The sequence below is a fragment of the Acinetobacter sichuanensis genome, from assembly GCF_003024515.2.
In the GTDB taxonomy this organism is placed as follows: domain Bacteria; phylum Pseudomonadota; class Gammaproteobacteria; order Pseudomonadales; family Moraxellaceae; genus Acinetobacter; species Acinetobacter sichuanensis.
In genome coordinates, this window is sequence record NZ_PYIX02000035.1 from 1 (window position 1) to 47,129 (window position 47,129).

Annotated in this window: 44 protein-coding genes and 1 pseudogene; 10 read left to right on the forward strand and 35 right to left on the reverse strand. The window is 39.1% G+C overall.

The window, feature by feature from the left end:
- The 15 genes and pseudogenes from C9E89_RS16695 to ndhC all read right to left on the reverse strand — a co-directional run.
- Positions 1-396: pseudogene (locus C9E89_RS16695) on the reverse strand (hypothetical protein); the annotation flags it as partial.
- A 77-nt stretch (positions 397-473) separates the two neighbouring features.
- Positions 474-1,109 (reverse strand): uracil phosphoribosyltransferase, encoded by a 636-nt coding sequence (gene upp, locus C9E89_RS16700; protein ID WP_107009472.1) that lies wholly within the window; start codon positions 1,107-1,109, stop codon positions 474-476.
- A 121-nt stretch (positions 1,110-1,230) separates the two neighbouring features.
- Positions 1,231-2,727, reverse strand: coding sequence for an NADH-quinone oxidoreductase subunit NuoN (gene nuoN / locus C9E89_RS16705; protein WP_107009473.1), 1,497 nt, complete (start codon positions 2,725-2,727; stop codon positions 1,231-1,233).
- Between the two features lie 2 nt (positions 2,728-2,729).
- Positions 2,730-4,334, reverse strand: a complete 1,605-nt coding sequence (gene nuoM, locus C9E89_RS16710) for an NADH-quinone oxidoreductase subunit M (RefSeq protein ID WP_171405157.1) — start codon at positions 4,332-4,334, stop codon at positions 2,730-2,732.
- Between the two features lie 7 nt (positions 4,335-4,341).
- A complete protein-coding gene (nuoL, locus tag C9E89_RS16715; RefSeq protein WP_107009475.1) occupies positions 4,342-6,234 on the reverse strand; it encodes an NADH-quinone oxidoreductase subunit L in 1,893 nt (630 codons plus the stop codon).
- Positions 6,231-6,539, reverse strand: coding sequence for an NADH-quinone oxidoreductase subunit NuoK (gene nuoK / locus C9E89_RS16720; RefSeq protein ID WP_065993679.1), 309 nt, complete (start codon positions 6,537-6,539; stop codon positions 6,231-6,233). The genes nuoL and nuoK overlap by 4 nt, the downstream gene beginning before the upstream one ends.
- A complete protein-coding gene (nuoJ, locus tag C9E89_RS16725) occupies positions 6,539-7,057 on the reverse strand; it encodes an NADH-quinone oxidoreductase subunit J (protein WP_171405158.1) in 519 nt (172 codons plus the stop codon). Before nuoJ ends, nuoK begins: the two co-directional genes overlap by 1 nt.
- Entirely contained in the window at positions 7,057-7,599 is a 543-nt protein-coding gene (gene nuoI / locus C9E89_RS16730) for an NADH-quinone oxidoreductase subunit NuoI (RefSeq protein WP_107009477.1), read from the reverse strand. Before nuoI ends, nuoJ begins: the two co-directional genes overlap by 1 nt.
- A gap of 18 nt (positions 7,600-7,617) precedes the next feature.
- Positions 7,618-8,631 (reverse strand): NADH-quinone oxidoreductase subunit NuoH, encoded by a 1,014-nt coding sequence (nuoH, locus tag C9E89_RS16735; RefSeq protein ID WP_107009478.1) that lies wholly within the window; start codon positions 8,629-8,631, stop codon positions 7,618-7,620.
- Between the two features lie 3 nt (positions 8,632-8,634).
- Entirely contained in the window at positions 8,635-11,319 is a 2,685-nt protein-coding gene (gene nuoG, locus C9E89_RS16740) for an NADH-quinone oxidoreductase subunit NuoG (protein WP_107009479.1), read from the reverse strand.
- 11 nt (positions 11,320-11,330) lie between these two features.
- Positions 11,331-12,659: an NADH-quinone oxidoreductase subunit NuoF gene (nuoF, locus tag C9E89_RS16745; protein WP_107009480.1), complete on the reverse strand. Its 1,329-nt coding sequence runs from the start codon at positions 12,657-12,659 to the stop codon at positions 11,331-11,333.
- Entirely contained in the window at positions 12,656-13,165 is a 510-nt protein-coding gene (nuoE, locus tag C9E89_RS16750) for an NADH-quinone oxidoreductase subunit NuoE (RefSeq protein ID WP_107009481.1), read from the reverse strand. Before nuoE ends, nuoF begins: the two co-directional genes overlap by 4 nt.
- Before the next feature lie 14 nt (positions 13,166-13,179).
- Positions 13,180-14,967: an NADH-quinone oxidoreductase subunit C/D gene (nuoC, locus tag C9E89_RS16755; protein WP_107009482.1), complete on the reverse strand. Its 1,788-nt coding sequence runs from the start codon at positions 14,965-14,967 to the stop codon at positions 13,180-13,182.
- Between the two features lie 86 nt (positions 14,968-15,053).
- Positions 15,054-15,731, reverse strand: coding sequence for a NuoB/complex I 20 kDa subunit family protein (locus C9E89_RS16760; protein WP_004827935.1), 678 nt, complete (start codon positions 15,729-15,731; stop codon positions 15,054-15,056).
- 7 nt (positions 15,732-15,738) lie between these two features.
- Complete coding sequence (gene ndhC / locus C9E89_RS16765) at positions 15,739-16,287, reverse strand: NADH-quinone oxidoreductase subunit A (protein ID WP_107009483.1); 549 nt, start codon at positions 16,285-16,287, stop codon at positions 15,739-15,741.
- Between the two features lie 736 nt (positions 16,288-17,023).
- Here ndhC and C9E89_RS16770 point away from each other — a divergent pair.
- The gene (locus tag C9E89_RS16770) at positions 17,024-17,380 is read left to right on the forward strand and encodes a hypothetical protein (protein WP_107009484.1); all 357 of its coding nucleotides are present in this window, start codon (positions 17,024-17,026) and stop codon (positions 17,378-17,380) included.
- A gap of 65 nt (positions 17,381-17,445) precedes the next feature.
- On the opposite strand, the gene bfmS is transcribed toward C9E89_RS16770, so the two are convergent.
- Positions 17,446-19,071, reverse strand: a complete 1,626-nt coding sequence (bfmS, locus tag C9E89_RS16775) for a sensor histidine kinase BfmS (RefSeq protein WP_107009485.1) — start codon at positions 19,069-19,071, stop codon at positions 17,446-17,448.
- 46 nt (positions 19,072-19,117) lie between these two features.
- Complete coding sequence (bfmR, locus tag C9E89_RS16780) at positions 19,118-19,834, reverse strand: response regulator transcription factor BfmR (RefSeq protein WP_035267251.1); 717 nt, start codon at positions 19,832-19,834, stop codon at positions 19,118-19,120.
- Between the two features lie 555 nt (positions 19,835-20,389).
- Here bfmR and C9E89_RS16785 point away from each other — a divergent pair.
- The 3 genes from C9E89_RS16785 (at position 20,390) to C9E89_RS16800 (ending at position 25,280) form a co-directional block, all read left to right on the forward strand.
- Positions 20,390-23,266 (forward strand): ribonucleoside-diphosphate reductase subunit alpha, encoded by a 2,877-nt coding sequence (locus C9E89_RS16785; protein WP_107009486.1) that lies wholly within the window; start codon positions 20,390-20,392, stop codon positions 23,264-23,266.
- 456 nt (positions 23,267-23,722) lie between these two features.
- On the forward strand, positions 23,723-23,854 hold the full coding sequence (locus tag C9E89_RS16795; RefSeq protein WP_107009488.1) for a preprotein translocase subunit YajC: 132 nt from the start codon (positions 23,723-23,725) through the stop codon (positions 23,852-23,854).
- Between the two features lie 142 nt (positions 23,855-23,996).
- Positions 23,997-25,280: a ribonucleotide-diphosphate reductase subunit beta gene (locus C9E89_RS16800; RefSeq protein ID WP_107009489.1), complete on the forward strand. Its 1,284-nt coding sequence runs from the start codon at positions 23,997-23,999 to the stop codon at positions 25,278-25,280.
- Positions 25,281-25,376: 96 nt separating this feature from the next.
- Here C9E89_RS16800 and lysM read toward each other — a convergent pair whose 3' ends face one another.
- The 6 genes from lysM to C9E89_RS16830 form a co-directional block, all read right to left on the reverse strand.
- Positions 25,377-25,850 carry a peptidoglycan-binding protein LysM gene (gene lysM, locus C9E89_RS16805; RefSeq protein ID WP_107009490.1) on the reverse strand — a complete coding sequence of 158 codons (474 nt, stop codon included), beginning with the start codon at positions 25,848-25,850 and terminating at the stop codon, positions 25,377-25,379.
- A gap of 207 nt (positions 25,851-26,057) precedes the next feature.
- Positions 26,058-26,294, reverse strand: coding sequence for an acyl carrier protein (gene acpP / locus C9E89_RS16810; protein WP_065994154.1), 237 nt, complete (start codon positions 26,292-26,294; stop codon positions 26,058-26,060).
- Positions 26,295-26,379: 85 nt separating this feature from the next.
- Positions 26,380-27,114 (reverse strand): 3-oxoacyl-ACP reductase FabG, encoded by a 735-nt coding sequence (fabG, locus tag C9E89_RS16815; RefSeq protein ID WP_107009491.1) that lies wholly within the window; start codon positions 27,112-27,114, stop codon positions 26,380-26,382.
- Positions 27,111-28,097 (reverse strand): ACP S-malonyltransferase, encoded by a 987-nt coding sequence (gene fabD / locus C9E89_RS16820; RefSeq protein ID WP_107009492.1) that lies wholly within the window; start codon positions 28,095-28,097, stop codon positions 27,111-27,113. The genes fabG and fabD overlap by 4 nt, the downstream gene beginning before the upstream one ends.
- A 158-nt stretch (positions 28,098-28,255) precedes the next feature.
- Positions 28,256-28,441 (reverse strand): 50S ribosomal protein L32, encoded by a 186-nt coding sequence (gene rpmF, locus C9E89_RS16825; RefSeq protein WP_004723964.1) that lies wholly within the window; start codon positions 28,439-28,441, stop codon positions 28,256-28,258.
- A 75-nt stretch (positions 28,442-28,516) separates the two neighbouring features.
- Positions 28,517-29,080, reverse strand: coding sequence for a YceD family protein (locus C9E89_RS16830; RefSeq protein WP_107009493.1), 564 nt, complete (start codon positions 29,078-29,080; stop codon positions 28,517-28,519).
- A gap of 97 nt (positions 29,081-29,177) precedes the next feature.
- Here C9E89_RS16830 and C9E89_RS16835 point away from each other — a divergent pair, with 97 nt between their 5' ends.
- Together C9E89_RS16835 and C9E89_RS16840 are read left to right on the forward strand one after the other, a co-directional pair.
- Positions 29,178-29,840 carry an elongation factor P hydroxylase gene (locus C9E89_RS16835; RefSeq protein WP_107009494.1) on the forward strand — a complete coding sequence of 221 codons (663 nt, stop codon included), beginning with the start codon at positions 29,178-29,180 and terminating at the stop codon, positions 29,838-29,840.
- A gap of 82 nt (positions 29,841-29,922) precedes the next feature.
- Entirely contained in the window at positions 29,923-30,540 is a 618-nt protein-coding gene (locus C9E89_RS16840; RefSeq protein ID WP_107009495.1) for an L-threonylcarbamoyladenylate synthase, read from the forward strand.
- A gap of 309 nt (positions 30,541-30,849) precedes the next feature.
- Here the strand turns inward: C9E89_RS16840 and C9E89_RS16845 are convergent, their stop codons facing one another.
- Positions 30,850-31,566, reverse strand: coding sequence for a GNAT family N-acetyltransferase (locus C9E89_RS16845; RefSeq protein ID WP_107009496.1), 717 nt, complete (start codon positions 31,564-31,566; stop codon positions 30,850-30,852).
- 310 nt (positions 31,567-31,876) lie between these two features.
- Here C9E89_RS16845 and C9E89_RS16850 point away from each other — a divergent pair, with 310 nt between their 5' ends.
- The 3 genes from C9E89_RS16850 to rluB are packed head-to-tail and all read left to right on the forward strand — an operon-like array spanning position 31,877 to position 34,356.
- The gene (locus C9E89_RS16850) at positions 31,877-32,668 is read left to right on the forward strand and encodes a segregation and condensation protein A (protein ID WP_107009497.1); all 792 of its coding nucleotides are present in this window, start codon (positions 31,877-31,879) and stop codon (positions 32,666-32,668) included.
- Positions 32,665-33,255: an SMC-Scp complex subunit ScpB gene (gene scpB, locus C9E89_RS16855; RefSeq protein ID WP_107009498.1), complete on the forward strand. Its 591-nt coding sequence runs from the start codon at positions 32,665-32,667 to the stop codon at positions 33,253-33,255. Before C9E89_RS16850 ends, scpB begins: the two co-directional genes overlap by 4 nt.
- A 42-nt stretch (positions 33,256-33,297) precedes the next feature.
- On the forward strand, positions 33,298-34,356 hold the full coding sequence (rluB, locus tag C9E89_RS16860; protein ID WP_107009499.1) for a 23S rRNA pseudouridine(2605) synthase RluB: 1,059 nt from the start codon (positions 33,298-33,300) through the stop codon (positions 34,354-34,356).
- A gap of 227 nt (positions 34,357-34,583) precedes the next feature.
- On the opposite strand, the gene bioD is transcribed toward rluB, so the two are convergent.
- The 8 genes from bioD to C9E89_RS16900 form a co-directional block, all read right to left on the reverse strand.
- Positions 34,584-35,222, reverse strand: a complete 639-nt coding sequence (gene bioD, locus C9E89_RS16865) for a dethiobiotin synthase (RefSeq protein WP_107009500.1) — start codon at positions 35,220-35,222, stop codon at positions 34,584-34,586.
- Between the two features lie 22 nt (positions 35,223-35,244).
- A complete protein-coding gene (locus C9E89_RS16870; protein WP_107009501.1) occupies positions 35,245-35,733 on the reverse strand; it encodes a hypothetical protein in 489 nt (162 codons plus the stop codon).
- A gap of 46 nt (positions 35,734-35,779) precedes the next feature.
- Entirely contained in the window at positions 35,780-36,574 is a 795-nt protein-coding gene (gene bioC / locus C9E89_RS16875) for a malonyl-ACP O-methyltransferase BioC (protein WP_171405156.1), read from the reverse strand.
- Positions 36,575-36,584: 10 nt separating this feature from the next.
- The gene (locus tag C9E89_RS16880) at positions 36,585-37,742 is read right to left on the reverse strand and encodes an 8-amino-7-oxononanoate synthase (RefSeq protein WP_107009502.1); all 1,158 of its coding nucleotides are present in this window, start codon (positions 37,740-37,742) and stop codon (positions 36,585-36,587) included.
- The gene (gene bioA, locus C9E89_RS16885) at positions 37,739-39,055 is read right to left on the reverse strand and encodes an adenosylmethionine--8-amino-7-oxononanoate transaminase (protein WP_107009503.1); all 1,317 of its coding nucleotides are present in this window, start codon (positions 39,053-39,055) and stop codon (positions 37,739-37,741) included. Before bioA ends, C9E89_RS16880 begins: the two co-directional genes overlap by 4 nt.
- A gap of 102 nt (positions 39,056-39,157) precedes the next feature.
- Entirely contained in the window at positions 39,158-39,877 is a 720-nt protein-coding gene (locus C9E89_RS16890) for an alpha/beta hydrolase family protein (RefSeq protein WP_107009504.1), read from the reverse strand.
- A gap of 57 nt (positions 39,878-39,934) precedes the next feature.
- Positions 39,935-40,438: a hypothetical protein gene (locus C9E89_RS16895; protein ID WP_107009505.1), complete on the reverse strand. Its 504-nt coding sequence runs from the start codon at positions 40,436-40,438 to the stop codon at positions 39,935-39,937.
- Complete coding sequence (locus tag C9E89_RS16900) at positions 40,439-40,765, reverse strand: DUF6176 family protein (RefSeq protein ID WP_107009506.1); 327 nt, start codon at positions 40,763-40,765, stop codon at positions 40,439-40,441.
- Positions 40,766-40,901: 136 nt separating this feature from the next.
- Here C9E89_RS16900 and C9E89_RS16905 point away from each other — a divergent pair, with 136 nt between their 5' ends.
- Positions 40,902-41,471, forward strand: coding sequence for a peroxiredoxin (locus C9E89_RS16905; RefSeq protein ID WP_107009510.1), 570 nt, complete (start codon positions 40,902-40,904; stop codon positions 41,469-41,471).
- A gap of 83 nt (positions 41,472-41,554) precedes the next feature.
- On the opposite strand, the gene ftn is transcribed toward C9E89_RS16905, so the two are convergent.
- From ftn to ligA, 3 genes are all read right to left on the reverse strand, one after another.
- Positions 41,555-42,019: a heteropolymeric bacterioferritin subunit Ftn gene (gene ftn / locus C9E89_RS16910; protein WP_107009507.1), complete on the reverse strand. Its 465-nt coding sequence runs from the start codon at positions 42,017-42,019 to the stop codon at positions 41,555-41,557.
- 368 nt (positions 42,020-42,387) lie between these two features.
- On the reverse strand, positions 42,388-44,577 hold the full coding sequence (locus C9E89_RS16915) for a TonB-dependent receptor (RefSeq protein WP_107009511.1): 2,190 nt from the start codon (positions 44,575-44,577) through the stop codon (positions 42,388-42,390).
- Positions 44,578-44,801: 224 nt separating this feature from the next.
- A complete protein-coding gene (ligA, locus tag C9E89_RS16920; protein ID WP_107009508.1) occupies positions 44,802-46,826 on the reverse strand; it encodes an NAD-dependent DNA ligase LigA in 2,025 nt (674 codons plus the stop codon).
- Between the last annotated feature and the right edge of the window lie 303 nt (positions 46,827-47,129).

Consider the following 47,129-nt stretch of genomic DNA (forward strand, 5'->3'; position numbering starts at 1 on the left):
TTCCACAGATTCCACAGATTCCACAGATTCCACAGATTCCACAGATTCCACAGAAGGATGTCTTATTTCCGTATCATTTAGCAATCGTAATCGTGTCAAAACAGATTTTCGGCTCAATCGCTTAGATTGAGCTTTATTCATTTCAGCCAATAATTCAGTATATGGATCTACTTTTTGTACTGAATTTTTAATATCTAAACGAACAATACAATTTGCTTTTAAGTTGTCTTCACTCTCAACAACCAAGCATTTAATCCGCTCATTTAATTGTGGCTGTATCTCTGCGTTTGGAAAATCAGATACATGAAAATAAACAATACGTTGGTCTTTGACTAATTCAATACAGCCTGACTGATCTACAGCATCATATTGAACCACGATCCCCTTATAGAACATATATGAATTCTCTAGTTTTTATAATAATTTAAAATAAAAAAGGAAGCCCGAGAGCTTCCTTTTAATACTACTAAATTTTAATCTTTTTGCACACTACCAAAGATTTTATCTCCAGCATCGCCAAGACCCGGAACAATATAACCATTTTCATTTAAACCTTCATCTATTGAAGCAGTAAATATGGTTACATCTGGGTGTGCAGTTTCCACACGTTGAATGCCTTCAGGTGCAGCAACTAAAACCATGACACGAATATCTTTACAGCCACTCGCTTTCAATACATCAATAGCCGCAACCAAAGATGAACCTGTCGCAAGCATTGGGTCAATGATCATTGCTAAACGGTTTTGTACATCAGGAACAAGTTTTTTATAATATGTACGTGCTTCTAGTGTTTCTTCATCACGTTCTAAGCCAAGCACAGAAACTTTAGCACTTGGAATCAAGTTTAAAAATCCATCCAACATCCCAATACCAGCACGTAAAATAGGGACAACTGTAATTTTTTTACCAACGATACGATCTACAACAACTTTACCATTCCAGCCATCAATTTCATGGTCACATACAGGCAGATCTTTTGTCGCTTCATAAGTAAGCAACATAGTAACTTCTTGCGCAAGTTCACGAAAATTCTTCGTACTGATATCTGCACGACGTAACAAACCCAATTTATGGCGAATAAGTGGATGGCGAATTTCTTGAATGGGCACGGGAGAACACCTAAAAAGAGAACAATAAATTTCCACTATTATAAATGTTTTTTATATAAGATATAAGAAAAGCCCTCAGTGTTTGAGGGCTTTTTTTGTTACTGCTAATCGTTTTTATGAATTATTGCTGTTGGCTCATCATCATATGAATTGGTGACAAAATCTCAGATTTAAGTGCCAAGTCAATTAATGGGTCTGGATAGACACCAATAATTAAAACTAAAGCAGCCGCACCAAGTACCATTAAACCACCCACTTTTTGCCCCCAATGATCAGCGGCATCAATACGAGGAGTTTCAGGTGGTGTCATATACATCACAACCATCACACGTAAATAATAGTATAAACCAATACCACTACCCACAATAATCATAGCAGCCAAGAACCAATGTTGTGCTGTTACAGCAGACATTACAACCAAGAACTTACCAATAAAGCCAGCTGTTAATGGAATACCTGCAAGTGACAACATCATCACAGTTAATGTTGCAGTTAATACAGGACGACGCCAGAACAAACCACGATAATCAGCAAGTGATTCAGCTTCATCCACATTGTTATATGGACTCGACATTAATGCCACGGCACCAAATGCACCAATTGTTGTTAATGTATAGGTCGCAATATAAACAGTAACACTGCCTAAACTTGCATATGATGTACTTACTAATGCAATCAATAAATAACCAAAATGTGCAATTGAAGAGTAACCTAAAATACGTTTTAAGTTGACTTGACGCACAGCAAGGAAGTTACCGACCAAAATTGAAAGTACAGCAAGAATGGTAATGATCGTTACAATTGATGGGACTAAGATTGCACCAGAAGTCAAAATATAACGTACCAATAAACCAATTGTTGCAACTTTAGCCACAGTTGCCAAGAATGTTGCGATTGGCGCTGGCGCACCTTGATAAACATCAGGTGTCCATTTGTGGAATGGTGCAAGTGAAAGTTTAAAACCGATTGCAAAAATAATCAGACCTAAACCTAACACAACCATTGGCTGTTGAATTGCTTGGAATAATGCAGGCACAGCATCATAGAATGATAATGAACCTGTATATGCATAAACATATGCCATACCCATCAACAACATTGCAGAAGCGGTTGCAGAAAGAACTAAATACTTAATCCCTGCTTCCAACGATTTTGCACGTTGATGTGTATATGCCAATAAACCATATACTGGAATTGACATTAATTCTAAGCTAATAAAGAACGATGCAAAGTGTGAACTTGCTACCATTAACATTGCCCCTGCAACAGAGATCAACATTAAAATATAAAGTTCTTCACGATTGTCTTTATAAGTTTCAATATAAGCATGCGCTAAAGTACAACATGCCAAAGCAGCAACAATAGCAAGTAATTGATAGAACAATGTAAATGGATCAACCATAAACATGCCCATCACATTTGATGGTGCAAAATCACCACCAAACATCATAATCAAAATATCAAGTGCTGCAAGGTTTAAACCAACAACAGATGCTGTTGCAATCAAATTATGATTACGTTTGATTGCAGTTAAGATCATCACCACGACCGCAGTTAATGCGACGATCATGACAGGTGCCAAAGGCATGAGATCCGAAAATGACATTGTGAAGTTCATGACTATTGGATCTCCACATTTGTTTGAGAAACAACTTGTTGAGCTGCTTCAACGACTTCTTGAACAGGAATATAGCTATTTGCAATCCATGCCATACTTGAATTTGAAACATCCAAGAAAGTTTGTGGGTAGATACCTAACCAAACCAAACCAAGCGCACAAATGAGCAAAAGACCAATTTCACGTACATTCAAATCTTTTAACGGTGTAGCATAGTGTTTTTTCTGCTCTTCGTTTGGTGTACCAAACAAAGCTTTATGGATCAGAATCAAACCATATAAACCTGCAAACACTAAACTAATCGCAGCAATAATCGTAAATGTTGGGAATTTACCAAATGAACCCATCAAAATCAGGAATTCACCAATAAAGTTACCTAGACCAGGAATACCCACTAAAGCTGCAATAAAGAACATTAAGAAGAATGGTAAATATTGGAATTGACCACGAATACCACCCATCAAACGTAAATCACGTGTATGTAAACGCTCATACACTTGACCACACATAATGAACAATGCAGCAGAAGATAAACCATGAGCCAACATCATGATCATAAGACCTTGGAAGGTCAGGATATTACCTGCATAAAGTGCAAGCAACACGAAGCCCATGTGCGAAATAGATGTGTACGCAAGTAAGCGTTTCATATCTGTTTGTTGGAAAGCACAGATAGCGCCGTAGAACACACCAATTAAACCAAAGATGATGGCAATATCTGCAAATTGTGCAGATGCTGCTGGGAAGAATGGAATAACAAAACGAAGTAAACCATATGCCGCAGTTTTAATTAAGATACCTGCTAAGTCTACAGAACCTGCTGTAGGTGCTTGTGCATGGGCATCTGGTAACCAACCATGTAATGGGAAAACTGGCAGTTTTACTGCAAAGCCGATGAACATACAAATCATTAACGCATAAGCAATATGAGGCGCTTGAGCATCTAAAGTACGTGCAACAGCCATTAAGTAGTAGTAGTCAAAGCCAATCGTACCTGACATCATGTATCCATAGATCACAAGACCTAGAATACCAACAAGCATGATTAGACCCGCAACTTGTGTATAGATGAAGAACTTAGTTGCAGCATAAACACGTGATTTACCATCTGCGCCTTTATGACCCCAAAGTGCAATCAAGAAATAGATTGGTACAAGCATCATCTCCCAGAAGAAGAAGAACAAGAACAAATCAATTGCAAGGAATACACCGATTACTCCACCTAAAGACCATAAAAGGTTTAAGTGGAAGAAACCAACGTTCTTTTGAATTTCACCCCATGAACAACCTACTGCAAGTACACCAAGTAATGCAGTTAAGCCCACCATAAGAAGTGAAAGACCATCTATTGCCAAATGGATATTAATCCCTAAAGATTTAATCCATTCAACTTGAAATTGTGCTGCCCAAGCTGGAACTTGCTGTCCCAGCTCATATGTGAAGCCACCTTGACTCCAAAGCACACCTGTTAAGCCCAAAGTAATGAGCATACCAACTAATGCAATGTAACGAGGCAAATGGTCATCGAGCTTATCGACTAACCAGCAAATAAAACCTGCAATAAAAGGTACAAGAATTAATGCGGGTAAAATCCAATTGTTTGTGATTTCCATCTTATTTCCCCACTACCTGAATCACGATCAAGATCATCAGCAATACCACTACACCGAGTGACATACTTGATGCATATTCACGTAATGAACCTGTTTGACGGGTACTTGTAAACTTGTTACCACCTTTTACAATCGCAGGTAATACCAGCCATAAACCATCAATTGGGTCACGACCTAAGATTTTTGCAATAAGTAAGTAAGGTTGAACAAATACAAGGTTATATAACGAATCGAATCCAAAAGCATTACGACAAATATTCGCTAAACCTACACCAAATGAAGTTGCAGCAAAGCCTTTTACCGCTTGATATGCAAATGCAAACAAGACTACACCCACGACTAAACCAGCAAGTGCAATACCCACTGCTGTATATTCAGCAGAATGCATACCATGCATCAACGCTTCAGTTGGTACATTGAATACAGGAATTTGAGCTGCTGTTAACGCTTTTTCTACTGGTGCTTTTAAGAAATAAGCCAAACCTGTAGAAAGTACCGCCAATATCCCTAAAGGTAACCAATAAGTCGCACCTTTGATCTCGTGATAAGGTGTATTTTCTTTGCCGAAGAATACAACCCAAATTAAGCGGAATGTATAAATAGACGTTAAGAATGCACCAGCAACACCAACCCAATACAACCAACCAAATGTCGCAATTGATTGACCTTGAACCCAAACTGCACCCAAAATTGCATCTTTAGAGAAGAAGCCGATCGTCACGAATGGAATCGCTGCAAGCGCACCACCACCGATGGCGAAACAAGCAAACAAGAATTTGTTTTTGTAGAACAAACCACCCATTTTGAAAATGTTTTGTTCGTGATGATAAGCCAAGATCACTGCACCAGAAGACAAGAATAATAATGCCTTGAAGAATGCGTGAGAAAGCATATGGAATAGGCCTGCTTGATAAGCTTCAGCACCTACAGCCATAAACATATAACCGAGCTGACTCATTGTTGAGTAAGCAAGAATACGTTTGATGTCGGTTTGCACCAATGCAGCAAAACCAGCAACCAATAATGTTACTGCACCTGTAATAGCAATGAATTGCATAATTTCAGGTGTCATTTCAAACACAGTGAACATACGGCAGCACAGGTAAACACCTGCTGTTACCATTGTTGCAGCGTGGATCAATGCAGATACTGGTGTAGGACCAGCCATTGCATCTGCTAACCATGTTTGTAATGGAATTTGTGCAGATTTACCCGCAGCACCTAAGAACAACATCAATGAAGTCCAAAGCGCAAGATTATGGTCAAGTGCTAAAACTTGAGAAGCATTCGCAACGATGGTACCAATATGTAAAGTACCAAACTGTTGGAAAAGCAAGAACATTGCAATGAGTAAGAATACATCACCTACACGTGTTACTGTGAATGCTTTGATTGCAGCAAAACCATTTGCAGGGTTTTGGTAGTAATAACCAATAAGTAGGTAAGAGCACAGACCAACACCTTCCCAACCTAAGAATAATAACGCTAAGTTATCACCCAATACCAACACAAGCATGCTTGCTACGAATAGGTTGAAATAAGAGAAGAAACGTGCAAAGTCTTCTTCACCGCGCATATACCATGTCGCGAAAATGTGAATAAGGAAACCTACACCTGTGATCATGCCCATCATTAATAATGACAAGCCATCTAAACTTAAAGTAACACCAGGAGCAAAACCACCAACGTTAAACCATGTCCATAAGTTTTGAACATAGACAGGCTCACCGCTGTTGATAAATGCCATACCGCTGATCAATGCAAATAATGCTGATAAACCAACAGAACCCGCACCAATAATCGCAGCCACATTTTCAGGGAGTTTATTACGCCCTGCCGCTAAAAGGATAAAACCAATGAGCGGAAATAAAATTGTTAAATATAAATAGCTCATCCGCGCATCTCACTAGCAGCATCTACATCCAAGTGATGGAAGCGATGATAGAACTGAAGGACGATCGCAAGACCGATACACGCCTCTGCCGCAGCAAGGGTCAAAATTAAGATAAACATAATTTGACCATCAGGTTGTACCCAAGCACTTCCTGCCACGACAAATGCAAGCGCAGCTGCATTCATCATGATTTCAAGGCTCATTAACATAAATAGTAAGTTGCGACGTACCATTACACCGTAAAAGCCCAGTGCAAAAAGAATAGACGCAACAATCAAACCATGCTCTAAAGGGATATTGCCCATTATTCTTGCCCCTCTTCTGCACTTGGTTCACGTTTACCTAAGTGGAATGCTGCAACCAATGCTGCAAGCAATAACATTGCGGCTACTTCAACCAATAATAAGTAATGTGTAAAGAGTGCTTGACCAATCGCTTTAGGACCCACAACTTGTGTACCTAAAACTAAAGTAGATTGTGTATAGTCAGAAGAAAGCATCCAAACCAAACATAAACCGACCAAGAAACTCATAAGTGCAGGATAAGCCCACGCACCTGAAGATAACCATTTACGCTCTTGCTCAACAGTATGTTGACCAAGATTGAGCATCATCACCACGAATACGAACAACACCATGATCGCACCTGCATAGACAATAATCTCTAATGCAGCAGCAAATGGCGCTCCAATCGTTAAGAAAATACCTGAAACTGCAAGTAAAGAGACAATCAGACTCAGTAAAGCATGTACTGGATTTGTGTTAGTCACAACACGAACCGTAGAAACAATGGCCACGAGAGCCATTAAATAAAATGGCCACATCATGGTAATAAGCTCCGTACATCAACAGGTGCGCTTTCACGTTGCGCTTGACCTTTCTCTTTACCGTCAATGCTCATACCTGTTACACGATAGAAGTTGTAGTCAGGGTATTTACCAGGTCCAGAAATGAGTAAGTTTTCTTTCTCATAGACTAGATCTTGACGTACATATTCACCTAACTCGAAATCAGGTGTAAGTTGGATTGCTGTGGTTGGACAAGCTTCTTCACACATACCGCAGAAAATGCAACGTGAGAAGTTGATACGGAAAAATTCAGGATACCAACGTCCGTCTTCTTTTTCCGCTTTCTGTAATGAGATACAGCCAACAGGACATGCAACCGCACATAAGTTACACGCAACACAACGCTCTTCGCCATCTGGGTCACGTGTTAATACGATACGACCACGGTAGCGTGGAGGTACGATTTGTTCGGCTGGAACTTCTGGATACAAAATCGTATCACGTGGACGAGTCGCATGGCTAAACACCATCCACAATGAACGAACGATTGATCCTACGCCAGCTAGAATTTTATACATTTTGTACTCCCTGCTGTCCTAGGCTTGATTCATCAAAATCACAGCGCCAGTCACCAAAAGGTTGACCACTGCAAGCGGCAAACACACCTTCCAACCAAAGTTCATCACTTGGTCATAACGTGGACGCATTAAAGAACCACGAGCCAAGACAAACATCATCACAAAGAATGCTGTTTTGATAATGAACCAGAACGCATCTGGGATGAATGGAATGTTTAAGTTAAACGGTGCTAACCAACCACCAAAGAATAAAGTCACGATCAATGCAGAAATTAAGATGATGTTGACGTATTCAGCAACGAAGAACATCCCCCATTTCATACCACCGTACTCGACATGGTAACCTTCAGCCAATTCTTGTTCAGCTTCTGGTTGGTCAAATGGATGACGATGCGTCACCGCAACACCTGCAACCACGAAGATCATGAAACCAATGAACTGAGGAATCACAAACCAGACATCACGTTGTGCTTCTACAATGTCACGCAAGTTGAATGAACCTGCAATCGCAACTACACCCATTAACGAAATCCCTAAGAAAACTTCATAAGAAATCGTTTGAGCAGCAGAACGTAAACCACCAAGTAATGCGTATTTGTTGTTAGAAGACCAACCACCAAATAACACGGCGTACACTGCGATACCTGCCATTGCCATAAAGAACAATAAGCTAATGCTCATGTCTGCAACACCTAAATAAGGTGAAACAGGAATAACCATGAACGAAAGTACCGCAGTTGCCATTGCAACTGCTGGTGCTAAACGGAATGTTAATTTGTCTACAAATTTTGGTGTCCAGTCTTCTTTAAACATGATTTTGAGCATGTCCGCAACGATCTGGAACATCCCGCCTGGACCTACACGGTTTGGACCATAACGGTCTTGCCATAAGCCAAGTAAACGACGTTCAATAAAAGACATCAAAGCAGCAAGCAACACCACGACCAACAAGATCACAATCGCCTGAATGACGCTATAAGCAATTGGCCAATCTTGTGCCCATGTCGGGAGGGCGCGTAAAGTTTCGTTCATGAATTACACTCCTACCGCCACAGATACAGGCTCTGCAAGAGAAACGGTCGGTGCTTGTCCAACTGGATATCCGATATAACCTGTAGGTAAATAGTCAATGACTTGAACTGGCAGACTAATGGTTGTTTCACCTGCTTTCACAGTCAATTTCTGACCATCTTGCACATTCAAGCGTGCTGCATCTTGCTCACCCACAGCAAACATTGCTTCAGGAATACGTGATTCCATTGCAGCTGTTTTCACAGTGAATTCACCAGAAGCAAAAATATGGTGCATTGGCACTAAACGGAAGCTGTCTGGATTTGCCACAACTGCTGTTGGTGCAACATAGCTACGTACTGAACGTTTAGGTAAACGATCAAATAAACGTACGCCAGAATCACCACCTTTTAAGTGACCACCCACTTCATCTTGATATTTGTTCCAAGATTGTGGAGAGTTCCAACCTGGTGCCCATGCAAATGGAACCAATGCTGCAGGTGTCTGATTACCCACATAACCTTCCATAGAGAACGTTAATGCTGAATCTTTATCTACAGGTTGTTTTGGCTCATGGACATTAAGCGGCGCACGCATCGCAGTACGACCTGAGTAGCGACGTGGTTCACGGGCAATTTTCAAACCATGTACACGATAGCCTGCATCAGGCGCAACATCTTGAATCGCTTGCAGTGCAGGTACATTGTTTACAACGCTTTCAATCACGTCGTCGAGCAATGTCCAAGAAATCGCTTTACCTTTCACACCCGTTTCAATGGCATGTAACCAGCGCCAAGATTCTTTGATCGCAAGTTCAGGTTTGTAATAGCTTGGGTCATACACTTGATAGAAACGTTGTGCACGTCCTTCTTGTGAAACCACTGTACCGTCACCTTCAGCGAAACTTGCAGCAGATAAAACAACATCCGCAGCTTTTACAGTTTCAGTTTCTGAATGATCCAATACAATCACGCTTTGTGCTTTGTCTAATGCAGCTTGAACTTGTGCAGCAGGTAAACGACGGAATAAGTCATTTTCCATGATGATGACTGAGTCATAATCTTGTGCAAACGCTTGTTCTAAACTTAAACCACCAAACAATGCTAAGCCCATTGAGTTCACTTCAGGAACAGTCAATGTTAAGCCTGCTGTTGAACCAAGGTTCTGTGCAACTTGTGCAGCAGCTTCCATGATTGCAGCGTCTTGTAAGCTTGTACCAGAGATGATCAAAGGTTTTTTCGCAGCTTTTAAAGTATCCGCAATGGTTTGTGCAAATGCTTTCGCATCATCATCCAAACCAAGAATCGCTTCACCTTTCACACCCGCAGCAATTGCAAAACCTAAACGCGCAATATCGTTTGGAGAAGCAACCACTTCACCTGTCGCAACATCAGCAAGACGTGTTTGCGTCGCAGCTAAGATATAAATCGGAGATTTTGCATCTTGACCAATACGTTTAACAGGTTCTGCTAACCATTCTTGCGTACGACGCTCTGCCGCCATTTCTTTGGCTTTGTTTTTCGCCGCTTGACGAACAGACAATGCCATACGTGGTGCAGTTTGGGTTAAGTCTTCACCGAGGATCAATACAGCATCATAGCTTTCAATTTCACGCATACCTGGGTTATAAACACCTTCGGTTTGCATGATCGATGCTGCTAACTCAACCAAGTTTTGCTCTTTTTGAGACAGACCTGTTGAATAGTTCTCTTGACCAACCAACTCACGTAATGCGAAGTTTGATTCAAGTGATGCACGTGGCGAACCAATACCCAAGACTTTTTTACCTTGAACATTGGCAATCACAGAATCCAACGCAACATCTACAGAAACAGTTTGCACATCAGCGCCATTACGGAACTGCGGTTGACGTGGACGATCTTCACGGTTGACATAACCTGTACCGAAACGACCTTTATCGCAAAGGAAGTATTGGTTTACTTCACCATTGAAACGGTTTTCTACACGACGGATCTCACCATAACGTTCACCTGGTGAAATATTACAACCTGAAGAACAGCCTTGACATACGCTTGGCGCATATTGCATATCCCATTTACGGTTATAACGTGCAGAATGTGTTTTGTCGGTGAATACACCCGTTGGACAAACTTCAGTCAAGTTACCAGAGAATTCTGATTCTAAAGTCCCTGATTCTGGACGACCAAAGTAAACACGTGACGCATTGGCATATACACCAAAGTCTGTACCGCCCGCATAGTCGTTGTAATAACGAACACAACGGTAACATGCGATACAACGGTTCATTTCATGTGAAATAAATGAACCCAACTCTTGGTTATAATGCGTACGTTTAGTAAAACGATAGCGACGACGGTCATGCTGTGTCATCACTGTCATATCTTGAAGATGACAGTGACCACCCTCTTCACAGACTGGACAGTCATGCGGGTGATTGGTCATCAAGAATTCCACGATAGATTCACGGAAATCTTTTGCTTCTTTGTCTTCAATCGAAATATAGGTATTGTCAGACGCAGGCGTCATACATGACATGACCAGGCGACCACGAGTATCTTCGGGATTCGCATATTGAGTCACAGCACACTGACGGCAAGAACCAACAGAACCTAAGGATGGATGCCAACAAAAATATGGGATGTCGATGCCAAGGCTCAAACATGCTTGCAGCAAGTTTTCCGAACCATTGACTTCGTACGATTTTCCATCGACATGAATTGTAGCCATAGTCGAATTCCTTAAGCTTGTTCTACGTTGCGAGTTTGAGCAGCCGCATTCACGACTTTTGCTTCAAATTCACCACGGAAATGTTTGAGTGCACCCATGAGTGGCTCCATCGCACCTGGTGCGTGGGCACAGAAGGTCTTACCGATCCATAACTTACGAGTCAATTCCTGTAAGTGATCGATATCCTCTTGTTTACCTGTACCATCTTCCAGAGCTTTAAGCGCTTTAACTGCCCACGGCAAGCCATCACGGCAAGGTGTACAGAAACCACATGATTCACGTGCAAAGAATTCTTCAAGGTTCCGTGTAGCTGAAACCATACACTGAGTTTCATCAACAACCATCAACAAGCAAGTACCTAAACGTGAACCTGCTTTCATGATGCTTTCTGCATCCATTGGCAAATCAATATGTTCAGCAGCAAGGAAGTCTGTTGATGCACCCCCTGGTAACCATGCTTTCAGGGTTAAGCCATCACGCATACCACCCGCATGATCTTCAATCACTTCACGTGCAGTGGTACCAAATGGAAGTTCCCATAAACCTGGGAATTTCACTTTACCTGAAGCACCATAAATTTTAGTACCCGGATCTTTAGACTTGCCCGCAGACAAACCAATATACCACTCAGGTCCACGCAACATGATTGCGGGTAAGTTGTTGTACGTTTCTACATTGTTGACAATCGTAGGTCGACCCCAAGCCCCTGCAACCTGTGGGAATGGTGGTTTAGTACGCGGGTTAGCACGGCGACCTTCAAGCGAGTTAATCAATGCAGTTTCTTCACCACAAATATAACGCCCTGCGCCCGTATGCACATGTAAATCAAAGCTCCATCCTGAATCTAGGATGTTGTCACCCAAATAACCTTTAGCACGAATTTGTTCTAAAGCTTCATTTAAGTATTGTGCAGCTTCAATATATTCACCACGGATGAAGATATAGCCTTGAGTTGCTTCAAGCGTATAACCTGCAATGAGCATCCCTTCGATCAATTGATGTGGAAGATCTTCCATCAACAAACGGTCTTTGAATGTTCCTGGTTCCATTTCATCGGCATTACAGATCAGGTAACGAGGACCACCATCATTTGGCGCCATCAATGACCATTTAATCCCTGCTGGGAAACCTGCACCACCACGACCTTTTACAGTCGCCGCTTTGATCACATCAAGCACTTCCGCAGGTTTCATGCCCAATGCTTTTTTAAAGCCTGCATAACCTTCAAGCGCTTCGTAATCATCTGCACTACGAACAAATTCCTGTTTACTCAAACGCCATGTTAATGGGTGAGTTTCAGGGTTACCGTCGCCATAAATTGGTTTTGGTTCAGTATTCATACATACTTCTCCAATAACTGTTTAATTGATGCCACTTCAACTAAGCCGTGAGTATCTTCATCAATCATCAAGGTAGGACCTTTGTCGCAATTTCCTAAACAGCAAATTGGCAATAAAGTAAAACGACCATCAGCAGTCGTTTGACCATATTGAATACCTAATTCACGTTGGAATGCTTCTGCCAAAGTTTCCGCACCCATCAAAAAACATGCAATCGAATCACATAACAAAATCACGTGACGACCCACAGGTTGACGGTAAATACGGTTATAGAATGTTGCTACACCTTCAAGGTCAGCAAGGCTCATACTCAACATTTGAGCAATCGCATTCATTTGCGCATCATCAACCCAACCATTACGGCGTTGTACGTGTTTTAACGCATCTAAACACGCTGCACGTGGGTATGGATAATGTTCAATGTGATGTTGAATTTCGTGGATTTCTTCCGCAGTCAAAATCCCTTCAATATTCACACGTGGCTTTTTATCAGTCAAAATCATCATAATGCGTTTACCCCTTAGCGATCCACGTCAGCCATAACGACATCAATCGTCGCTAAATAAATGATCAAGTCAGATACAAGACTGCCGTTAATCACGGAAGGCATTTGCTGCAAGTGCGTGAATGTTGGTGTACGAATACGGGTACGATAACTCATCGTTGACTTATCAGAAGTCAAGTAATAGTTAGATGCACCTTTCACCACTTCTGCCATCACAGATGCTTCACCTGCAGGCATTACAGGACCCCATGACACGCTCAAGAAGTGCGTAATCAAAGTTTCAATATCTTGTAAAGTCTTATCTTTTGGTGGTGGAACAGCCAATGGGTGATCCGCTTTATATGGACCAGATGGCATATTATCTAGACATTGCTTCACGATTTTTAATGATTCTTCGATTTCACGATAGTGAACCATTACACGTGCATAAGCATCGCCTTCATACTCTAATGGCACTTCGAAATCATAGTTTTCGTAGCCACTGTATGGACGATATTTACGAACATCAAAGTCGATCCCTGTTGCACGTAGACCTGTACCTGTTACACCCCAAGCCAATGCAGATTTTGCATCATATTGAGCAACATTACGGGTACGACCGATAAACACAGAGTTTTTCAATGCCGCAGTATGATATTCCTTCAAACGTTTTGGCATCCATTCGAGAATTTCACGAATCAGTTTTTGCCAGTTGTTTGGAAGATCATGCGCTGTACCACCGATACGGAACCATGCTGGGTGCATACGGAAACCTGTGATTGCTTCAATCGCATCATAGATTTTTTGACGGTCAGCAAACATATAGAATACTGGCGTCATACCACCCGCATCCTGAATCGCAGTACCGATAAATAACAAGTGGTTATTGATACGGAACAGTTCAGACATCATGACACGGATACATTGCGCACGATCAGGAACAGTAATTCCTGCCATTTGCTCCACGCCCATCACATAAGGCATGTTTTGCGCACAACCACCTAAGTAGTCAACACGGTCGGTATATGGAATGAATGAATGCCAAGTTTGACGTTCAGCCATCTTTTCCACACCACGGTGGTGATAACCGATATCAGGCACACAGTCTTTGACTTCTTCACCGTCCAACTGCAAGATCACACGGAACGCACCGTGCGCAGATGGGTGGTTAGGACCTAAGTTTAGGAACATGAAGTCTTCGTCTGCGTTACCGCGCGTCAAACCCCAGTCTTCTGGTACAAAGCGAAGATGTTCTTGTTCGAAATCTTGTTTTGCTTTGTCTTGCATATACGGTGTGTATTCCGTTGCACGTGCAGAATATTCTTTACGTAACGGATGACCTTCCCAATAGGTTGGTAACAAAATTCGACGAAGCATTGGATGCCCTTCGAAGTTGATCCCAAACATATCGTAAGCTTCACGCTCGTACCAGTTGGCATTTGGCCAGATGTTGGTCGCTGTAGGAATGTTAAGATCATTCTCATTCAACGCAACTTTGATACGAATATCACTGTTGCGCTCAAGCGACAACAAATGATAAAAGACAGTGAAGTCAGAAGCAGGTAAACCATCACGATGGGTACGTAAACGCTCATCTACTGCAGACAAGTCAAACAGCATCACATAAGGACGTGATACTGTACGCAAGTACATCAAAACTTCTTGTACACGTGCGCGCTCAACCCAGACCGTTGGAAAATCTTCAAAGGTCGGTTGCACGTAAAAGTTCTCACCAAACTTGGTTTTGAGATCTTCTACAATCGCAAATGCTGGGCGTGAATCAACAGGTGTTGACTCTGGCATAGCAATTTCAGTTTCAGCCATTGGCTTGGCTTCCTATTTAATACAAATTCTGTGAAATTTCCTGACGACCATGCCCTTCAGGCATGTCAAATATTCATCAGAAAAAATTACTCAATTTCATCCATAGAGCGTAAGTTTTTCACTGCAATACGTTCAGCATTCTTACGATCACGTTCTGGCATCATCTTTGGCTTATATACAGGCTGAAGATCATCACCAATCACCGCAGAAAGCGGACGACGCTCTAATTGAATTTGGTCTTGTAACAACATTAATGCTTGGATTAATGCTTCTGGACGTGGAGGACAACCAGGGACATAAACGTCAACAGGAATGATTTTATCCACACCCTGTACAACTGAATAAATGTCGTACATACCACCAGAGTTAGCACAAGCACCCATTGAAATGACCCATTTCGGCTCAAGCATTTGCTCATATAAGCGCTGAATAACAGGCGCCATTTTCACAAAGCAAGTTCCTGCAACGATCATCAAGTCTGCCTGACGAGGTGAAGCACGAATAACCTCAGCACCGAAACGTGACAAATCATGCACACCTGTTAAAGTTGTTGCATATTCAACGTAACAGCAAGATGTACCAAAGTTAAAAGGCCATAATGAGTTTTTACGACCCCAGTTCACAGCTGTATGCAATACATCCTCTAAACGAGTCATGAATACATTTTTATTCACTTCTTCTTCAAGTGGATCAGTCACAATTTGACGATCTTGAAGTGGATATTGCTCAGCTTCTGGATTCGCACGGGTTAAGGTATATTTCATTCCCGAGTTACTCCTTGTTCAGTGACATAGTCGGTGTTTTATCTTTCACACGACCTGATGATTGAGCTGGAATTGTTCCTGTAGGGTCCATCACCAACTCCTCAATAGAATTGAAGCGGGTAATTTCTGCAAGATCCATATTTGGTGAACCTACTTTAGGTTTGATACCTGCTGCTTTACGACGATCTGAAGGCGCCCAGTTCAGCGCACCTGTTGAAAGTTCATAAACCAAACCAACAAGCAAAACTAAAATAAATACAGCAGCGGCTGCAAAACCAACCCAACCTACTTCACGAACAGAAGTTGCCCATGCATATAGATAAAGTGCTTCTAAGTCGAACACGACAAAGAAAATTGCAACCAAATAGAATTTTGCAGATAAGCGGATACGTGCACCACCAGCACCTACCACACCTGATTCAAATTGCTCTTGCTTTGCACGTCCCCATGATTTACCCCCAAGGAGCAAAGGAACAGTAAGCATAAAGACACATAGAAATGTAACGCCGATCACGAAGGCGATGATTGCCCAATCGTATGGAGTAATGGCACTCATGCGGGGATAACTCCTGGCAGGCCTATTATTAACAAAGAATGTATGTATTGGCCTTGTAAATACACCAAACACAAAATAAATCTGCGTAATTGTACCCGATTGCTGTCATCAGTTGCTAGTTCATCCCTCTAAGTCTTTCGGATGATTTTTTAATCTTTTTTAGCTATTGACATAGATTTAAAGCAATCTGAGTGTTACAAATCGCATAAAGTGATTAAAAACCATAAAATGATAATTTTTTTCGAATAAAACAATAAAATCTTTGTTTTTTCATATTAAATCATTTACTTAAAATTAGATTTTTATTTAAAAATAACAAATAATAGGTCTTATTTCATAAATTTATGCTCATTTTATAAAATATTTCAGGATAAAAAGTAAATTTAATATTTTGTTACATTCTTCAAAAAGTTTATTTTCACAACAATAAATTTCATGAAATATTATCTAAATATGATAATTAATGTCATTTTAATAAAAATAAAAACACAAATAAAGACCCAAATTATCAAGAAAAATTATTACAACTTTAACCACTCAACGCTTAAATTTCCATTTAAAGCTTTTGCCTACTTCTCACCTACCTTATGTATTCTTTTTCTACAAAAATCTTTTTTCTTTGATGAAAAGTAAATTATTTTACCAATTTCAATTTGATAACAACCTTTAATAAACTTTATACAATTCATTAAGTTGTTCTGTGTATGCTAGAAAATAATAATAAGGAGTACAACCCATGAGCATAAACTTTACCCACAAACCAAATTATTTTCTTTTTGCTCAATTATTGATTCGTCATATTGAGGGATATGTCATAAAACATCCTGATGCGAATAATGCCATTTTCGATTTACGTGATATTTATGAGCTATTTCGCCAAGATCTTGCTTCAACCACGACCAATCTTGATGGAATCTTAAACATTGCTGATGAATATACTATTGATACGTTAAATGGGGATCAGAAAATTATCAGTAAATATCATATTGATGCAGAACAAAATAGCTTACTTATTGATTTTAATGCAGATGCTTTAAATTCTCTACGTGAAGGCAAAGCGATTATTGCTCCTGATGCAACACTACACCAATAAATTGTATCGTGATCAAAAATACGATAAATAAAAAGCATCAATATTGATGCTTTTTATCATTTTACTTATTTTGTTTTACGTTTTACTTGAGCAGGCCATGACATTTTAAAACGTGCTCCACCTAATTCTGGGCTTTGATCTACCTCAATTGTTCCACCAAACCAAAACGCAATACGACTGACAATAGATAAACCTAAGCCATAACCACCAGATGCACGAGTACGGCTATCATCTAAACGTGCAAATGCTTCAAATATTCGTTTACGATCTTCTTCTGGTATTCCTGGACCATCATCCTCAACACAGATATATGCCATGTTAGTGACAAGGTCAATTCCACCACTAATATTGACACGATCATCACAGTAGCGAATTGCATTACCCACTAAGTTTTGTACAACACGATGTAAATATCGACGCTCAGCCTCAACCACTACATCATGAGATAAAGGACTCAAATATATTTCTTTTTGAGTTTTTAGTGCTTCGGTTTCTACGGCAACCTGATCAAGTAAATCAACCAAAATTATTTTTTCAAAATCTAAAGAGGGTGTGCCTTGTTCCAATTTTGCATACGTCATGATTTCATCAATTAAGGTGTTTAACGCCTCAATATCTTTATCAATCATTTCTACTTGTTGTAAACGATAGTCATAGTCGTCTTCATCTGCCAACATTTCCATACCAAAACGGATTCGAGCAACAGGTGTTCTTAACTCATGTGAAACTGCGCGCATCAGTTCGCGCTGTGCTTCAATTAAACGCTGAATATGATCAGACATACTATTATAACTGGTTGCTAAACTTGCCAATTCATCATGCCCTTCTACTGGAACACGATGTGACATATCACCAGTCTTCATGACATCTAAAGCATCATTAACCAACTTTAACTTACGTTGCATAGGGACAATTAAGCCATAAACCCCCAAACATAATAAGAACATGCTGAGCAAAGTAATTCCTGCTGCAAGTTTAACTGGCATCCAATTAAACATAGGTACAGGACCAATCACCAAGACATCACTTACAGAATTAGGCAATGGCGATACTATAGAAATGGTTGTACCGCGCTCTGTTGCACCATCGCGCCACAAAGTTACTGTTTGGTCAGAACGTAAACGCCCTAATTGCTCAGGATCTAAATTTAATGAGGATACATTTTCAATTCCAATCGGATAGGAAAAATGTTCTTGGATTTTTTTAAGATATTCTTGCTCTTGTCCTGGATAATAAACCAAATAATCCATAATAAAGACAGGTAAAGCGCGCATTTGTCGGTCATTTGGGACACCGACTTTAATATACAAATAATGCTTGGGATCATCACGAATCCCCAAAACAAGATAAGCCATGCTGTGCTCCGCATCATAACGAACCACAGCTTTTTGATTTTCTATCCGTTTTGTTTCTGTTCTTGATAGCTCAACTTTACTCGCATCTACATAATGAATCGGTAGTTCTAATAAATCAGAAGCATCCGAAATCCAATCTGCTTTTTGCTGTTCCGTTTGTTGACGTGCCACACCTTCACTGATGACATAAGAAATCCCATCTGTGAGTGACTCACGATATTCTTGTGCACGTTGATAGTTGATAATTTGCACTAACAAATAACCAAATAATGCAACTAAGACAACAAGAATAACCAATCCTGCATAAATACGCAGGAATATACTGTGTTTGGACACGAAAACAACCTTATGGTAGGACTATGTTCTTAAACAGAAAATAGGGTTACATTCCATTTGTTTCTTTAACAAATAAGTAACCTTTACTACGCACTGTTTTAATACGCTTTGGATTTTCAGGATCATCACCAATTTTTGGACGAATACGTGAAATGCGCACATCAATTGAGCGATCTTGACCATCATACTCAATCCCACGCAGACGTTCAAAAATATCTTCACGTGACAAAATTCGTCCAGCATTTGAAGCGAGCAACCACAATAGGTCATATTCCGCACTGGTAAAATCAACCAATTCACCATTTAAAGTCACAGAACGTCCACCATTGTCAATCACAAGATCATCAAATTCGATGCGTTGCGCCACTTCATCTTCTGGTGTTTTGTCCGTGCGACGTAATAACGCACGAATACGCGCCAGTAAAACGCGTGGTTGAACAGGTTTAGCAACATAGTCATCTGCACCCATTTCTAAGCCTAGCACCTGATCCATATCTTCAGTACGTGCTGTAAGCATCAAAATTGGTTGATGATAATGTGGACGAACTTCTCGACAAACGGTTAATCCATCTGCACCTGGTAGCATCACATCCAACACAACCATATCTGGTTGTTCAGCAATGATACGACGAATTGCACGATTTCCGTCTGGTTCTACCCCAACTTCAAGTCCATTTCGAATTAAATATTCTTGAGTTAAACGCGCTAAACGCTCGTCATCTTCAACAATTAAAATTTTTGGTAACTTTTCTTCTTGGCTCATACATATGCCCCTTTATTTAACCTAATCTCTGCATACAAATCTCGCAGATTCAACACACTATGTTTTGCAATATACACACGTTTACATTGTAAACAAGACCCTATTCACCAAACTGATACATGAGCGTATCAATTTGTTATATTTTTATTAACTATTGAATTGTAGATAGTTTTCCTTAATAAACATTTATTTTTTATTATTCATTGTCATTCCTCTTATTCTTAAGAATATTTTTTATACAAAAAGTTTCATTGTTCACATTCTGTCTCATTAAACTGACTGTTTTTAGTTATCCACAAGGTTATCTATAAGCACCTTGCTCAGAGTTTGCTATGCTATACCCTTGTCTAATAAGACATATATAAAAATACCTCAAGCCGTCAAAAATTTTGCATTTTTTTTTACTGCTTTGAGAAAAAAAAATTATCGAAATGTCAATATTGATCTCCCCTAAATTTTACCGTATCTTGTGCCCTAATTTAAATTAAACCACTAAGTATTGTGTTTAGTCCTCAAATATCAAGATAAGTATTGATCGTATTTTATCTGATTCAAATGGTCCATAAACATAACAATGATGACAATGGAGCTACGCTGACAATGAACGCCATTACTACCCCTGGTCAACTTCAAGTGATTAAACGCACTGGTGATGTTGCCCCGTTTGATGCAGAAAAAATTTCTGTAGCAATTGGCAAAGCTTTCTTGGCTGTTGAGGGTCAACAAAGTGCCGATTCAAGCCGTATTCATGACCGCATTACACAATTAACGGAAATGGTATTAAATACTTTTAATCGTCGTTTGCCTTCTGGCGGTACCATTCATATTGAAGAAATTCAAGACCAAGTTGAATTGGCACTTATGCGTACAGGTGAGCAAAAAGTTGCTCGTTCATATGTAATTTATCGTGAGCAACGTTCAGAAGCACGTAAACAAACCAATGCTCATCATCATCCAACTTTACAAATCACAGATGCGAATGGTCAGCTTCAGCCTCTAGATTTGAGCAGCCTACATGCCACGATTGAAACAGCAAGTGAAGGCTTAGAAGGTATTAATGTTCAAGCCATTGTCGATGAAACAGTTAAAAACCTATATAACGGTGTAAAAGAGTCTGACATCTCAACGACAATGATGATGGCAACACGTACACGTATTGAACAAGAACCAAATTATACGTATGTGACTGCACGTTTATTGCGTAACAACTTAGTTGCAACAGGTCTTAAATTCTTAGGTTTAGCAGCAGATACCCATGAAGGTGATGCGCTTGAAACTTATTTGAAGAAAGGGATTGAACTTGAGCTTTTATCTGCAGATCTATTAAATTTTGATCTTGCAAAATTAGCTGCTGCGATTAAACCTGAACGTTCAAACCAGTTTACATATTTAGGTCTACAAACTTTATTTGACCGTTACTTCATCCATTCTAATGAAGTACGCTTTGAACTTCCGCAATTGTTCTTTATGCGTGTGTCGATGGGTCTTGCGCTAAACGAAGAAAATAAAGAAGATCGTGCAATCGAGTTCTATGACTTATTGTCAAGCTTCGACTACATGGCTTCAACTCCGACATTATTTAACTCTGGTACATTACGTCCACAGTTATCAAGCTGCTACTTAACCACGATCCAAGATGACCTTTATGACATCTATGGTGCAATGCGTGACAATGCCCTACTTTCTAAATGGGCAGGTGGTTTAGGTAATGACTGGACTCCAGTTCGTGCCTTGAACTCATACATCAAAGGCACAAATGGTAAATCTCAAGGTGTAGTCCCATTCCTTAAAGTTGCCAACGATACTGCGGTTGCCGTAAACCAAGGTGGTAAACGTAAAGGTGCAGTGTGTGCATACCTTGAAACTTGGCACTTGGATATTGAAGAATTCCTAGAACTTCGTAAAAACACAGGTGATGACCGTCGTCGTACCCATGATATGAACACAGCGAACTGGGTTCCAGATTTGTTCATGCAACGTGTATTTCAAGATGCTGAATGGACTTTATTCACGCCATCTGAAACGCCTGATCTTCATGATTTGACTGGTGCAGAATTCGCTGAACGTTATGCGTACTACGAAGGCATTGCCAAAGAACAAAACATGCTTCATAAGAAAATCCGTGCGAAAGACTTATGGCGCAAAATGTTGTCAATGTTGTTTGAAACAGGTCATCCGTGGATCACATTCAAAGACGTATGTAACTTGCGTTCACCACAACAACACGTTGGCGTAGTACACTCTTCTAACTTATGTACTGAAATCACTTTAAATACCAATAAAGATGAAATCGCGGTATGTAACTTAGGTTCGATCAACCTTGTACAACATGTTCAAGGTGGCAAACTCGATCGTGAAAAACTTGCACGTACCATCAAAACTGCGGTACGTATGCTCGATAACGTGATCGACATCAACTACTATGCTGTCCCACAAGCGCAAAATTCAAACATGAAACACCGCCCAGTCGGTATGGGTATCATGGGCTTCCAAGATGCTCTTTATGAAATGAATCTTGCATATGGTTCAGAAGCAGCTGTAGAGTTTGCTGATGAATCTATGGAAGTGATCAGCTACTACGCGATTGAAACATCAAGTAACTTGGCTGTTGAACGTGGTACTTACGAAACATTTAAAGGTTCATTATGGGATCAAGGCATCTTGCCAATCGACTCACTGAACCTTGTTGCTCAAACACGCCCTGAAGGTATGTTTGAAGTTGACCGCACTCAACGTTTGGACTGGGACACTTTACGTGCCAAAGTTCAAAAAGACGGTATGCGTAACTCAAACGTGATGGCGATTGCACCGACTGCAACCATTTCAAACATCTGTGGTGTTTCTCAGTCTATCGAGCCTACTTTCCAAAATCTTTATGTGAAATCTAACCTTTCTGGTGAATTCACAGTAATTAACCCGTACCTAGTACGTGCGTTAAAAGATCGTGGTCTTTGGGATTCTGTAATGGTCAATGATCTGAAACATTTCGAAGGTTCAGTACAAAAAATTGCACGTATTCCTGAGGAATTAAAAGCAATCTTTGCCACTGCATTCGAAGTTGAGCCACGTTGGATTGTTGATGCTGCATCACGTCGTCAAAAATGGATCGATCAAGCACAGTCTCTTAACCTTTACATCGCTGGTGCAAATGGTAAGAAACTCGATATGACGTACAAAATGGCATGGTTACGTGGTCTTAAAACAACGTATTACCTCCGTGCATTAGGTGCGACTTCTGCAGAGAAATCGACTATTAACACTGGTGCATTAAATGCCGTTAAACCAACGACTGTTGCAGCACCTGCTCCTGCCGCAGCGCCTGTTGTAGAAACTAAAAAATCTGAAGCTATTGAAGAAGAAGGTTTTGCAAACGCAGCTCCAGTACCACAAGCATGTTCAATCGACAATCCAGATTGCGAAGCTTGTCAGTAATTAATTAAAGGTATCAACATCAGAATAAAGGCTACCTCTGTAGCCCTACCTGATAAATCTTCAAACATGGGCTGCATGTAGCATAAGTTTTCTATATCGAGGATTTATGAAGAAGAAGAACGATGTCTTTGGTCAAAAGCTCAAGCTCACCAAAAAAGAAAAAGCTGAACACAAAAGTCGTATGGAGAAATTCGAAATTCTTTCTCTGTATTGGATTCAAATCCAAAGACTTTTCGAAATGCTATATACATATTTAGTCCAATTGGGAGAATTAGTTTTCCCTAATGAACACATAAAGAAGAAACTGTTTGATCTTCTTATAAAATTGATCACTAAATTTGGATGGTTTATTGTTACTCCAATTTTATTTCAATTTATCAGTGATCAATTCGCAGTGACTACTTTAATAAATAATTTCTTGATGTGAGGAATTATTAATAGATAAGAGGCTAAGAAATGTTCCATTTAAGTCATGACTATGAGTTAGGCGCAATTGCACTGATCTTAGCCTTTTTAATTTTTTATATCCCTGCTGTTTATGCATTCTTTGCAATCCGCAGACAACAAAAGCGTAAGCAAAATAAGTAGTGTTGACTTTCATTCAAATGAACAATTTGAATACATTCATCAGCGAAACTTAATTTTGCTTACACATAATGAGCGTATAGTAGTGACATCTTCGCTTGTGAGATGTCCATAACAGATATAAAGCAACGAAGAGAGAACAAACATGTCTATCCTAAGTTGGGACGATTTCGAAGATGATGAACCGAAACAAGCTGCACAAGCTCACCAGCCTGCGCCCGTCGAACCGAAGAAAGCGACTGATTCGCAAGTGGTATCTGATGCACAGCACGCATCGTCGAATTTGGCAGCTACACAACCCGCTCGAACCTATTCAGCAGGAACAACAAATTCAGCCGATCCATTGGCAAAAGCATCTAACGCTCTAGAAAATTTAGATGTTGCACCAGGCTTACAAGAGCTTGAAATGGGCGCACAACGTGTACAAGTTGACGACAAAGCCATGATCAACTGTCGTGCTGACTTGAACCAACTTGTACCATTCAAATACGAGTGGGCTTGGCAAAAATATCTTGATGGTTGTGCAAACCATTGGATGCCACAAGAAGTCAACATGACGCAAGACATTGCACTTTGGAAGTCTGAAAATGGCTTGACTGAAGATGAGCGTACTATTGTCATGCGTTCTTTAGGCTTCTTTTCTACCGCAGATTCATTGGTTGCAAACAATTTGGTATTGGCAATTTACCGTCACATTACCAACCCTGAGTGCCGTCAGTACATTTTGCGTCAGTCTTTTGAAGAAGCAATCCATACGCATGCATACCAGTACTGTATCGAATCTTTGGGCATGGATGAAGGTGAAGTCTTCAACATGTACCGCGAGATTCCTTCTGTTGCACGTAAAGCAGCTTGGGGCTTGAAATACACTCAATCTCTTAGCGATCCTACATTTCAAACAGGCACACCTGAAAACGATCAAATCTTACTGCGTAACTTGATCGCATTCTACTGCGTACTTGAAGGGATCTTCTTCTACTGTGGTTTCAGTCAAATCTTGTCTATGGGTCGTCGTAACAAGATGAATGGTGTTGCTGAGCAATTCCAATACATTTTACGTGATGAGTCTATGCACTTGAACTTTGGTATCGACATGATTAACCAAATCAAGATTGAAAATCCAAACTTATGGACAGCAGAGTTCCAAGAAGAAGTGATTCAAATGATTCTTGAAGGTACAATGCTGGAAATTGAATATGCACGTGACACTATGCCACGCGGTGTATTAGGTATGAATGCTGCGATGATGGAAGAATATCTAAAATTCATCTGTAACCGTCGCTTAAGTCAACTTGGTTTACCTGAACAATTTGTTGGTGTGAATAACCCATTCCAATGGATGTCTGAAATGATGGACTTACGTAAAGAGAAGAATTTCTTCGAGACACGTGTGACTGATTATCAGACTGGCGGTGCATTAAGCTGGTAAGGTCTAACACCTTGTAAATATCAAAAAAAGAACCTCAAATGAGGTTCTTTTTGTTTATTCTGCTTTAAAAGTAGAAATAGCGATTTTTACTCAAAATTATGCAGGAATACGTAATACTTGTCCTGGGAAAATATCATCTGCATTTTTCAACAATGGACGATTTGCCTCAAAAATTTTGTTGTATTGATTTGCATCACCATAAAATTCTTTCGAAATTTTAGATAAGTTATCACCAGATTTAACTGTATAAAACTTACTCTCAGGCTCTGGCGTTACTACAGTCAGTTGATCATCAACTTGTGCAACATGGTCAATATTTCCAACAGCTAAAATAATTTTTTCTTTATCTGCTTGAGTCTGCACTTGACCTTTTACTGTTGCCAAATCTGATGCACCATTATAGCTCACTGACAGACCCGTTACAGGCAAACCTAATGCTTTAATATGACCTAATAACTTATTTGCAATTTCTTGTGCTGATGGCTCTACAGGTGTTGCTGGCGCTGCTTGTGGCTCTGCAGGTGCTGTATTTTTCTTACCAATACCTTTTACAAAATCAAAAAGACCCATTGTGATTCTCCATAGTTTTTAACGATTATCTAATAAATGATTTATAAAAATTTGTACTCTATTTTTATAGCTAAAAAATATACTGAAATTGGTTGTCATTGGTAACAGAAACGTAACGGTATGTAACCAATGTTTTTGATTTATAAATAAAAAGCCACCTAAAAGGTGGCTCCAATCCATAGTGATCAATCACTATGCATTCAACGATTAACCAAGTTTTTTAGTTACATAGTCAATTGCTGATTGAACAGTTGTGATTTCGTTAGAATCTTCATCAGGAATAGTGATGTCGAAGTCATTTTCAAAAGACATTACAAGTTCAACAAGGTCTAAAGAGTCAGCACCTAAGTCATCCATAAAAGATGCCTCATTTTTGATCTCTTCAGCTTTCATACCTAATTGTTCTGCAACAGCTTGTTTAATGCGTTGTTCGATATCGCTCACAGGAATTCTCCTCATTGCTTGTGGCGGCTTTTAATTGCCGATAGTTTAATTGAATATTGAATTTTTTCAAAGTTAATACATGACATTAAGCCATGTATAACCCACCATTTACGTGTAATACTGTACCAGTGATGTAACTTGCTTTATCTGAAGCCAAAAAGCTCACAGCATTTGCAATATCTTGTGGCTCACCAAAACGATTTAAAGCTACTTGATCGCTCATTTTTTTGCGAATATCTTCACTTAACTGTTCAGTCATTTCTGTAGCAATAAAGCCAGGTGCAATACTATTGACCGTGATTTGGCGACTGCCCATTTCTTTTGCCAAGCTACGGCTGAATGCCTCAATTCCTGCTTTAGCAGCAGAATAGTTTGCTTGACCAGGATTTGCAAAATGCGCAACCACAGAGCTGATATTAATAATGCGACCAAAACGCGCTTTAGTCATACCCTTTAATACACGTTTAGATAAACGGAACACAGCTTTTAGATGAATATTTAAAATATCATCCCAGTCCGCCTCTGACATACGTAATAATAAATTGTCTTTCGTAATACCAGCATTATTTACTAGTACCATAACTGAACCATATTTTTGTTCAATATCAGATACTAAGGCATCAATCGCATCACCATCACGTACATCTAAAACGGCACCTGCGCCATTTTCTGCAAAAGTTGCAGAAATTTTATCTGCACCAGTTTCAGAAGTTGCAGTACCAACCACAAAATAACCATCTAAAATAAGTTGTTGAGCAATGGCTGCGCCTATTCCTCGACTTGCACCTGTCACTAATGCGACTTTGCGTTCTTGTGTCATGCAATTTTTCCTTCTGCCACTAAAATGGCATTCAGTGCATCTTCCATGCGACTTTGTGTGTCAATTGGGAATGCTTTTTCAATGTTGGGTAAGCGTTTTGCAAGATTTGCAAGAACATTACCAGGACCACATTCTGCTACATACTGAATACCTTGATCTTGTAGGTATTGCATTGTTTTTGTCCACTGGACTGATTCATACAGTTGCGCAGTTAATGCTTGACGTAAAGCTGTTACATCACGAGCAATTGCTGCGTTGACATTTTGTATTACAGGAATACTTGGTAGCTCAATGGCAGTTTGTTCCAAAGCTTGTGCAAACTGTTCAGCCGCAGGTTTCATTAATGAACAATGTGATGGAACAGATACAGGAAGTGCTATTGCTTTACCTGATTGCTCTTTTGCTTGCGCCATGACTTCTTGTACCAGTGCTGCTGCACCTGCAATGACCACTTGACCATTTGCATTATAATTTGCAGCTTCAACAGAACCTTGTCCTGTTTGAGAAGCAGCTTGACACAGTGCAACCACTTGAGCATCTTCTAGCCCTAAAATAGCTGCCATCGCGCCTTCACCTTGTGGTACAGCCGATTGCATTAATTGACCACGTAAATGAACTAATTTCGCTGCATCTGCTAATGAAATTGCATTTCCTGCAACCAAAGCGCTGTATTCACCCAATGAATGACCTGCTAGATATTTAGGTGCAACCCCACCTAAATCCAACCATACACGCCACATTGCAACACTTGCTGTAAGCAAGACAGGCTGAGTATTTTCCGTTTGGTTAAGACCTTCACCACTTTGGGCGATATTCCATAAATCAAAACCAACAGCTTCTGAAGCTTCTGTAAATGTTTCTTTTACTACACCAAACTGCTCTGCCAATTCAGCGAGCATACCTACTTTTTGTGAACCTTGCCCAGGAAACAAAAAAGCAGTCTTTGTTGCTTGAGCAGCTTGCTCCAGTCGTTTAGCAGACATATAAAAGTCCTTTCTTCATTTTCAGCTCGTTTCCGATGCGGCAATTTAACATTTAATTTAAATAATTTTAATTGCCAAATACAACAAAAAAACAAGACAAAAAAAGGGAGCATAATGCTCCCATTTTTTCACCAAGCTTTCGCTTAATGCATCAACAATTATTCAGCATCAGCTGCTTTAGCGAATAATTGACGACCACGGTAGAAACCATCTTTAGTCACGTGGTGACGACGGTGAGTTTCACCAGTAGTTTGGTCTACAGTTAATGCATTCTCGGTTAAAGCGTCATGTGAACGGCGCATGTCACGGCGAGAGCGACTTTTACGGTTTTGCTGAACGGCCATGATGGCTCCTTACAAAGATCGAAAAAATGGATCAGAACAATTCGGTTGTCTTAACTCAACATTATAACACAAAATTTAGTTAAGTTTACCCTTTAAACTTGCTAAAACATCAAACGGATTATCCCGTTTTTCTTCAACAATGTCCTGATCAACTGGCTGATGTTTATGCTCACAAGCATCATGCTTAGGAGACATTGGTATCAACGTTATCAATTCATCTTCTATTAGAGAAAGTAAATCAGCAGTTGCAGGGGTATTAGTTGCGTAATCTCCCCGCGTTGTTGCTTCACTTTCGCCTAAGACGATGTAATCAGCATCCTCATCCAAGCGCTCTATCAGTGACTCATCATCGATTAAAGCTATATGGAAGTCTGAAACGAGTTCGATTTCAACGGCGTCCAAACAACGTTGGCATTCCATTGGCGCTTTCGTTTCAACATGACCATCTAACCATACGATACGATGATACGCATCCATTGATAGTGTACAGTCTATAATGATCAATTGATTATCAATTGACCCAACAGCTTCACGAGCGATACGAACAAAGCGAGACAATGGCAGTGTACCTGACCATGCAAAGCCCTGTTCAGCCCATTTAAACGGCTCAATCTGTGCCGGAAAGGTTTTTGCTGACATAATTAAGGCGGCAATTCTACAAATTCATCGGTACTCTGTCAAAGATTAAGATACAATTTTGTACTTATTTAGACAGATCATTTGGGTAATTTAAGTCATGCATCAGTTGCAGCCGCAACCTGAAGTCACCACTTCATTACAGTTAAACACTGATTTAACTTCAATTTCTTCTGAAAAACCAAGCCTTGTGCAACGTTTACAATGGTGTGATTTACAAACTGAAGTTCAACAGGTCGATTGGCTTATCTTACACTTTAATCTTTGGTTTTCCCACCTAAATGTGACACTTGTTCGTGGAGATTTTGAACCAGAATATTTTCCAGCAACAAAAAGTGAAGCAGCACGCATTCAATTTGCACATGGTTATTTTAATAGCGCCTTACATGAAATCAGCCATTGGAGTATTGCAGGTGAGCAGCGTCGTTTATTGCCTGATTTAGGTTATTGGTATGCACCTGATGGGCGTACAGCCGAACAGCAAGCACTTTTTGAACAAGTCGAAGTAAAGCCCCAAGCCATTGAATGGTTATTCGCCAAAGCTTTTGGGCGAAAATTTCGTGTATCACTTGATAATCTTACGGGTGAAGGCGGCGATGGCTCATCATTTAAGGATGATGTTTTTAATCAAGTACAACGTTATTTTTCAGGTGAAGCTCAACTTCCTAGAGATGCAAAACATTTCATCGCATGCATTTGCACTTGTACTCGAAGTGGCAAAACATTACAAAGTCATGAGTTTCAACGTGAAATGCTTGATTAATTTACACAAATCAACATAGTGACCTTGCAAGCGCCTATTCAAGCAAGTGATAATGAATGAAAAATATTCAGGAGAGAACAATATGTTGCATTTAAGAGTACATCCTGACAATCCTCAACCACGCCTCATTAGTCAAGCCGTCGAACGTATTCGTGCAGGCGATGTTGTCATTTATCCAACCGACGCAGCTTATGCAATTGGCTGTCAAATTGGAAATAAAAATGCCATGGAGCGTATTGCACAAATTCGTGGCTTAGGTCCAAAGCATCAATATGCCATTATCTGTGCAGATTTATCCGATATTGCCACTTATGCCAAAGTCGACAATGCCATGTATCGCTTACTTAAAGCCAATACACCAGCGGTAACGACTTATATTTTACCTGCAACAAGTGAAGTACCTCGACGTTTAATGCATCCTAAGAAAAAAACGATTGGTTTACGTGTGCCAAACAATACTGTCTGTCAGATGTTATTGAAAGAGTTAGGTGAACCACTGTTAACCAGTACTTTGATTTTACCGAATCAAGACCAACCTTTGGATGACCCTTTTGAAATTGAGCAACAGTTAGAAAAAAGAGTCGATGTTTTTATTGATAGCGGCTTAGGTACATTAACAACGACAAGCATTGTAGATTTATCAGGGGCAAATCCTGAAATCATCCGTCGTGGTGTGGGTGATGTCAGTGCTTTTGAATAAGCTGTTTTAAGAAATAATAAGTCTATAGTTTTGTTTTAATCTGAGCCGTTTTAATCTTAGCCCATATGCAAAACGCCCTTGAAGATGTAATGATTTATCCTGAACAGCCTTGGTATTTTTAATCAAATGCTGAGGTTATTTGGGATGAAAAAATATGATCTTCAAATCAAAAACTTGAATGTTTTTAAAAGCTGTTAAATGGAAGCCCCTGCGCTTTCAACTCATCTCATTGAGCAAGATGATCTACATTTATGCTCACTTTCATTTGCTTTGAAATTTAAAATGCTTCAAATCTAAATCGCTTGATCATTATTCTCTGGTTTGCAAACGCTTTTTTTGCTGACCCTTTGCATCAAAATTTTCAGAATTGAGCCAATTTTCATAAGCAATTTGTATCGTTTGCCATTCTTCATCAAGAATCGAATACCATGCTGTATTACGATTATTACCTTTAGAAATACGATCTTGACGAAAAATACCCTCAAATTGAAAGCCAAAACGTAATGCTGCCTGTCTTGAGGGTTCATTTAAGTCATCACATTTCCATTCAACACGCCTAAAACCTTGCTCAAAACACGCTTTTAATAATAAGTAAATCGTTTCAGTTGCAGCAACACTACGTTTCATTTGATGAGAAAAATACACATTCCCGATCTCGATCACTGCATGCTCAGAACGCTCATTCATCAGTGCAATCCAACCTAAAATCTTGCCTTCAACTTCAATCAAAAAATGTTTTGCTCCTGTAAAACCAAAATTTTTTTTCAATGCTTGTTCTAACTGAACTTGGAAGTTAAATGTCGAATATGGCAAATAAGTCCAACAAGCGTGATCTGGTTCACTTTCCATCGCTTTCCAAAGTGCTGAAAAAGCGGGCGTTTGTAAAACATCATTTTGAATAGGAAGTAAGCGTACATTGTTTCCTATTAAAATATTTTCTTGAAATTGTTTTGGCGTTTCTAGCGCTAGAGTTTTACCAATTTTTTGTCCAAATTCATTAACTTGGTGTTTTTGATAATTCAGCATTTTGATTTATTAACATGTAAAGGCTCTGAATTAATATGCCTGTTTTTTATAATTTTCTCTAGTCTATTTAAATATAATTATTGATTAAAAAATCGCACCATTATCACCATAAAAAATATTCCCTATTTATTTTCAGGTTTTTTTTGTTTTTATCACACCAAGTAATTTATTCATTATGATTTTTCCATTAGAATAAGCACTCTTTATATTCAGTGCTATTCGAATATCACTTCATCTCCCTAAACGCTGAAAAGTGAACTCCCGAATCGCCTTAACATGCCTTTGAAAATTCGCGTGGCTAAAAACGGTAATGACTCAAATAGTCCATAATTCAATGGAATCGCTTCCACCCATTCGAATACTCGATGAGTGGCAAGATTCAATTCCTGAGGATTTATACATCCCTCCTGCTGCATTCGAAATTTTGCTTGATCATTTCGAAGGACCACTCGACTTTTTGATTTATCTGATTCAAAAAAATGGTTTTGATTTACTCCAGCTTGATATTGCACCAATCGCAACCCAATATTTAGCTTATATGGATAACATGAAATCACTAAATATTGAGCTAACAGCCGATTATATGGTGATGGCTGCATTATTGGCTGATTTAAAATCTCGCCTCTTACTTCCTAAACCTAAGGCAATCAATTTAGAACAAGACCCTAAACAAGCTCTAATTGATCGTTTAGAAACATATTTAAGAATTAAACAAGCTGCTGAACGCTTGGGGCAAATGCCGATTTTAGAAAGAGATATTTTCCCTGCACAAGTTTCAATCGGGCAAACAACAAGCGTTTATGAAGGCTATGAAGCAGAAATGCTACGTGATGCCCTGTATTGTATTTTTAATCGCCCAGAACCCATCATTCATAAAATTGAACATGAACCTGTATTACTTGAAGAGCGCATCGCTTACATTGAACAAATGGCAAAATCAGGACAAGTGTTAAATTTTGAAAGTTTACTAAAATCCAACCAAGGTCGAATGGGCAGAGTTGTCACTTTTATGGCAATCTTGGAGTTGACCCGTCAACAGAAGATTTTGATCATTTCTAGTGGGCACGATGCTCCGCTTGCAATTCAAGGAGCAACGACATGACCATCGACCATAATAATGTGTTTAATGTAGATGAACTTCATCACGAAGTTTTGATGCAAATTGAAGCCATTATTTTTGCAAGTGATGTACCCGTTTCCGTTGCTCGCCTAAAAGAAGCTTTTCAAAATCAATATTCTAAACAACAATTGCACAACTATTTGCAGCAATTGTCTGTATTACAACATGGTCGTTCGATTGAATTGATCGAAGTCGCTCAAGGATATCGTTTTCAGGTTCGTGCAAAATATCGAAATACCATTGCACAAGTTTGGCCTGAACGTCCAACCAAATTATCCCCGTCATTGTTAGAAACCATTTCAGTGATTGCTTACCATCAACCCGTGACCCGAGCTGATATCGAGCAAATTCGTGGAGTGACAAATAATAGTCAGATACTCCGAACATTATTTGAATGGAACTGGATTAAAGAGTCTGGTTTTAGAATGCTCCCAGGAAGACCTGCGTTGTTAGTTACAACGCCTCAATTTTTAAATGCTTTTGGTCTAGTGTCTTTAGATCAATTGCCTCCCCTACAGGATGCCAAGGAAGCTTTTATGGCATTAGATGCGCAAGCGTCTAAGTCTTAAATAGGTACACTGTTGATCAATTATTTCTAAGGTTATGCTGTCATGAGTGAAAAGTTGCAAAAGGTACTCGCACGAGTAGGATTAGGCTCTCGCCGTTATATGGAAGAAGTCATTGCTGCTGGTCGTGTGAGTGTCAACGGTCAAGTTGCTCAAGTGGGTGAACGTATTGAACCAACCGATGAGCTTCGCATTGATGGTCGTAAAGTTCAGTTTCAAATTGAAGATGAAATTCGTCGTCGTGTATTAATTTACTATAAACCAGAAGGCGAAATTTGTTCACGTAGCGATCCTGAATCACGTCCGACCGTTTTTGATCATTTACCGCCTATTTCCAATGATCGTTGGGTCATGGTTGGACGTCTTGATATTAACTCAACAGGTCTATTGTTATTTACTAATGATGGTGAACTTGCAAACCGCTTAATGCACCCTTCTAACGAAATTGAACGTGAATATGCAGTACGTGTGATGGGCGAAGTGACTCCTGAATTACGTAAAAACATGCTCAATGGTGTTGTTTTAGATGATGGTCCAGCAAAATTTGAATCTTTCACTGAAATTGGTGGTGAAGGGATCAACCGTTGGTATCAAGTGGTTGTAAAAGAAGGACGTAATCGTGAGGTACGTCGTATTTTTGAATCACAAGGTTTAAAAGTTAGCCGCTTGTTACGTACTCGTTATGGTACCGTCATTTTACCACGTGAACTTCGTACAGGTCGTTGGGTTGAACTTGATAAAAATGATATCGACAACTTAGCAAAAGTCGTTGAACTTAAACCACGTCAAGGCACTGGCTTGTTTGGTATGGCAAAACGCCGTAATGAACGCCTGCAAGATAAACCAATGGCTGCTCGTCGCGGTGGTTATTTACGTCAACAACGTCGTGATACTGATGATCAGCATGAGCAACAAGATCATTATCGTCAAGATCGTCCAAATAGCCGTGATCGCAATGATTTCCGTTCAGAGCGCCAAACTCCACGCTTCGAAGGCAATCGTGAACGTACTGGCAATTCTTTTAACAATCAAAACCGTGATGAAAATAAATTTTCACAACGTAAACCGTTTGGTTTAAAAAAAGGTTTTAACAAACCTCAATAATGTTTTGATTTTTAAAAATTAAACCACTATTTCTATAGTGGTTTTTTTATGGCTCGCACCTATTGATGACAAGATAGAAAAAATCTGTCTTTTAAAATAAAGTTCACATATACAGCATCACTGCATTAAACCTAATTTTATAGAGCATATGAACATTTGATGCTAAGTGTCATTAGTACCCTTTTTTTAAACACTGTCCATTTTTATACTGCAACAATGATTTCCATTTAAATTACAGGAATATCGATCCATTGACTATGTGGAAAATGTTTCGCCAAATATCCTTTTAAATATTCAGCAGTATCTTTGGAAATCAGTTCATCTTGCGATTGATCTTTTAAATTATATGCCAATGCATACAGTTTCAGACCACGACTTTTCAATGCTTCCAGACTTAAAATCGTATGGTTAATACTACCCAAACGCCCTGAAGTCACCAAAATTACAGGCAGTTTTTTCTCAGCAACATAATCAATCGTCAGTAAATCAGTGGTCAATGGCACCATCAAACCACCTGCACCTTCGAGCAAGACAATTTCATATTTTTCTGCAAGTTGTGTTGTGGCATTTTCAATTTTCTGAAAATCAATCTCACGACCATCAATTTTCGTTGCGAGATGAGGCGATGCAGGATAAGTAAAAATTTCAGGCATAGTCAACTTGCTTTCATCTTCAGGAAACCAGCCCATGCCCATGATTTCACGATGCTGTTCAATATCTTCTGAAGTATCAACATTACCTGTTTGAATCAGTTTTTGCGTGATGGTTTTTTTGCCTTGTTCATTCCACAATTTCGCCAAATAGCCCGTCGCGTAAGTTTTGCCAATACCTGTGTCGATCCCACTGACGAAATACACATTACTCATTTTTACATTCCTAATAACTAATCTACTGATGAGGTTGGGGATAAATTTCAACAATATGAGTATACTCTGACCACCTTTGATCGAAAGAATAATCAATACATAAATTGGGATAGGAACTTACAATTGCTTTATGTTCATTGTATGCAAAAGTTTGCTGACGATCTTTTGCAACTAAATCAAAGGTACTTACTCCTCGACCTTTCACAATTTTTATATTTTCAACAGAACCACATAGTTTTTGAATTGATGATTGCTTATTCATATAATTAGCCACTTCACCCGAAGCATATATAGATAAACAAATTGTTGAAACTATAACAAAAGATTGAAAGCCTGAAATTTCATCATCACGATTTAATTGCCAATAACCAATTAAAAAAACTACAATTCCCGTAAACAAAAAAGTTGTAGCCCATTGATAATTATCAAATAAATAAAACCCAACACTTCCCAATAGTTCATATATACCCACTTTCATCATATCATCAGGCGATAATTTACGGTCAGCCATATATTCTTCTCTTAGAACTACTTAATAGACATTATCATAGTTAGCTTTACGCTCTCCGTGCGATGCAATAAATCGGATGATAAGTCAATGGATACTGCGTTTGATCTGATTCATAACTGAATGAAAACTGTTGATAAGCTTGATAAAAATCTAAAAGTGATTGTTTCGTCCAACGAAAATTTGAAGCTGTTGCCGTAACCCCTGTCGCTTTTAAATGCTGTAAAACCTGTTTGGGGTGTTCAAAGTTTAAATGAGAAATTTGCTCAGAAATATGTAGGATTTCAAAACCGTTGTTCTGTAATTTATCTTCTAGATGTTCAAGACTTAAATAATCCAAACCTTGCCCTGTTAAGGCTTTTATTTCCTGTAGATTTTTTTCACCAAAGCTCGAAAATGCCAAACAGGCTTGCGGGTTTAAACTTTGACAGGCTTTTAAGAAAATATCATCTAAATTCTGTACCCATTGCAAAGCTGAACTTGAGGTAATTAAGTCTAAATGCTGTGGAAATTCAAGCTGTTCAATATCACCGATGAGATAACTGATTTTAGAATGAGTTTGAAAATGTTGCTGAATTTCAGGATACAAATCATTCAGAGTTAAATGATCAATCTGCATATTTTTAAGCAATAAATGGCTGAGATTGCCCGAACCACAACCGACTTCTAAAACATTTCCTACATGACTTTTAAATAATTCAGGACAATATTGTCCAATTAAATCAAATAAATGCTGTGCAATCTGCTTTTGTACAATCGCATGCTCAGTATAACTTTGCCCTGCCTGTGCAAAACGTAAAGCCACTTGTGATTTATCTATTTTTGAATGATTCACGTTATTCATCACATGCTATTTACAATAAATCTATCAACTGATGAAGATCAGTCTGCTGAATTTGTGCGGTCAATGAAATACGTAAGCGAGAACTATTTTGTGGCACAGTCGGTGGTCGAACAGGCATGATATAAAAGCCTGCATCTTGCAAGGCTTTGGCTTTCTCCACAGTTTTTGTAGATTCACCAATAATCACAGGTACAATATGCGAGGTTGAAGGACAATCAAAACCTTTAAATTGAACTGCTTGCTGTAAGTTTTGGCTGATCTGTTGTAGATGTTGACGCTCAGCTTTTAAATTTAAAACTTTTTTGAAAATAAAATCTGTCCATGCCATACAAATTGGTGGTTGTGCAGTACTGAAAATCAGCGGACGCATTGAATTGATCAGATAATTCCGAATGACTTCATGACAAATCAAATAACCACCAATCGACGCGATCGCCTTGCCAAACGTGCCAACTAAAAAGTCAATCTCATCCACCACGCCATATTGTTCAGCACAACCCAAGCCTTGCTCGCCACGTACACCAATGGCATGCGCTTCATCGACATAGAGCATGACTTTGGAAAATTGCTTTTTAATCCGCACCAATTCCGCCAAATCGGTTTCATCCCCATCCATACTGAAAATGGATTCAGTGACAATGATGATCCGTTCAAATGAATTATCTGCATGATATTTCTGTAAAAGCTGAGTCAAATGCACCAAGTCATTATGGCGATAACGTACATATTTCGCAGTCGATAAACGGATGCCATCAATCATACTGGCATGAATCAGTTTATCAGCCAAAATTAAAGTTTTACTATCAGCAAGCGCAGGTAATATCCCAATATTCATGTGATAACCACTGTTAAATAACAGCGCAGAGCGACCATGAAATGCCTGACTTAAACTCGCTTCGAGCTGTTCATATTCAGCGAAATTTCCTGTCAATAAACGTGAAGATGACGAACTCATCCAACGCGCTGAATTTGGGTTTTCATCAAAAAATTGTTCACGTAGCTGAATGTTGGAAGCCAAACCCAAATAGTCATTTGAAGCTAAATTCAACATCTTTTTATCGTGAATAGTGATGTAACGATCTTGCTGAATATTGGCTGTGAACTGTCGTAAATTGCCTTGTTGCTTTAAATCATCAAGATGATTTGCAAAATGATCAAGCAAACTCATTGCGGTTGCTCCATGTTTTGCACCACTTCGACCAATTGTTCTAATAAAGTTGTTAATTCAGCTTCGGAAATAATATAAGGAGGCATTACATAGACCAATTTGCCAAATGGGCGAATCCAAATGCCACGGCGCACAAATTCCTGTTGTAAGCTTTTCATATCGACATTAAAGGTGAGTTCCACCACACCAATCGCACCGAGTACACGCACATCCTGTACATATTCAAGCTGAGCAAGTGGCTGTAAATGTGTGGATAATTGATTTTCAATGCGCTGAATATTGGCTTGCCAATCCTGTGAAATCAGCAATTCGGTACTTTTGGCTGCAACCGCACATGCCAATGGATTTGCCATAAAGGTAGGACCATGCATAAACACACCGGCCTCACCCTGACTGATGGTTTCAGCAATTTTGGGGGTTGTGAGTGTTGCCGATAAAGTCATATAACCGCCTGTCAGCCCTTTGCCGATGCACATAATATCAGGTTCAATCCCTGCCCATTCCCATGCAAAAAGCTTGCCTGTACGTCCAAAACCTGTAGCAATTTCATCAAAAATCAGCAGGACATTATATTTTTCACAGAGTAACTTAGCTTGACGCAAATATTCAGGATGGTAAAAACGCATGCCACCTGCACCCTGCACAATCGGCTCAAGAATTAAAGCGGCAATATTTTCATGTTGATCAACTAAAGTCTGTTCCAGTTCAGCAATATCAGTTTGATTCCATTCATCATAAAAACCAACTTGAGGCGCAGGTACAAAGAGTCGATTCGGCAAACTTGAACCAAAAATTTGATGCATGCCTGTGACAGGATCACACACGGACATCGCATTCCATGTATCGCCGTGATAGCCCGAACGTGGTGTGACAAAGTTGGTTTTATTATTTTTGCCCAATGACGTCCAATACTGCACCGCCATTTTTAAAGCGACTTCGACTGCAACCGAACCAGAGTCTGCATAGAAAATTTTATCCAGACTTGGTGGGGTAATTTTTAACAGTAATTTTCCAAGTTGAATCGCAGGATCATGGGTAAAACCGCCAAACATAATATGCGACATGTTTTGCAGTTGGTCCGTCACCGCCTGATTCAGTTCAGGATGGTTATAACCGTGAATGGCGCACCACCAAGACGACATACCATCAATCAACTGACGCCCATCTTCAAGTTCAATGATTGCACCTTGTGCCCTTTTGACTTTAAAGGTCGGCAATGGGTTTGTCATAGATGTATAAGGATGCCAAAGATGTTGTAGATCAAACTGTTGATCTGTTAATTCACTCAATGAATTAGCCAATACATCGGTCATCCTAAACTCCATTCCATTCGGTACAGCAAAAAATCTAATTTACAGATCTTAAACCTGTGCGGATTAAAATGAAATTGCGATTTTCACCAGTCACCCTGCAAATTATTCTATTTTTTGTAAATATTGGCAGATTTTGTCAGTTATATCTTCATAATGAAATACAGGACAGCCGTGAGAGCCACTGATCAGCTCTGCTTGTAAAAACTTCGCATCTAATTTTTGTAGATTTTCACAGACTTTGTAACTAACTAAGTAATCTTGCTTTGCCAGTAAATGATATTGCTTTCCTGTGTAATTTTTCAGGATGCTGACAAGATTTAATTGTTCCAAAAGTTTTAAACCCGCTTCAAGCAATTCGATTTTTTGTGCTTGAAGCAAACTTTGCAACATGATGAAATCTGCTTTGGTGCTTTCCACACCCTGACAGACCATAAAACCAAATTTCTTTAAAGTCGCAATTGCATTGTTTTCAAAAGACTGTTTAAAGATTTGAAATGTCATTTTTGGCATTGCTGTGTGCCATTGTTCATTTTCTACAAAGCAAGGATTAGAAGCTAAAGTGATCAGCACTTTTTGTTCATAATATTGTTGATCAATCTGATCGACCAATAAAGTTGCCAGTTGCCCACCCAAAGACCAGCCCATGATCACATCAAAATTTTTGGCTTTTTCGACATGTTGTTGCAAAATATGCTGATCTAAAGCATTGAAAATATTGATCAGCTCAACCTGATGCCCTCTACTTTGCAAAGCCTGTTGAAGTGAGTTGAGCAGTTTCGTTCCACCGCCCCAGCCTGTGATGAGTAAAATATGCTGGTTCACATAAAATCCTATATTACTAATTAACCCAATTATTCACTAAACCGTTTTTATTTTATCTTAATATTGACTATCAAGATCAATCAGCCTCGATATAGAATTATCAAATTCATCACGATTAAACTCAAGGATTGACTCCCCTGTTATCCACCGAACTGCCGTTACTACACCACCAATAGCATTTAATCCCAGACCAAATCTATTCCAAATCACTTGAGTATCTTTTTGGATTTGCTCTACCACTACAACTGTACACGTGTAATCCAGCTCATCTGGGCAAATTAAGAGAGGAACTATAGTTGAACATTCTTCGTTGCCTGTTGTTTTTAAAAGTTCCCACGCAATCTTATTTTCATGTTCATCCATCAGCCAACCTTGGGCTGGTACCAATGAAAGTCCTGATAATTCATTACTCAGAATATTAAGATCAAGTCTATCCATCCATTGGTTTAACGGCAGATCATCTATCTCTAAAATCGGAAATGGTTTTAATTCACCTTTTGCAGTATGAATCACGCCATGAATTGGATGTTTATCCAATAAAACTGCATTAATTTTGCTCATTTATCCACCTTCGTTTTCCAGATCGACCAATAATGTTGCTTTATAACCTTTTACCCAATTTTGTTTAAATGCCTTATGCATCGCATCAATTGGAAAACTGCTTTCCCGCCCAATTTGCTGCGCTTTAGCAATATCTTCGGCACGCATATAAGCAATCAAATAATCCTGCCCTTCCAATTCCACATGAAACCAAGACTCTACAAATACACCTTCCGCTTTAAGTGTTTCAATGGCTTCATTTTTTCGGGCATTTAACTCCGCTTGCCATGCTGCAACATTTGACATTGAATTGGGTTTTAATCTAATCAGCACTGCACCAACGTCCATACGTTTCTCATTGTATTTATTTAAAAATAAAAATAGATCATAAAATGCTTTGCACTAAATACAAACATTTTAGTTTAGGTAGCCATCATAAAGTTTGTTAAGATCAAGACAGCCTAAAGATTGGAAAGCACCTATGATGAAATTCGTTAAACTCCTCAGTATCAGTCTACTTTCCATTTCTACTTTGTGCATACTCAGTCAGAGTCATGCTGAAAATTCAATTTTCTCAAAAGCTGATTCAGATCAAAAACAATGGGTTGGAAAACCTGCACCTGCATTTAAGCTACAAGATCAAAACTCAAAATGGCATCAACTAAGCCAATATAAAGGCAAATGGGTGGTACTCTATTTTTATCCGAAGGATAACTCGCCTGGTTGCACACAAGAAGCCAATGAATTTAAGTCTTTATATCCACAATTTATTAAAAATAATGCCGTGGTTTTAGGCGTAAGTCTGGATGATGTGCAATCACATCAAAAATTCTCTGAAAAACTGGGACTGAATTTTCCAATTTTAGCTGATGAAAATCAACAACTTGCTGAACAATTCGGTATTGTGCGTAATCTTGGAATTGTTAAAATAGCAAAAAGAGAAACATTCCTGATTGACCCTCAGGGAATTGTGACCTACCACTATAGTAGTGTGAATACGCAAACTCATGCAGGACAAGTTTTGGCAGATATTCAAAAGTTTGCTCAAAAATAAAAGCCTTTGAATTTTCATCCAAAGGCTTTTCCTCTACTTCATCCAGACCTTCTCCTCATGAAGAAGGAGTAAATGAAGCAGTCTTACATTTGTGACTGAATATAATTAGGTAAACCAATTAATTCGATCAAACGCATTTGCTTTTCAAGCCAATAGGTATGATCTTCTTCAGTGTCTGACATTTGCTGACGAAGCATATCACGAGTGACGTAATCGCCCTTTTCTTCACAAAGCTTCACGCCTTGCGCTAATTTTTCACGCACATGATATTCAAGTGCAAGGTCTGCTTTTAAACAGGTTACAACATCAGTTCCAACTTCGATCTCATCACGATCCATGTTTGGTGTGCCTTCAAGGAACAATACACGACGAATCAAAGCATCGGCATGTGCGCCTTCTTCTTGGCTTTCATGATCGATACGTTCGAAAATTTTACTTAAACCCCAATCTTCGTACATACGAGAATGAATTAAATATTGATCACGAGCAGCCAGTTCACCACCGATCAACATGTTTAGATAGTCTATAACTTCTGGATTGCCACGCATTTCAATTACTCCATACCCTTTTAGGACATTATGGACAAGTTTTGAGTACAATGCAAAAAATAAAATGTGTAAGTTTATGATTTTTATAAAATTAAAATGAGAAACATACGCATTTACAGTTCGTTTAATTAATTTTTCAGATAAAAAATAAGCGCTTGCATAGATTTACCTCTGCAATAACGTTTTTTTTGCTCTATAAAATGAAATTTTAAGATTTGTAACGATTACTAATGCTTCTTATTTCAAGAAATATACATAGAACTCACCACATTGATCATTGACACAGAATCATTCACCCGCCAGATCACACCCCATTTAGACTCCCAAAAAAGCCTATTGCTCTTCTAGTCAATAGGCTCATTTAGCCTTTAAAAATCGAATGTTACGCCTAACTTATAAGTACGTGCTCCACCAACTAAAGCATAATTTTCATTAAACATGCCTTCCCAATACTTTTTGTCTGCAACATTGTCTACATTGGCTAAAAAGGTCGTTTGTACACCACCTAGTTTTGTTTTATAACGTGCCCCCAAATCAACAATCGTAAAGTCTGGTAACTCTAAGGTATTGGCATTATTCATATATTGTTTGCCCACATAGTTCGCACGTGCTGTCACATTGAGACCATCAACCAATGGAATTGCGTAGTCCAAACCTAAAGAAGCTGTCCACTCAGGTACGCCAAAAACAGTATTTCCTTCCACAGAAACACCCTTACTTAAACTCGCTTTGGTCAATTCAACATCGCTATATGCCACATTACCCATTAAGTTTAAGCCATATCGCAACTCACCCGAAAAAGCCCACTCTATACCTCTTGAACGTGTTTCGGCGCCATCTGTTGTAATTTGAGTAAGCGTTTTATTTGTTGCATCTTGATAAGCTGTCGTTAATGTACTTGGTTTTTCAATTTGGTAAATGGATAGCGTATTTAACCAAGTACCTTGTTGATACTTTGCTCCCATCTCATATTGTTTGGTTTGGAAAGGTGCAAAAGTGACATTATTATTGGCATCAGCCTCATTATTAACCGTTGATCCCTCAGATAAGCCTTCAACATAACTCGCGTAGAGTGATAAATTTTCACCAAATGGTTTCACCACAATACCCAAACTTGGTGAAACTTTGTCATCACTATAAGACGTATTTTTTTGTAAATTTTTAGTATCAATATCTTGATAACGCGCACCCAAGATCAATTGTAATTTATCTTCAAACATAGAGATTTGATCTGTTAGGGTATAACTTACATATTCATTGTCACCCAATGGCGCAGTGTTTGGTCGTGCTTCAGGCATATGACCTTGATCGCTTGGTGCATAAATATTAGTCTCAAATGTAACAGGAGTTGCTCCTTGACCAGTATGCTGACTGTATTTTCGTGTCAAATAATCTGCTCTTAAAGCCAAAGTATGCTTGATTGCACCTGTATCAAATTTTGCCTCGAAACCTGTATTTGCTGCCGTATTATGCTCTTTTGAGGCAACACGATAATATTGTGAGCTAGCTGAACCGTCTAGATCAGTTACAATCATACGTGTACCAAATAGATGCCCTGCATATTGTTTTTCAATATAGCCAATACCTGCAAATGTTTTGAAATCAGGGCTAAAGTTATATTCTCCTGATAACCCTACAAAATTACTGACAGTTCCTCCTTGTAAATGAGGAAAATAATTTAAATCACCTTGAGGTGCTGACATTAATTGAGTCACACCCTTACCTTTTGAATCTTTAACGCCCATTGCAATCATCGCAGGTGAACCACCTGTACGATTATCTCGAATCGCATATGAGTCAAAATTTATTTTGACTTTATCAGTGGTGTAATCTGCCGCAATTGCACCTGAAATATGACGATCATCCATACCGTCAATAATATGTTCACCTTGACCATATACCGCATTTGTACGTAATCCGAACTCTTTATTTTCACCAAAGCGTCGAGAAATATCAAAACCTGACTGATAATATCCGCCATCCTCTAAAGATGCTGAAACTTGGGTCAAGTCTTGGTTCGCTCGTTTAGAATTTGCAATGACGACACCACCAACACTTCCTGTAGGCGCCACACCTGTAACCAAAGCATTCGGACCTTTGAGTACAGTGACGGACTCTAAAAACTCTGTTGGAATGCGTCCATAAGGTGCTACTCCAAATAAACCGTTATATGCCATATCTTCATGATTTACATCGAAACCACGAATTTTAAAATTTTCGTTTAAGTGTCCTTGATTGGTTGTAATACGAATACTTGGATCATTTTTAAGGACTTCAGCAACTGTTGCGGCTTGCTGTTGTTGGATCAAACTTGTGTTGTAGGATGTCACGCTAAAAGGTGTATCGACTATTTTTTTCTCACCCAAGATACCTAAATTACTCTTTTGTTTAAGCTGACCCTGAGCAAAATTTTCATTTGTTTTCTGTTTTTGCGCTTGTAAAGTGACAGCTTCCAACACTTCGATATCTTCATCAGCCCAAACCATTGAGCTTAAAGTGCTCGTAATCATAGCAAGTCCGATTGAACTTACTAATACTTTTTTTGAAAACATAGCCACAATACTTTTAAACAAAAATGATAATGATTATTATATTCGTAATCACTTGTGTTATTTATTGTAATATTTAATGTTGATTTAAGTTTTTATTTACAATAACGATAATGAATATCATTTAACATCATCTTAATTTATCAATATATTACTGATGATCAAAAGTCATCATCACATATAAAAGACATAAAAAAGGAGAGCCAAAACTCTCCTCTATAGCACTTAAAAATTTATTGATACTGTTGTATAAACTCTAAAAACTCAGCTTCTGTCATCACTTTAACGCCTGCTTTTTCCGCTTTTTCAAGTTTAGAACCTGCTTTTTCACCTGCAACTAAGCACTTGGTTTTACTTGAAATACTGCCACTGACACGCGCGCCTAAAGCCTGCAATATTTGTGTTGCTTCTTCACGCCCCATTTGGCTCAGTGTTCCTGTGATGACCCAACTTTCACCATTTAATGGCTGACGACTCGGTGCAATTGGTGCATCCCAATGGATACCAGCCTCAATTAAACGATTAACAACCTCTAAATTGTGTTCGGCTTGGAAAAAGTCAGCAATCCATTCAGCCGTAATATCTCCCACATCAGGCGTTTTTTTCAAAGCCTCAACATCAGCCGCACGTAATGCTTCTAAAGTTTGGAAAGTATTGGATAACATGCGAGAAGTATTTTCACCTACTCCTCGAATACCTAAAGCAAAGATAAAGTTTGCAAAGGTCGTTTTTTTACTATTTTCAATAGAATCAATCAGGTTCTGTACTGACTTCTCCCCCATTTTCTCAATCGTCAGTAATTTCTCACGATGCTCATGTAGATGGTAAATGTCTGACACATCTTTGAGTAAATCTAGATGTAATAATGATTCTGCCCAACGATCGCCTAAACCTTCAATATCCATGGCTTTACGAGAAACAAAATGACGAATCGCTTCAATACGTTGTGCTGCACAATATAAACCACCTGAGCAACGTGCCAATGCTTCACCTTCAGGCATCACAACAGGTGAAGCACAAACAGGACAGCACTCAGGTAAAACGACAGGTATTGCGGTATCAGGGCGAAAATCCAACCAAACTTTTTCAACTTTAGGAATGACATCGCCACTACGATAAACACTGACTGTATCGCCAATACGTACATCTAAACGATGAATTTCACCAATATTATGCAAAGTGACATTAGAAATAGTCACACCACCAACTGCCACAGGATTTAAACGCGCTACAGGAGTTAATGCGCCAGTACGTCCAACTTGCCAATCAATATGATCGACTGTGGTTAATGCAGCCACAGCAGGAAATTTATACGCTGTTGCCCAACGTGGTTCTCGACTTAAAAATCCCAATTGTTTTTGTTGTTTTAAATCATTTACTTTAATCACCATTCCATCAATTTCAACTGAAAGACTTGGACGTTCTTGATTAATTTTTTCGTATGCAGCCTGTACATCTTGAATACTATCACAAACAAAATGCCGCTCACCCACCGCAAAACCAAGCTGATTTAACCAAGTTAAACTCTCTGACATGGTATTTAAGTGATGCATGGGTTCACACTGTGCAATTCCATAGGCATAAAATGCTAATGGACGTGCAGCCGCTATATTTGGATCTAACTGACGTAAACTTCCTGCTGCTGCATTTCGTGGATTTGCAAAGGTTTTTTCACCCTTAGCTTCATTTTCAGCATTTAGTTTTTCAAAACCTGCTTTGGGCATCAATACTTCGCCACGAACTTCTAATAGTTCAGGAATAGCACTGGTATCACTAGACAAGATTTTAGGTAGATTACGAATGGTTTTTATATTTTCAGTAATTACCTCACCTGTTTCACCATCACCACGCGTCACACCACGTACCAAAACGCCATTTTCGTACCAAAGTGAAATTGCTAAACCATCAAATTTTAATTCAACATCATATTGAATTTGCTGATTAGGTAAGCGCTCTTCTGCACGACGTGCAAATGCAAAAAGCTCCTCTTCATTAAATACATTACCCAGCGATAACATGGGCACAGTATGTGTCATATTTTCAAATTTGGAGAGTGCCTGCCCACCTACTTTATTGGTGGGAGTATCTGCCTGTATACAATCAGGATATTGTTCTTCTAAAGCTTTCAATTGATGAAAAAGTTGATCATATTCACTATCAGTAATACTAGGCTGATCCATCACATAATAAGCATGATTGTGTTGAGCAAGCAAATTAATAAGTTGGCGCATCTGAGAAATTACGGCTATGTTATCCATATTGTTTTCACCATATAACAAAAGGCGAAAAGTCCGCCCTAAATAAGTTTGATGCCAATTATAAATGAATTTTGTTTCTGGATATAAGCAAATGCCACAACTGCACGACAAAAATTGTCGCTAAAATCATCGAAGTCGAGCGCTGTATTATTTCAACTCCGTCATTGTCGATATTTAAAGAATTATTGACTGATGTTACGCATTGGATTTAAATTAAATAGCTGAAAAAAAGCAAAAGTTAAATTTACATGACGGGGTCTTACATCTAAAGTTTAAATTTAGGATCAGCCACTGCGTCTTGCG

Coding starts and splice junctions, on each gene's coding strand:
- nuoN (WP_107009473.1), bottom strand. CDS start 2,727: ATGAACTTCACAATGTCATTTTCGGATCTCATGCCTTTGGCACCTGTC.
- nuoL (WP_107009475.1), bottom strand. CDS start 6,234: ATGAGCTATTTATATTTAACAATTTTATTTCCGCTCATTGGTTTTATC.
- nuoK (WP_065993679.1), bottom strand. CDS start 6,539: ATGGGCAATATCCCTTTAGAGCATGGTTTGATTGTTGCGTCTATTCTT.
- nuoJ (WP_171405158.1), bottom strand. CDS start 7,057: ATGTGGCCATTTTATTTAATGGCTCTCGTGGCCATTGTTTCTACGGTT.
- nuoI (WP_107009477.1), bottom strand. CDS start 7,599: ATGTATAAAATTCTAGCTGGCGTAGGATCAATCGTTCGTTCATTGTGG.
- nuoH (WP_107009478.1), bottom strand. CDS start 8,631: ATGAACGAAACTTTACGCGCCCTCCCGACATGGGCACAAGATTGGCCA.
- nuoG (WP_107009479.1), bottom strand. CDS start 11,319: ATGGCTACAATTCATGTCGATGGAAAATCGTACGAAGTCAATGGTTCG.
- nuoF (WP_107009480.1), bottom strand. CDS start 12,659: ATGAATACTGAACCAAAACCAATTTATGGCGACGGTAACCCTGAAACT.
- nuoE (WP_107009481.1), bottom strand. CDS start 13,165: ATGATGATTTTGACTGATAAAAAGCCACGTGTGAATATTGAAGGGATT.
- nuoC (WP_107009482.1), bottom strand. CDS start 14,967: ATGGCTGAAACTGAAATTGCTATGCCAGAGTCAACACCTGTTGATTCA.
- C9E89_RS16760 (WP_004827935.1), bottom strand. CDS start 15,731: ATGAAATATACCTTAACCCGTGCGAATCCAGAAGCTGAGCAATATCCA.
- ndhC (WP_107009483.1), bottom strand. CDS start 16,287: ATGAGTGCCATTACTCCATACGATTGGGCAATCATCGCCTTCGTGATC.
- C9E89_RS16770 (WP_107009484.1), top strand. CDS start 17,024: ATGAGCATAAACTTTACCCACAAACCAAATTATTTTCTTTTTGCTCAA.
- bfmR (WP_035267251.1), bottom strand. CDS start 19,834: ATGAGCCAAGAAGAAAAGTTACCAAAAATTTTAATTGTTGAAGATGAC.
- C9E89_RS16785 (WP_107009486.1), top strand. CDS start 20,390: ATGGTCCATAAACATAACAATGATGACAATGGAGCTACGCTGACAATG.
- C9E89_RS16795 (WP_107009488.1), top strand. CDS start 23,723: ATGTTCCATTTAAGTCATGACTATGAGTTAGGCGCAATTGCACTGATC.
- C9E89_RS16800 (WP_107009489.1), top strand. CDS start 23,997: ATGTCTATCCTAAGTTGGGACGATTTCGAAGATGATGAACCGAAACAA.
- lysM (WP_107009490.1), bottom strand. CDS start 25,850: ATGGGTCTTTTTGATTTTGTAAAAGGTATTGGTAAGAAAAATACAGCA.
- fabG (WP_107009491.1), bottom strand. CDS start 27,114: ATGACACAAGAACGCAAAGTCGCATTAGTGACAGGTGCAAGTCGAGGA.
- fabD (WP_107009492.1), bottom strand. CDS start 28,097: ATGTCTGCTAAACGACTGGAGCAAGCTGCTCAAGCAACAAAGACTGCT.
- rpmF (WP_004723964.1), bottom strand. CDS start 28,441: ATGGCCGTTCAGCAAAACCGTAAAAGTCGCTCTCGCCGTGACATGCGC.
- C9E89_RS16830 (WP_107009493.1), bottom strand. CDS start 29,080: ATGTCAGCAAAAACCTTTCCGGCACAGATTGAGCCGTTTAAATGGGCT.
- C9E89_RS16835 (WP_107009494.1), top strand. CDS start 29,178: ATGCATCAGTTGCAGCCGCAACCTGAAGTCACCACTTCATTACAGTTA.
- C9E89_RS16840 (WP_107009495.1), top strand. CDS start 29,923: ATGTTGCATTTAAGAGTACATCCTGACAATCCTCAACCACGCCTCATT.
- C9E89_RS16845 (WP_107009496.1), bottom strand. CDS start 31,566: ATGCTGAATTATCAAAAACACCAAGTTAATGAATTTGGACAAAAAATT.
- C9E89_RS16850 (WP_107009497.1), top strand. CDS start 31,877: ATGACTCAAATAGTCCATAATTCAATGGAATCGCTTCCACCCATTCGA.
- scpB (WP_107009498.1), top strand. CDS start 32,665: ATGACCATCGACCATAATAATGTGTTTAATGTAGATGAACTTCATCAC.
- rluB (WP_107009499.1), top strand. CDS start 33,298: ATGAGTGAAAAGTTGCAAAAGGTACTCGCACGAGTAGGATTAGGCTCT.
- bioD (WP_107009500.1), bottom strand. CDS start 35,222: ATGAGTAATGTGTATTTCGTCAGTGGGATCGACACAGGTATTGGCAAA.
- C9E89_RS16870 (WP_107009501.1), bottom strand. CDS start 35,733: ATGGCTGACCGTAAATTATCGCCTGATGATATGATGAAAGTGGGTATA.
- bioC (WP_171405156.1), bottom strand. CDS start 36,574: ATGAATAACGTGAATCATTCAAAAATAGATAAATCACAAGTGGCTTTA.
- C9E89_RS16880 (WP_107009502.1), bottom strand. CDS start 37,742: ATGAGTTTGCTTGATCATTTTGCAAATCATCTTGATGATTTAAAGCAA.
- bioA (WP_107009503.1), bottom strand. CDS start 39,055: ATGACCGATGTATTGGCTAATTCATTGAGTGAATTAACAGATCAACAG.
- C9E89_RS16895 (WP_107009505.1), bottom strand. CDS start 40,438: ATGAGCAAAATTAATGCAGTTTTATTGGATAAACATCCAATTCATGGC.
- C9E89_RS16900 (WP_107009506.1), bottom strand. CDS start 40,765: ATGGACGTTGGTGCAGTGCTGATTAGATTAAAACCCAATTCAATGTCA.
- C9E89_RS16905 (WP_107009510.1), top strand. CDS start 40,902: ATGAAATTCGTTAAACTCCTCAGTATCAGTCTACTTTCCATTTCTACT.
- ftn (WP_107009507.1), bottom strand. CDS start 42,019: ATGCGTGGCAATCCAGAAGTTATAGACTATCTAAACATGTTGATCGGT.
- ligA (WP_107009508.1), bottom strand. CDS start 46,826: ATGGATAACATAGCCGTAATTTCTCAGATGCGCCAACTTATTAATTTG.